The sequence below is a fragment of the Rhodopirellula sp. MGV genome (assembly GCF_002251265.1).
Taxonomy (GTDB): Bacteria; Planctomycetota; Planctomycetia; order Pirellulales; family Pirellulaceae; genus Stieleria; species Stieleria baltica_A.
Genome location: NZ_NPDI01000040.1, coordinates 1 through 57,671, shown reverse-complemented (window position 1 = coordinate 57,671; position 57,671 = coordinate 1). Strand labels below are relative to the sequence as shown.

38 protein-coding genes (1 of these 38 running past the window's edge) are annotated in these 57,671 nt (G+C 55.4%); 18 read left to right on the top strand and 20 right to left on the bottom strand.

Features of this window, described 5'->3' with window-relative positions; genetic code table 11:
- Positions 1-531, top strand: the 3' end of a protein-coding gene (locus tag CGZ80_RS14305) for a ThuA domain-containing protein (protein WP_094415640.1). The gene continues 552 nt to the left of window position 1, outside the view; the window shows 531 of its 1,083 coding nt (coding positions 553-1,083); its start codon lies beyond the left edge, outside the window; it ends in the stop codon at positions 529-531.
- 9 nt (positions 532-540) lie between these two features.
- Here CGZ80_RS14305 and CGZ80_RS29235 read toward each other — a convergent pair whose 3' ends face one another.
- Positions 541-804, bottom strand: a complete 264-nt coding sequence (locus tag CGZ80_RS29235) for a PF20097 family protein (RefSeq protein WP_409994549.1) — start codon at positions 802-804, stop codon at positions 541-543.
- A 33-nt stretch (positions 805-837) separates the two neighbouring features.
- Entirely contained in the window at positions 838-1,785 is a 948-nt protein-coding gene (locus CGZ80_RS14300) for an SGNH/GDSL hydrolase family protein (protein WP_094415533.1), read from the bottom strand.
- A 191-nt stretch (positions 1,786-1,976) separates the two neighbouring features.
- On the opposite strand from CGZ80_RS14300, the gene CGZ80_RS14295 reads away from it, so the two are divergent.
- Both CGZ80_RS14295 and arfB read left to right on the top strand, forming a co-directional pair.
- Positions 1,977-2,591 carry a hypothetical protein gene (locus CGZ80_RS14295; protein ID WP_143543925.1) on the top strand — a complete coding sequence of 205 codons (615 nt, stop codon included), beginning with the start codon at positions 1,977-1,979 and terminating at the stop codon, positions 2,589-2,591.
- A gap of 113 nt (positions 2,592-2,704) precedes the next feature.
- Positions 2,705-3,127 (top strand): alternative ribosome rescue aminoacyl-tRNA hydrolase ArfB, encoded by a 423-nt coding sequence (arfB, locus tag CGZ80_RS14290; protein WP_094415529.1) that lies wholly within the window; start codon positions 2,705-2,707, stop codon positions 3,125-3,127.
- Positions 3,128-3,218: 91 nt separating this feature from the next.
- On the opposite strand, the gene CGZ80_RS14285 is transcribed toward arfB, so the two are convergent.
- Both CGZ80_RS14285 and CGZ80_RS14280 read right to left on the bottom strand, forming a co-directional pair.
- The gene (locus CGZ80_RS14285; protein ID WP_094415527.1) at positions 3,219-4,625 is read right to left on the bottom strand and encodes a DUF1501 domain-containing protein; all 1,407 of its coding nucleotides are present in this window, start codon (positions 4,623-4,625) and stop codon (positions 3,219-3,221) included.
- Positions 4,626-4,641: 16 nt separating this feature from the next.
- Positions 4,642-7,560: a PSD1 and planctomycete cytochrome C domain-containing protein gene (locus CGZ80_RS14280; RefSeq protein WP_094415525.1), complete on the bottom strand. Its 2,919-nt coding sequence runs from the start codon at positions 7,558-7,560 to the stop codon at positions 4,642-4,644.
- A 268-nt stretch (positions 7,561-7,828) separates the two neighbouring features.
- Between CGZ80_RS14280 and CGZ80_RS14275 the strand changes: the two genes are divergently transcribed.
- Together CGZ80_RS14275 and CGZ80_RS14270 are read left to right on the top strand one after the other, a co-directional pair.
- The gene (locus tag CGZ80_RS14275; protein WP_094415638.1) at positions 7,829-8,452 is read left to right on the top strand and encodes a superoxide dismutase; all 624 of its coding nucleotides are present in this window, start codon (positions 7,829-7,831) and stop codon (positions 8,450-8,452) included.
- A 265-nt stretch (positions 8,453-8,717) separates the two neighbouring features.
- Positions 8,718-9,221 carry a hypothetical protein gene (locus tag CGZ80_RS14270; protein WP_094415523.1) on the top strand — a complete coding sequence of 168 codons (504 nt, stop codon included), beginning with the start codon at positions 8,718-8,720 and terminating at the stop codon, positions 9,219-9,221.
- 135 nt (positions 9,222-9,356) lie between these two features.
- Here the strand turns inward: CGZ80_RS14270 and CGZ80_RS14265 are convergent, their stop codons facing one another.
- From CGZ80_RS14265 to topA, 5 genes are all read right to left on the bottom strand, one after another.
- Positions 9,357-11,324: a DUF4340 domain-containing protein gene (locus CGZ80_RS14265; protein ID WP_094415636.1), complete on the bottom strand. Its 1,968-nt coding sequence runs from the start codon at positions 11,322-11,324 to the stop codon at positions 9,357-9,359.
- A gap of 159 nt (positions 11,325-11,483) precedes the next feature.
- Positions 11,484-14,399: a Gldg family protein gene (locus CGZ80_RS14260; protein ID WP_094415521.1), complete on the bottom strand. Its 2,916-nt coding sequence runs from the start codon at positions 14,397-14,399 to the stop codon at positions 11,484-11,486.
- A gap of 101 nt (positions 14,400-14,500) precedes the next feature.
- On the bottom strand, positions 14,501-15,265 hold the full coding sequence (locus CGZ80_RS14255; RefSeq protein WP_094415518.1) for an ABC transporter ATP-binding protein: 765 nt from the start codon (positions 15,263-15,265) through the stop codon (positions 14,501-14,503).
- A gap of 337 nt (positions 15,266-15,602) precedes the next feature.
- Positions 15,603-15,785, bottom strand: coding sequence for a DUF6800 family protein (locus CGZ80_RS14250; protein WP_094415516.1), 183 nt, complete (start codon positions 15,783-15,785; stop codon positions 15,603-15,605).
- Between the two features lie 96 nt (positions 15,786-15,881).
- Positions 15,882-18,641 (bottom strand): type I DNA topoisomerase, encoded by a 2,760-nt coding sequence (gene topA, locus CGZ80_RS14245; RefSeq protein WP_094415514.1) that lies wholly within the window; start codon positions 18,639-18,641, stop codon positions 15,882-15,884.
- Between the two features lie 383 nt (positions 18,642-19,024).
- Between topA and CGZ80_RS27620 the strand changes: the two genes are divergently transcribed.
- Positions 19,025-21,508, top strand: a complete 2,484-nt coding sequence (locus CGZ80_RS27620) for a hypothetical protein (RefSeq protein ID WP_143543924.1) — start codon at positions 19,025-19,027, stop codon at positions 21,506-21,508.
- Positions 21,509-21,700: 192 nt separating this feature from the next.
- On the opposite strand, the gene CGZ80_RS14235 is transcribed toward CGZ80_RS27620, so the two are convergent.
- The gene (locus CGZ80_RS14235) at positions 21,701-23,515 is read right to left on the bottom strand and encodes a phospho-sugar mutase (RefSeq protein ID WP_094415512.1); all 1,815 of its coding nucleotides are present in this window, start codon (positions 23,513-23,515) and stop codon (positions 21,701-21,703) included.
- Positions 23,516-23,720: 205 nt separating this feature from the next.
- Here CGZ80_RS14235 and glmM point away from each other — a divergent pair, with 205 nt between their 5' ends.
- A complete protein-coding gene (gene glmM, locus CGZ80_RS14230; RefSeq protein ID WP_094415510.1) occupies positions 23,721-25,073 on the top strand; it encodes a phosphoglucosamine mutase in 1,353 nt (450 codons plus the stop codon).
- A 109-nt stretch (positions 25,074-25,182) separates the two neighbouring features.
- Here the strand turns inward: glmM and CGZ80_RS14225 are convergent, their stop codons facing one another.
- The 5 genes from CGZ80_RS14225 to CGZ80_RS14205 all read right to left on the bottom strand — a co-directional run bounded on the left by CGZ80_RS14225 (position 25,183) and on the right by CGZ80_RS14205 (position 36,064).
- Positions 25,183-26,781, bottom strand: coding sequence for a TolC family protein (locus tag CGZ80_RS14225; RefSeq protein ID WP_233148425.1), 1,599 nt, complete (start codon positions 26,779-26,781; stop codon positions 25,183-25,185).
- 154 nt (positions 26,782-26,935) lie between these two features.
- The gene (locus tag CGZ80_RS14220; RefSeq protein WP_094415508.1) at positions 26,936-30,112 is read right to left on the bottom strand and encodes an efflux RND transporter permease subunit; all 3,177 of its coding nucleotides are present in this window, start codon (positions 30,110-30,112) and stop codon (positions 26,936-26,938) included.
- 13 nt (positions 30,113-30,125) lie between these two features.
- A complete protein-coding gene (locus tag CGZ80_RS14215) occupies positions 30,126-31,448 on the bottom strand; it encodes an efflux RND transporter periplasmic adaptor subunit (protein WP_094415506.1) in 1,323 nt (440 codons plus the stop codon).
- A 622-nt stretch (positions 31,449-32,070) separates the two neighbouring features.
- Positions 32,071-33,516: a sigma-54-dependent transcriptional regulator gene (locus CGZ80_RS14210; RefSeq protein ID WP_094415504.1), complete on the bottom strand. Its 1,446-nt coding sequence runs from the start codon at positions 33,514-33,516 to the stop codon at positions 32,071-32,073.
- Positions 33,517-33,523: 7 nt separating this feature from the next.
- Entirely contained in the window at positions 33,524-36,064 is a 2,541-nt protein-coding gene (locus CGZ80_RS14205; RefSeq protein ID WP_158222692.1) for a CHASE3 domain-containing protein, read from the bottom strand.
- Between the two features lie 21 nt (positions 36,065-36,085).
- On the opposite strand from CGZ80_RS14205, the gene CGZ80_RS27970 reads away from it, so the two are divergent.
- Together CGZ80_RS27970 and CGZ80_RS14195 are read left to right on the top strand one after the other, a co-directional pair.
- The gene (locus tag CGZ80_RS27970) at positions 36,086-36,247 is read left to right on the top strand and encodes a hypothetical protein (RefSeq protein ID WP_158222691.1); all 162 of its coding nucleotides are present in this window, start codon (positions 36,086-36,088) and stop codon (positions 36,245-36,247) included.
- Between the two features lie 579 nt (positions 36,248-36,826).
- On the top strand, positions 36,827-37,339 hold the full coding sequence (locus CGZ80_RS14195; RefSeq protein ID WP_094415498.1) for a HEAT repeat domain-containing protein: 513 nt from the start codon (positions 36,827-36,829) through the stop codon (positions 37,337-37,339).
- Between the two features lie 241 nt (positions 37,340-37,580).
- Here the strand turns inward: CGZ80_RS14195 and CGZ80_RS14190 are convergent, their stop codons facing one another.
- Entirely contained in the window at positions 37,581-38,657 is a 1,077-nt protein-coding gene (locus CGZ80_RS14190) for an anti-sigma factor family protein (RefSeq protein ID WP_094415496.1), read from the bottom strand.
- 215 nt (positions 38,658-38,872) lie between these two features.
- The gene (locus CGZ80_RS14185; RefSeq protein ID WP_094415494.1) at positions 38,873-39,547 is read right to left on the bottom strand and encodes an RNA polymerase sigma factor; all 675 of its coding nucleotides are present in this window, start codon (positions 39,545-39,547) and stop codon (positions 38,873-38,875) included.
- A gap of 363 nt (positions 39,548-39,910) precedes the next feature.
- On the opposite strand from CGZ80_RS14185, the gene CGZ80_RS14180 reads away from it, so the two are divergent.
- Together CGZ80_RS14180 and CGZ80_RS14175 are read left to right on the top strand one after the other, a co-directional pair.
- Positions 39,911-41,611 (top strand): permease, encoded by a 1,701-nt coding sequence (locus tag CGZ80_RS14180; RefSeq protein WP_315851419.1) that lies wholly within the window; start codon positions 39,911-39,913, stop codon positions 41,609-41,611.
- A complete protein-coding gene (locus CGZ80_RS14175; protein WP_233148424.1) occupies positions 41,604-41,957 on the top strand; it encodes a hypothetical protein in 354 nt (117 codons plus the stop codon). The genes CGZ80_RS14180 and CGZ80_RS14175 overlap by 8 nt, the downstream gene beginning before the upstream one ends.
- Before the next feature lie 146 nt (positions 41,958-42,103).
- Here the strand turns inward: CGZ80_RS14175 and CGZ80_RS14170 are convergent, their stop codons facing one another.
- Complete coding sequence (locus CGZ80_RS14170; protein WP_198953694.1) at positions 42,104-43,681, bottom strand: RNA polymerase sigma factor RpoD/SigA; 1,578 nt, start codon at positions 43,679-43,681, stop codon at positions 42,104-42,106.
- A 576-nt stretch (positions 43,682-44,257) separates the two neighbouring features.
- Between CGZ80_RS14170 and CGZ80_RS14165 the strand changes: the two genes are divergently transcribed.
- Positions 44,258-47,368: a hypothetical protein gene (locus CGZ80_RS14165; protein ID WP_094415490.1), complete on the top strand. Its 3,111-nt coding sequence runs from the start codon at positions 44,258-44,260 to the stop codon at positions 47,366-47,368.
- A gap of 176 nt (positions 47,369-47,544) precedes the next feature.
- Positions 47,545-49,299 carry an L-arabinonate dehydratase gene (gene araD / locus CGZ80_RS14160; protein WP_094415488.1) on the top strand — a complete coding sequence of 585 codons (1,755 nt, stop codon included), beginning with the start codon at positions 47,545-47,547 and terminating at the stop codon, positions 49,297-49,299.
- A gap of 10 nt (positions 49,300-49,309) precedes the next feature.
- Here araD and CGZ80_RS14155 read toward each other — a convergent pair whose 3' ends face one another.
- Positions 49,310-50,014 (bottom strand): hypothetical protein, encoded by a 705-nt coding sequence (locus CGZ80_RS14155; protein ID WP_143543923.1) that lies wholly within the window; start codon positions 50,012-50,014, stop codon positions 49,310-49,312.
- 273 nt (positions 50,015-50,287) lie between these two features.
- Between CGZ80_RS14155 and CGZ80_RS14150 the strand changes: the two genes are divergently transcribed.
- Positions 50,288-51,100: a phosphatase PAP2 family protein gene (locus CGZ80_RS14150; RefSeq protein WP_233148423.1), complete on the top strand. Its 813-nt coding sequence runs from the start codon at positions 50,288-50,290 to the stop codon at positions 51,098-51,100.
- 18 nt (positions 51,101-51,118) lie between these two features.
- On the opposite strand, the gene CGZ80_RS14145 is transcribed toward CGZ80_RS14150, so the two are convergent.
- Positions 51,119-52,366: a DUF4013 domain-containing protein gene (locus CGZ80_RS14145; RefSeq protein WP_094415629.1), complete on the bottom strand. Its 1,248-nt coding sequence runs from the start codon at positions 52,364-52,366 to the stop codon at positions 51,119-51,121.
- A gap of 499 nt (positions 52,367-52,865) precedes the next feature.
- On the opposite strand from CGZ80_RS14145, the gene CGZ80_RS14140 reads away from it, so the two are divergent.
- From CGZ80_RS14140 to CGZ80_RS14125, 4 genes are read left to right on the top strand one after another with little or no spacing between them, the layout of a single operon-like run.
- Positions 52,866-54,350: a trypsin-like peptidase domain-containing protein gene (locus CGZ80_RS14140; RefSeq protein ID WP_094415481.1), complete on the top strand. Its 1,485-nt coding sequence runs from the start codon at positions 52,866-52,868 to the stop codon at positions 54,348-54,350.
- A gap of 10 nt (positions 54,351-54,360) precedes the next feature.
- The gene (locus CGZ80_RS14135) at positions 54,361-54,609 is read left to right on the top strand and encodes a hypothetical protein (RefSeq protein ID WP_094415479.1); all 249 of its coding nucleotides are present in this window, start codon (positions 54,361-54,363) and stop codon (positions 54,607-54,609) included.
- A gap of 9 nt (positions 54,610-54,618) precedes the next feature.
- Entirely contained in the window at positions 54,619-56,406 is a 1,788-nt protein-coding gene (locus tag CGZ80_RS14130; RefSeq protein WP_094415477.1) for a leucine-rich repeat domain-containing protein, read from the top strand.
- Positions 56,407-56,424: 18 nt separating this feature from the next.
- On the top strand, positions 56,425-57,582 hold the full coding sequence (locus tag CGZ80_RS14125; RefSeq protein WP_094415475.1) for a DUF3524 domain-containing protein: 1,158 nt from the start codon (positions 56,425-56,427) through the stop codon (positions 57,580-57,582).
- Positions 57,583-57,671 lie beyond the last annotated feature (89 nt).

The window sequence follows — 57,671 nt, the reverse complement described above, 5'->3', positions numbered from 1 at the left end:
GAAGGTGCACGTAGCGTCGTTGCTGACGACCAAGCCGAACATCCGATTTTGCGTTCAGTAGACTCCATCTTTACGCCATCAGATGTCTACGGGGTTGTTCACTTGAGCGACGACGATCAAGTCTTGCTGCGTGCTGCCGTAACGAAGTCACTCGATCCTGAGTCGCCCAATATCGAAGGCAGCAAAAATTCGCCGATGCAGGCGTTTGCTTGGTTGCACCAGTACACATCTCCCGGTGGAGCGACCGGTCGGGCCTTTTGTACGACCGGTGGGGCAAGCGTCGACTTCGTTGATGAAGACTTGCGACGTTTGATCGTCAACGCGGTCTACTTTTTGACCGATCGAAAAATCCCGGCAAAGACGGATGTTTCCTTTGTCGATCCGTATTACCCAACGTTCTATGGATTCATCCGCGACCAAGATCACTGGAAGAACCTTGCGATTCAGCCAAGCGATTTCGAAACAGGCAAGGCACCCCATTTTCCTGATCCACAGGGCACTCCTGAATGGAATTTTCGCGAGCGTCCATAATCGCTGTTGTCATTTCAAAATCACCAATTCGCAGTGGTGACAACGGAACGCGGGAATGCGGTACGGGAAGCCGGATTTGCTACGTCCAAGTTTTCTGCCGCCCAATAAAAACTTCCGGAGCAGACCAGCCGACTTTGAACGCCAGCGAATTGTTGCTGTCGAGGTGATTGATCCTTCATCCATTTCGCCGTGACACCGTGGGCAGAACGCACCCGATGTCTCAGCGAGTTCAATTGGCGGTCTGTAGGGAGACGAATCCTGATCGTTTGGCAATGATGTTTACCTCGGACGGTTTGTTGAACGCGATTAAAGTGGGATTGGACGCAGGTCTGACTGGCTGACAATCGTGTTGAGGAACACCCGTCGGATCGCGTCATAGCCGCGATCGTTTGGGTCTTCGATATTGTCATAGAACCAATAGTGCGGATCATCTCGATCGTAATTCGCACGCCAAAATTGGCGACAATGTGATCCGTGACCGAGAAACGTATCGTAGAGCGGGACCACGAACACGTTTTCGAATTCATCCGCAACCGATCGAATCGTTCGGTTGTAACGGGCGTGAATTGTCAGTCCGTCGGGCCAATCAGGCAGAAAGATGCTCGGGGCATCGCCCACACCATCCGTTGGGTCGTAGATGTCGCCCAGATAGATTTCACAGCCCAGCGGAAACTTGCGCTGCAGTTCAATCAGCATGATCCGCAGACGCACTTCGAAGTTCGCGATCCATGGTTCGGCCTGTTCTAGTGTCGCGCCATACATTCCGCATTCGCGAGGGGCACTGCGGCCATAACTGTGGATCAGGTCGTTCCCGCCGGAAGTCATGAGCACGATGCCAAAAGCGTTGTCGTTGACCGGGATCGTGTCTCGAATGACTTCCAGGTGGGTCTCGGATTCTGATCCCGAGATCGCGTAGTTGTGATGAGTTAGGTTCGGCAACACTGATTTCAAACAGATGCCTTCCATCGCAACCTGCTCGTCAGAAGGGTTTTCTAGAACGCGATTGAAGTAAGAGTGGCTTTTGTTTTTTGCGCCCAGCCCGGCAGTCACGCTATCGCCTAATCCGATGACATGGATTGGTTGGTCGCTCCATGTCGATTGAAATGCCGCTCGGTCAACTTCGGGGCCAGCCGGGCCCTCTCCGATGGGTCTGGAGAATACAAATTCGATATATCCGAGTGCTCCGGCAATCGCGAATACCGCGATTCCGAGCAGGACAAAGATTCGTGTGCGACGTCGATTGGTTCGAGACATCAAAAAACTTGTTGGAGTCGTCGAGGTGATGGCGCTCAGGGTGTCGAAAGGACTGCGCTTTGAGTCCCTAGTTTATCCAATATCACGTGAAACACCCAGGAAACACGCTATTTTGTGATTTGGCACGTGGTCTGCAAATGTTGGCAGATAGCAAGAAAGCTACTCAACCGTTTCAGCACGAGGACTTACCAATGACCCGTTTCCTGCCTGCGATCGCCTTGTTGTTTGGATTCACTGCCCTGCCTCTTCCGGAAGCGGATGCGCAGTTTTACTTCGGCTCGCAGCGATTCGGTTCGCATGCGTCGCATCGTAATCGCCAACACGATTCGAATTTTCACCGAGTGGAAAGCCGTTTCGTTCATCGGCCGAATGTGGTGAAGCTGGACGAGTATGCTGACCGGTTGGCAAAAATCGCCGAACACTTACATGACGACGCACACGACCTCTCGCAGGACTATCACCACTCCGATTCGATCGAACGGTACGTCGACCAGTTGGAACAGTTGCAAAAGCACATGCATTCGATTTTACATCACGCGGCAGGTGACCATCATGTCGATTCGGGGATGTTACGCCACATCCAAACTGACGTGACCTCGGCGAAATCGTTGCTTGGACGACTCGATCGTGAACTGCGTCACCAAAGTCACGATGGGACGCGCCGACACGATTCGCAATTGATCCTGCACATGCGGCGGATCATTGTTCGCGAAGCATACCCGTTATTGGGATTGATGCAGAACGAACTGACGGGGGATCGATATGGATCGTCCACCGGACATCACCACCACCATCCGGGCTGGTGATTTCGTCTCGGGTTGATCGTCGACTATCATGAGCGAACACTAGGATTGGTGAACCATGGGCGCGAGCGTTGTGTCCTTTGTCGTCCGCCCGTTTCACGTTTGCTTCGATTGGTATGAACGATTTAGTCGTCAGCACGCATCTGACGTTGCCCGCTTCCGAATTCACGATTACGACCGCACGAAGTAGCGGTCCGGGAGGGCAGAACGTCAATAAGGTGAATTCGAAAGTGATTCTGCACTGGTCGTTCGAGCAATCCGAATTGATTGCCGACGATTGGAAAGATCGCTTTCGAAGAAGCTTTGGCAATCGAATCAACCGCGAAGGTCAGTTGGTTTTGCAAAGTGATCAACACCGAGATCAAACGCAAAATTTGGAAGAGGTCCGCACCCGATTGGTGAAGATGCTGACCGATACACGGCGTCCGCCTAAAAAACGCAAGGCGACACGGCCGACGCTAGGAAGCAAACGCCGTCGCAAGGAAGCCAAAATTCAAAAGAGTCAAAAGAAGCAAGGACGCAGCATGAAGTTCGACTGATGGAAGTTCGAAACAGTCTATTCACGATCGCCGGAAAGAGCCTGACGCATCGTAAGGAGCATGAGGTGCGGCAAAGACCAAGCGGCTACTTTCATGCGATGAGTTCTTCGATGACTTTGCCGCCGAACTGACTGAGCTGTTTGAAGCGACCGGCGTGGTAGAACGTCAGCTTGTTATCGTCCAGGCCCAGCAATCTTAAAAGCGTGACGTGCAAGTCTCGCACATGATGCACGTTCTCAACCGCTTCGGCGCCGGTTTCGTCGGTCGCGCCGATCGTGTGACCCGCTTTAACGCCTCCTCCGGCCATCCAGATTGACATCGCATTCGGATTGTGATCGCGTCCATAAGCTGTGCCACCGCGAACTCCATTGTCGGGTGATCGGCCGAATTCGCCACACCAGACAACGAGTGTTGACTCGAGCAGCCCGCGTGCTTTCAAGTCGCTGATCAGGGCTGCGATCGGTTGGTCGACCGCGCTGACCAAACTTCCGTGCGCTCGCTGGATGTAATCATGGCTGTCCCAACTGCCGTGATACAACTGCACAAAGCGAACGCCGTTTTCGATCAGCTTTCTAGCAAGCAGACATTTGCGTCCGAATTGATCGGTTGGCTTTTGATTGACACCGTAGAGCGACAACGTTTTTTGGTCTTCGTCGGCAATGTCGAGGACACTGGGGACTTGCATTTGCATGCGGAACGCAAGTTCGTAATTCGCCATGCGTGCAGACAAGTCGCCGTGTGTTGGGTGTTTTGCCGCATGCCGCTGATTCAATTCCGCGACCAGGTCAAGGTTTAATCGCTGGCGTGATCGACTGACACCTGCTGGCGGATTCAAATCCAAAATCGGCGATCCGGTCGGACGCAGGGCGGTACCTTGGAATTGTGCCGGCAAGTACCCGTTGCTCCAGTTGGCTGAACCGCCTTGCGGATAAGATACCGCTGGCAACACCACAAATCCGGGCAAGTCCTGGTTGACTGACCCGAGGCCGTACGTCACCCAAGCTCCCATCGCGGGGTCGCCACCGAATCGGTTCCCGCAGTTCATTTGATACATGGCGGTGGGATGATTCACACTGTCGACTTGGCAACCGCGATAAAAGCAAAGTTCATCGGCGACACTGGCAAGACGTTCCCAGTTTTCGGCCATGTCGGCGCCGCAGTCGCCTGCCTTGATAAAGCGGAACGGGCTTTGGACGAAGTACCGTTTCCCGCTTTCCATCGCGGACTTTTGTTTTCCACTACGGTTGAATTCTTTCAGGTGAAGCTGTTCGAGTTTTGGCTTCGGATCAAACGTGTCGATATGCGAAGGTCCGCCTTCCATCATCAAAAAGATGCAGCGTTTCGCACGCGCCGGGATCTGTTGCGGGCGAGGCTGTAGATCGTTCGGTGTTTCACTGGCGGCCAATTCGTCAGCCATCATTGCGGTGAACGCGACGCTGCCCAAACTGGCGCCGAGGCCATAGAGGACATCGCGTCTGGAGGATTGCAGATGATTCATGGTGAGTTGCCTACGGCTAGTAAACGTAGATGAATTCGTTTGAATTCAAGATCGCCAAGCAAAGGTCGGCAAATGCCCGTGTGTGTCGGTCGACTTGTGTCGGCTGCAGGTCGGCGACGAAGTCACGGTTGGCATGCAGTGTTTCGACAAAGCTGAATTGCTCACCAGTGTTTTCCTCCACGGCTTCACGCAAAATCTCCGTCGGTTGTTGTTTGAATGCAATCGCGTCTTCCGGGAGTAACTGTTCGACCGTCTGCCAATGCTCCAGCAGTAATCGCGTTTCGGTTTCGCTGGGCAAACGGCCGTAAGCGAGTTCAAAACAACGTGCAATTGCCTGTGCATCGTCTTGGGTTTCTTGGATGCACCGATTGGCAAATGCCAATGCACGGTGGTGGGAACGTTCGCTGTTGAAGAGTGCAAAGACTTGGGGAGTGACGTTGGACGCGTCGCGCTTTTCGCTCGAAAAGTCGGGGCCTGGCAAATTGAAAACTTCGTGCGCAGGATCAGCCAGTCCACGCAAGCGACAGGCATAGATTGAACGTCGGTGTCGGTCTTTGGGAAGCGGATTGGGCTGCCATGCGGCGGCAAAGGTACCCATGATTTGCCGTGGTTGTAGGGCGACTTCGAGATTGATTTCGGGGCGGCAGGGTACGCCGCCCATCGCCGGATTGAGCTCTCCGGTGATGGCCAGCATCGAATCACGAATTTCCTCCGCCGTTAATCGCCGCGGCAAGAATACGGCATAGCGGTCGCCCGCCGGATCAAGCTTTTCGAGCTGCTCGGGATCCGGGTGAATACTCGATCGTCGGTAAGCGTGACTGGTCATGATCAAGCGATGGATCGACTTGATGGACCAATCGTTTTCGACAAGTGTCGCGGCGATGTAGTCGAGTAATTTCGGATGGGTTGGCAATTTTCCGGTAGATCCAAAGTTATTTGGGTTGCCAGCGATGGGATTGCCAAAGTGCCACATCCAGATGCGATTAGCGATGGTTCGCGTTGTTAGCGGGTTGTTCTCGTCGGCAATCCATTGCGCGAACGCTAGTCGACGCCCACTGATCGAGTCGGGAATGGGAGCTTCTAGGGAACTGCCAAGGACGCTGAGTACACCAGGCTGAACCGTTTGTCCGGGCGAAAACGGATCACCACCGGTCAAGATCTGTCCCCGTTCCAGTTCACCGTTCGTTAGGTCGACGGGAATCCGAAACGGAGAACTGATTGATTTCACCGACGGTGTGTGTCCTCCATAAACAGACAATGCGAACGGTTTGAAGCTGTCGTCTTCAAAGGCGAGTGCTTGCAGCCCTTTGCGTGTGACGCGTTCAAGTCCGAATTGCTGTGGGGTGAAGCCGACCAATTTCGGTGGGTATTGATCCTCCGCCAAGCCTTTCTTGATCTGGTTGCGAGCCGCATTGAAGACTGACGTTTTACCTTGTTGTTGAAGCTGCTGAACGATCTGTTTCCAATGCGAATCGTCTAGGCCTTGCTCGCGATACCAAGCCAGCGCGTTGGCAAGCAACGCATCATCGAGCTCTTGGGAGAGGCGTTCGTATTCGGCGCGGCGGAGTTTCAGGTACGCTTGCTGATCAAAGCCATCGGTGTTTTCGCAATCCAACCGTTCGGCGCGTCGCTCGGCGAGTTGGGTGGTTTGAAAAACCGCCTGGATGCTGTAGTAGTCGCGCGTGGGAACGGGATCGAATTTGTGGTCATGACATTTGGCACATTGCAGCGAATGAGCGAGGAAGGTTTCACCGACGCTATTGGTGACATCATCGAGAAAGCGTTGCCTCGCGACCTTGGCGACTTCCATGCCGGTCAACTCCCAAGGACCCATGCGTAGATAGCCCAGTGCGATCAGCATTTCGGGATCATCGGGATCGAGTTCGTCACCGGCGATTTGTTCGACGATGAACTCGTTGTAGGGCTTGTCGTCGTTGAATGAGCGAATGACGTAATCGCGATAGCGCCAGGCACCGCCACGATGGAAATCGTTCGCAAGGCCGGAGGAGTCTGCATAACGCACGACGTCCAGCCAATGCTGAGCCATCCGTTCGCCATAGTGCTTTGATGCTAAAAGTTGTTCGACCAATTCGGCGATCACGACATCATCGTCGCGTTGGTCGGCAACAAAGGCTTCCGTTCGTTCGGGAGTCGGCGGCAGGCCCGTCAGATCAAAACTGGCTCGGCGAATAAACGTTCTGCGATCAGCCGGACCGGCGTGCTGAAGTCCTGGCGGCATCGCCTGTTGGATCAGCCAGTCGATCGGTTGAATGGCGTTCGGACCAATTACAGGTTTTTCGACCGGTTGGTATGCCCAAAGTAACTCGGGCTTGTAGCGACGATTGGTCCAGGCATCGTCTAGTCCGCCCGACGTTGCGATGGTAATGCCGTCTTCGGCGGACCAGCGTTCGGCATTGACGCGTTTGATTTCGTCGGCTCGTGATGTGGTGGGCCAGACGGCACCGGTTGCGATCCAGCGATGGACGTTGCTTAACTTGTCCGCGCTGACCGCTTCCGCTTCTTTGGGTGGCATCGCCGACCAGTCGTCGCTTGTGCGAGTCATCACCAGATACAGCGGACTTCGTTCGGGGTGACCGGGTACGATTGCTGTTTCACCGCTCTCGCCTCCGGCGAAAGCCGATTGTTTGATCCGGAGATCAAGTTCGCCTTCGATCGCATCCTGATCCGCACCGTGGCAGCCAAAGCATTTGGTCCGCAACAACGGTTCGATATGCCGCACGAAAATGGATTCTGATTCACCAATCGGTTGGATGTCGGCACTCGATGACGAAGAATCGTGCAAATCGCTCCGCTCGTCTGCGGTCACAACGGTGCCGGCGAGTAGGGCGACGACGGTGATGGCCAATTGCTGAACGCCACCGAATGCGAGCAGGACGCGGGGTGCGATAAAACTCGGAATCGAAAGCTGTTTCATTGGGAATCGCGGATACTTTGGAGAGACGAACCCGGATTTGGGAACAGATTGTGCACCTCGGAAAACTCGTTTGGTGCACTGCCATACTGGGCGTCGGATCATTGGCACTGATCGAATTCTACCACGTCTGGAGACTGGGTTCGAATCAGCCACCTTGCGCGGACTTGCCGCTGCCGCTATCGTTTCACGAAGCACGGTCCCCGATTCCGGTCGGGCCAAACAGAACAAATCAGCTAACTTCCCCGAATCAACATTGGAGAATGCTTCGATGGCTTACACATTGCCAGAATTGCCTTACGCCAAAGACGCCTTGGAACCACACATTGATGCGAAAACCATGGAAATCCACCATGGCAAGCACCACGCAGGCTACGTCGCCAAGTTGAACGGCGCCGTCGAAGGTACCGACCTGGGATCGAAATCGGTTGAAGATCTGATCTCGGACCTTTCGGCTGTTCCAGCTGATAAACAAGGCGCCGTCCGCAACAACGGTGGCGGTCATGCCAACCACTCGCTCTTTTGGAGCGTGATGGGACCTGGAAAAGGCGGCTCGCCATCGGGTGACTTGGCTGCGGCGATCGACAGTGCATTCGGCAGCTTTGACGCGATGAAAGAAGCGTTCGAAGCAGCCGCCGCGACTCGCTTTGGTAGCGGTTGGGCTTGGTTGTACGTCGAAGGCGGAAGCTTGAAAATCGGCAGCACTGCCAACCAAGATAGCCCTTTGATGGGTGCCGCTGTCGCTGGCATCAGCGGAACCCCTGTTCTCGGGTTGGATGTTTGGGAACACGCCTATTACCTGAACTATCAGAACCGTCGTCCTGATTACATTTCGGCGTTCTGGAACGTCGTCGATTGGGACGCCGTCGCAGCTCGATTCGCGGCTGCCAAGTAAATCCGACGCCTTCTTGCGTCGCACCGCAAAAGCCATGGGTTGCACCAGCGATGTGCAGTCCATGGCTTTTTTTGTTTTGACGGGTTTTGTTTTGGCGGGGCGAGTTGAGCAAGCAGCACGAGTCGGATAATCGGTCCCGTCGGAAAGGCAGTCAGCGGTCCTGGATCGGTTTTTCCGGGGTGAACGCTAACTGGGGTCTAGGGTTGGACATCAGGTACCACCCACACTTCAGCGCATGGCGCGATCCTAGTTCGAAGTAAAGAAGATGATTGAAAATACGTTGAAAGGTCATGCCATCTCTGGTGACATTCGGACCGCGTTGTTGACAGCTGATATCGATGGCAGTGGCGGTCAGCAACAGGCATCCGACCAAACGTTTACCATCAACGGTACCGAAGTCATCTACCTGCCGTATCGTCCCAACGCGATCAACTTTGTTATCCCGCAGGGTAAAGACGTTATCAGTTCGAACTTCACTGGCTGCTACATGGCTGCTTACAAGCAGAACGGTGCCCTGAAGATTGCTCACGTCGCCACCCCATCTTGCAACGCCGCTTGGGCGACCTTGAAAAATGAAGTCGAGGTCGTCGCCGAATTCAAGCCTAGCGACCACGTCCCCATGTCTGCCCTACAGGCGATCGCACAAGGCGGCACCGCACCGCAGATCATGGGCATTTACACCAACATGGGATATTGCATCGCGGCAGCCGCAACCCAGGCGAACGGCAACCTGATCGTGACTCATATGACGCTCGTGAAAGCGTCTTAGACCTTCCTTCCGATTCCGGGAACCTACCTGGGAATCGAGCTCGAATCAAAAAAGAAGAGCCCCCGGGTCATGCGATCCGAGGGCTCTTTTCGGTTTGCTGGCTCGCGATCGAGCCTCGTGTCATTGGTTGCCGATTTAGTTTCCGAAGCCGCTACCAAATCCCGGCAAGCCTTGGAGTCCCGGAGGAGCGGCGGGGTTGAAGGCTGGTGCGGCGGGAGTGTCTTCGCTTTCGAACAGTTCGTCGCGGCTGATGTGAAGCTTCGAATACGTTTCTTCGGGGATCACGTAATACCAGTCGGCAAAGCGTTCGTTGAGCGATTTGCTTAGCAGCTCTGCTTGTTGAAGTTGCTCTTTGCGATCTTCAATCTTTCGCTCGTTTTCCTTTGTGATCTTTTCTTGGATCGCGGCAAGTCGTTCCAGTTTTTCACCTTCGGTTTCGGCGACCGGCTGGGGTGTGGGCTCATCGGCCGGGGTGTCTTCGGTAACTGCATCGGAAGATTCGTCATCGGACGATTCCTCTTGGGCAGCTGGCTCTTGGCCTTCGCCGACGGTTGTCGCTTCGCCTTCGCCACTCGCTTCGACTTCACCGGTTTCGCCGGTTGGTTCCGTTTCCGATTCTGGGGCTTCCGCGGCTTCGCCGTCCGTCACTTCCTCAGCGGTTTCGGTTTCAGCGGCGTCGGCTTCCGAACTTGCTGTCTCTTGCATGTCGGCTTCTGAGGCATCTTCTGAAGAGTCTTCGGTTGTCGCCTCTTCCGTCATCTCGGGCGTTTCCGAGGTTTCAGGAGTGTTCTGATTCAGCTCCGGTGGGGCTGCCGCGGCTGCAGCTGCTGCTTCTTCGGCAGCGTCTAACGCATCGAGTTCTTCGATCGTTTGCGGGATCGATTTCAGGTCTGGCGGTGGGAATTTTGATTCGTCGACGATGGTGCTGACCATCAAGAATCGGTTCACGCCACCGGCGGTTTCGTCGGATTCTTCTTCGTCATCCTCTTCCGATTTTTCGGTGGTGCCGCTGATGTTGCCGAATCGCAAGATGTACTGAACACCGTCTTTGGTCGTCGCAGTCATCTCGCCGTTGGCGGAGAGAATTTCGATTTCTTGGTTTTCGCCCATCGGGACAGGAATGAAACCACGTGCGGCGAGTTGCCGAGCGGATTCTTGGTCTGATGAGAAGTCTTTGTCGGCTTTCAAGTTCGCGCTAACGCCTTCGGGCTTTCGTTTAACGTCGACGAATTTGAGATCGTCGAGTGCGTTTGCCAGATCGTTCAGCTTTTGGGAGTTCAGCGTTTGATCGGGATCGATTTCAACTTCGGTTGGCTCGGCACGAGGGTTGTCCTTGTCGTATTCCTTTAGTGAAACAAGGTTCCAGTTGGTGCCATCTTTTTCGAGATCGACTTTGTAGTTTCGCGACAGGGTAACACCCTGAATTCCCAGGGTCGCGCTGTAGTCTTTGATCTCGACATTTTCGACGTCGATGCTGCTCATTTGCAGCAAGTCTTCTTCGATCCAGTCTTCGAACTTGGTGGTCATCGGTTGGTCGTTCAAGCTAACGACATAGACTGGATCTTGACCGGGCTTACGAACGTAGAGCTGTCCCTCTTGGCCTTTGACGGGGTTGCCGATGATCAGTGACGCGAGTTCTTTTTGGGACTTGTCTTTGAACGAGACCAACCGCCCGACGCCTTCGTCACCAACGTCGAGTGTTTCGATTTTTGGCTCGACGACACCCATTCCCGAATGGTCTTCAGGGTTGTCGGTGGGAACGTCAAGAATCTTCAGTCCGACCAAAGCGTTCGCCGCGTCCTTCATCTGTTCGACTGCGTCGGCGGGATAGCCGCCCTTTGACGGGATCGTCCAGATACCCGATTCAGAGTCCTTGCGAACTTCAAAGTTCTTCAGTTCGCCCAGGGTCTCGTTGAAGGTAACGATTTTCAAGCTGGATGCGGCCAGCGCGTCCTTGAACTCGGGGAACAGCAATTGGCTAATCAAGTTGCCGTATCCGTCTTCGCTTTCATCGTCGTTTTGTGGCCAAACGATGACAGCGGCGATCAACGCGACCGCCAGGGCGATGCCCCAGAAGATCCCAGTTTTCTTGGTTTCGTTCACCGTCAATTCTCTTGATTGAAACGTTGTATTTCGAGGTTGTTCTTCGATCGATTGCTTGCCGAGCCGTGAAGGAGGACGCAAGCGAGTCGAGGTGTGTCAGCTTGTTTCTTCCGCGGCGGCAGGTGCAATGACTGCTGCCGGGATTTCATTTCCGATGGACTATTTCAGTCGAGCTTTGCTGATGTTTTCACGTTCGCGAAGACGACGTGAAGCGAACACGCAAACGCCCACGACCAGTGGCGGGATGCACGGAAGTGCGACGGCGTAAGCTTTGACTTGGTTCTGAATCGCGGTGACCTTTTGGTCGGATTCACGCTGGATGCGAGCAATGTTTTGCTCGGCCTGGCGTTCGGCCTTCGCACGTTTGACGTCCAAGGCACGTTGCAACTGGCTTTGGATGGTTTGAAACTCGATCGCTTTGGCATTCATCACCGACTGCGGGATATTGCCACTCTCGCTCTTCTTTTCCAACTCACGAAGTTCTTCCTGAAGATCTTTTAGCTCGCGGTCCATCGCCTCTTCGGCTTCACGGACGGCGGCTTTCGATTCGTCTTGGTACTCTTTGCGTTTCTTGCGAACCTCGCTGCTGGCGACTTCTTTTTCCGCATCGATCATCGTCAAGCTTGCGAAGTGCGGTTCGTGCTTTCGGACTTCAATGAAGTCGGTTTCGTTGGTCAACCAGTCAATGATGTTCAGCAGGAACGTGACGTTCTGGAATTGGAAACGCAGCTCGGTGGCGGTGTTTGGATCGGCCCGGATCTGCAAGAACACGTCCAACATCAAATCGGTGTCGGCAACGTAAGCTGCTTTGATGCCGGATGCTTTCGGCTTGGGGCTGTCTTCGGGCGCATCAGCGGGATCCGCGTCGGTTTCGGCCTTCGTGGGCTGATCGCTTTCGCCTTCGATTGTGATTGCCAGAACTTGGTTCGGATCGGCACCGTCAATGGCGTTGGCGAGTCCGTCCATTCCGGTCCGCATCAACTGGGTCAGCTTCGTGACGTTTAACGTTCCGCTGACAGCACCGGTGCTTAGCAGTGGAGTGTGTTTCAGCGTCGCATTTTCAATTGGCGCGACCGACCCGGCGTACAACGCCAAGACTTGACGCAATCCATCGGTGATTGGGCTCTCCGAGCTGAGTGCTTGTCCGGCATCGATCCCAGGGGCGCTTTCGTCGATGAAAGCCCAGAACGGGTCCACGTTCATTTCCAGGTTTGGATAGGGATTGTAGTCCTGCCAAACGATGTCGCAGTTGAAATAAGGCACGCCGGGTTGGCCTTTGCTTTGCAACTCGAGCACCTTCCACAGAGCACGGATATCGCCTTTGGGCTGTTGTCCGCCTCCGCCAAACATTCCGCCGCCGGATTGTTTGGGGTCACCCGTCGCCGTGATTTCTGGGCGTGCATATGGGAATGGGTCTTCGAAAATCGCGGTCGGTACTCCCGCTTGGACGGCTTCGATCAGGCGTTCAAATTGTGGAGGTGCGAGCGACGACGGTTGAACACACAAGATCGCGTCGAAGACTTCAGGATCGACCGGAGCATCGAGATTGATTTCTTCAACCTCGTATTGTTTGCTCAACTCGTCGATCAGCGGGTGCTTTTCGATCCGTCGCATCTGCATTCCCGCCATCGACACGCCGCCCATCAATTGGGCATCGGTGCGGACGACGCCAAGACGTTTGCGTTCGCCGCGTGCGACGGTGTTGATTGAGCGTACCAGTTCGTATTCAACGGGAATGCCGTATTCAAAAATCGGCACGACGACTTTTTCCAGGCCCGCTCGGAAAGCGGCACCCATAATCAATCGTTTCTGTTGGAACGAACCTTGTTCGCGAACCATTCGGGTCACCGGTTCGATACCGAAACGCTCCGACGCCAAGGCGGCATCTTCGCTGAAGAGGTCGATCCCGTCGTGCAAGTTGACTTCGATGGTACGGCCACTTGCGGCCGCTTCGCTGCGGAACTCTTTCAGCAAGTTGATCAGTTCGTACCGCGTCCGGGCGTACATCTCGGGGATGTCTTTGCTGATAAACGCATCGATTTTGATCGGGCGGTCTGTTTCCAGCGTGCTGATCAGTTTGCTGGTCGCGGGCGCCAAAGAGCTGACTCTGCCCTCGGTCATATCGAAACGTTTGGGATCACGATGCCGGAACAATGAAACGGCGCTCGTGGTGATCACGACCAATGCGATGATTCGCGCGAGATAGTGGTACGCCATCGTGTTGCCGTCCTTGCCGCCAGTCCAGTGACGGCGACCGATTAGCACCATACAGGCATAAAGCGCGACGACAGTGACCAGAATGAAGTAGCTGATCGATGAGGCACTGACAACACCACGGCCAAAGTCATCAAACGGCCTCGCGATCCCGCTCGCTTGAACCAACTCGGCGAGGTTAAAGCCGAAGATTTCTTTCTCGGGAACAACCGAATTGGCAAGCGACGCAAACGCGAGTGGCGCGTTAAACAAAGCACCCAGGATAAAGCCGACCGTCAAGTTCCCTGTCAGGAACGACGCGACCATGCCGATCGCGATCATCGTGATTCCGACGAACCAGTACCCGAGGTAAGTGCTGAAGATCAGTCCCGTGTCCAAGCTGCCTTCGGTCAAAATCGTCAGCGTGACGAAGGTGCTCAGTTGGCTAAATAGCAGCGACGCGGTGAAGATTGCCGCGGCGGCCATGTATTTACCGATGACGATGTCAAAGTCGTCGGCCGGCAGTGTCAGCAGCAACTCATCGGTGCCCGCACGTTTTTCTTCTGCCCAGATACTCATCGTGATCGCCGGGATGAAAACCAGCATGATCAACGGGTACCAGTAGTTCAGCTGATCGAGTGTGGCGAGGTTCTGATTAAAGAACTCGTAGGGCCAAAACGCGGCAACCGAGGTCAGGAACACGAAGATGCATAGAAACACGTATCCGGTCGGGTTGCTGAAATAGCCGACAAAGTTCCGCTTCATCACCGCAAACGCGGCCCGTTTGGTACCGGCCAGCAGCCCGAAGATGGCCAGCACGACGCACATAAAAATGGCGTCCATGATGACAAGGTTCAGCAACGCAAAAAGACTGTCGTTCATGTCGAATCGAGCAGAGAGATGTGGGGGAGTTCGTTGGATGTTGTTCAAAGCGACCGATCACGCGGGGCACGGTCAGCCTTTCGCACGATGTAAGACGTTGATCAGGTCGATTCGGCAGCCGCATGGTCGGGGCTGTGCGTGAGCCGATAGAACGCTTCGTCCAAATCGTTGTCGCCACGGACCCGCAAGCCTTCGACATCGCCGTTGTAGACCAGTCGACCTTCATTGATCATGACAACGCGGTTCGCCATCGCTTCGACTTCTTGAAGGATGTGCGTTGACAACAGAATCGTTTTGGTCTCGGCAAGCTTCCGCATCGTTTTCCGGACGCCGCGAATTTGGTTGGGGTCCAACCCGGCGGTCGGTTCGTCCAGAATCAGAACGTCAGGGTCGTGCAAGAGCGCTTGGCTCATCCCGACCCGTTGCTTGAAACCTTTCGACAGCTTGCTGATCGGCTTGTAAATCACCGACGACAGGTCGCAGATATCGACAACCGCGTCGATTCGATCGCGTTTGCGTGCGCCGGTCAGGCCGCGTGCTTCGGCGAAGAAATCAAGCATGCCCGAGGGCGTCATTTCCATGTACAGCGGGCCGCTTTCGGGCAGGTAACCGAGGTGCCGGCTGCCTTCGATTCGCTTGTGCATCATGTTGTGACCGGCGATTCTCGCTTCCCCTTCACTGGGGGCGATGTAGCCGGTCAACATTTTCATCGTCGTGCTTTTCCCAGCACCGTTGGGACCGAGAAACGCAACGAGTTCGCCCTGCATCACGGAAAACTTGACTTCGCGAGCGGCGGCAAACGGGCCGTAGAACTTGCTCAGTCCGTCGGCTTCGATCATGGGTCGCCGCTGATCGTTCTCTGACATGGTCGTTCTATGTTGTGGAATGAGACTCAGACGTTAGGCGACAGTTACGCCTGTTGCCTAGCGAAGGTTCAGCCAAACCAAACAGAATTTTTTGGCTGGGAAGGTTGGGTGCATGTGCCGCGCAGGGCACGTGGTGGGGAGCGGCCTGGTCGGGGACGAAATCGTCCGGCAATGCATCAAGCGGTGTATCAAGCAGTGCATAAAAAAATCCGGTCGGTCGGATCCACGGATCTAACCGACCGGATGCTCGATTGAACGCGGTCAAGCTTGCTTGACGCGACGATGGCGGCCCGATCGTGGGCCTGCGGTCTGATCAAGCGAGAAGCTGCAATCGGAACTAGGCGTTGAGGCCTTCGCGTTCGATGATGACGTCCGCACCGGGAGTCAGAGCGCGAAGCTTGCGTGCGACTTCGCCTTTTTCCATCGAGCCAGTTTTGGCGCGGGCCAACAATTTGGCAACTTTCTTACGGCGGGTTCGCAGGCGACGGATCTCACGGCGGCGTTCAATGCCACTTGGCATAGGATGGCTCCAAAAGCAGGGTTTTATTGATGTATTGATGTTCGGGCCGCGAAGTTTAGTCATTTTCGCGTCCCGACGGAACTCGGTATCTGACGATCAAGCCTTCTTCTTGGTGGCTTTTTTCTTCGTCGCTTTCTTTTTGGTGGTTTTCTTCTTTACGCCTTTTTTCTTCGATGCCTTTTTCTTGGCAGCTTTCTTTTTCGTGGCTTTCTTCTTGGTCGCCTTCTTCTTTTTCTTCTTCGATCCCCCTTTGGCGGCCCGCTCGGCTAGCAAATCGAGGGCGGATTCGAAGGTCAGGTCCTTCGGTTCGGTTCCCTTGGGAAGCGACGCGTTGGTGTCGCCGTCGGTCACATAGGGGCCATAGCGTCCGTCAAGGACCTTGACCTCGCCTTCGGTTACTGGCGACTTGTTTTCGAAGACCTTCAGCGGTTCTTTCGGTGCCGCACGTCCACGGCGTTTCGGTTCTCGGAGCAGCTTGATCGCTTCTTCGAGCGTGACTTCCAGCGGCGAGACACCGTCGGGCAGCGACCGTGTTTCCTTTTCGCATTTGACGTAGGGGCCATAGCGACCGTCGAAAGCTTCGATCGGTTGGTCGTTGTCCGGGAAGTTACCAAGGTTTCGAGGCAATTCCAGCAGCTTGCAGGCGGTTTCCAGGGTGATGTCTTCCGCCGTCATGCCCTTCAGCAGCGACTGGTTTTTCTTTTCCGGGTCGTCGGGTTCGCCCAGTTGGATGTAGGGGCCGAAGCGGCCGATTTTGACGTAGATCGGTTTGCCGGTTTCGGGGTGATTTCCCAGCGGCTCGTCTTCGATCTGACCGGCTTCGAGCAGTTCGAGTGCCTTGGCCAAGTCCAGCTCGTCCGGTGGCATGCCGTCAGGAATCGGGGCCTTGCGTTCGCCCTGCTCCAGGAACGGACCGTACTTGCCGACGCGGACGAAGACTTCTTCGCGGAACTCGCCTTCGGTAGGAACTCCAACCAGAAAACGAGCCGTTTTACGCGGATCGATCTCTTCGAGTTTTTTCTCCAGACGCGGTTTCAACGCGACGTTGTGGTCGACCATGTTGGGATCGTCCAGGGTCGCCACGTCTTCGGCGTCACCGAAGTAAAACCGGCGGAGGTACTCTTCCGAGCCGCCTTCGTTGCGGCTGATCGAGTCCAGGAAGTCTTCCATGTCAGCGGTGAATTGGTAATCCACCAGAGTCCCGAAGTGTTCTTCCATCAGCCGGGTGACGCTGAACGCACGCCAGCTGGGGACAAGGGCATTGCCTTTTTTGTAGATGTAGTTCCGGCGTTCGTCGGTGATGGTGCCGATGATCGACGCAAACGTACTGGGGCGGCCGATGCCTTTTTCTTCGAGCGTTCGTGTCAGCGATGCTTCGGTGAAACGCGCCGGGGGCTGCGTCGTGTGACTCTTCGGATCCATCGTTTTGGGATCCAGCGAATCGTTTTCTTGAACGTTTGGTAGCAATCGTTCTTTGTCGGCCAGTTCGGCTTCTGGGTTGTCGCTGCCTTCGACGTAGGCTCGCAAGAAACCTTCGAACAGGATGCTTGTTCCGGTTGCGGTAAATGCCGCTTCACCGCCTTCGACGACGACGCTGATGCGTTGCTTCTTGGCGTCGGCCATTTGGCACGCGACAGTCCGTTTCCAAATCAGGTCGTAAAGGCGGAATTGGTCGTTATCGAGATTGCTGCGGACCGATTCGGGCAGACGGAACGAAGTACCTGCGGGGCGAATCGCTTCGTGAGCTTCCTGGGCGTTTTTGACTTTGCCTTTGTAGACGCGGACGTCTGGGTGCAAGTAATTCTCACCGTATTCGCTGCGGACCAACGATCGAGCGGCGGAGATCGCTTCCTTGCTCAAAATCGTACTGTCGGTACGCATGTAGGTGATGTAACCGTTTTCGTACAGCTTTTGGGCCGCCGTCATGGTGCGTTTGGCACCGAAGCCCAGCTTGCGGTTGGCTTCCTGTTGCAGCGTACTGGTGGTAAAGGGAGCTCGCGGCCGCTCGGAAAACGGTTTGACTTCGACCTTGGTAACCGAGAACGCGGTCGAACGCAGTTTTTCGGCCAGCTCGTTGGTCTGTTGCTCGCTGAGCAGCAGCAGGTCGTCGCGAGTTGGTTTGCCGGTCGCGCTGTCGAAGTCTTTTCCGCTGGGGACGCGTTGATTTTGGTACCGCGTCAGGGTCGCCGGCATCGATTCGCCGGATTCCGTTTTGAAAACAGCGTCGATATCCCAGTAGGTCGCGCGGACGAAGGCGATTCGTTCGCGTTCGCGTTCGACGATCAAGCGGACAGCGACGCTTTGCACACGGCCCGCGGAGGTACCGCTTCCGACCTTGCGCCACAGCAACTGCGACATGTCGTAGCCGTACAGGCGGTCGATGATTCGCCGTGTTTCTTGGGCGCGGACCAAGCCCGCATCGATCTGGCGGGTGTGCTCGAGAGCGTCGCTGATCGCTTCTTTGGTGATTTCATGGAACACCAAACGGTGGACCGGGACCTTGGGTTTGAGCAGCTCGTGCAGGTGCCAGCTGATCGCTTCCCCTTCGCGGTCTTCGTCGGTCGCGAGATAGAGGTTTTCGGCGTCTTTCAGAGCCGCACGAAGTTTGGTGACCTGTTTTTTCTTGTCCGTCGGGACGATGTAGAGCGGTTCGAAGCCCTCGTCGACGTTGACACCCAAGTACGCCCAAGGTTTTTCCTTGAACTTCTCGGGGACATCTTTCTTTCCTTCGGGCAGATCGCGAACGTGTCCAATACTGGCTTCCACCTGGTAACTACTGCCCAGGAATTTAGAAATCGTTCGTGCCTTGGCTGGTGATTCGACGATCACCAGGCTCTTGCCGCTGCTCTTGGCCATTAAAAAGATGCTCTTCTCAGGTACGGTAGAACGGAACCGGTCGGTTTAGTGGTAGCGAGAGAAACGCGACTTCGTCAATCCACTGTATCCGAATAAGATTCGCTAGACTGCCAAAATTCGGCGAGAGTGATTTCCGTAAACACACGCGATTTTTCGGTTCGTCGGCAATTATGGCCCACGACTTGGAAAAAGTTTGGAAAGTCGGCAAGTATCACAAACTGTCTACGACTGGTGAAGCTGAATCGACTACTAAAGCGGTGGATCTATGCCGATAAGGGCGAGTTTGGCCCAATTCCCGCTTGACCCTTGAAAACAGGCGGCGATACGCTTTCCGCTTCAATCTGACTGGTCCGATTCCACTTCACTGCAAAAAAGTTCGCGCTATGAATCCCCTGGAGCTGTTTCGACGCAATCAAAAGGTCATGATGACCGGCTTGATCCTGCTGGCGATGTTTGCCTTCGTCGTGCTACCGGCGGTTTCCCAGTACATGCGCAGCTCCGGCCCCGGAATGACCGATCCGGTCCTCGCTGAATTCGATGGCGTATCCCTGACCGCCAGTCGAGTGGGATTGTTCACTCGGAATCACTACGCCACGGTCCAGTACCTGCGCAAGCTGGCGCAACTGACCGTTGCCCGCGGCGGGACACCTACTCTGTTCACCGTTGATCCGCAGAGCCAGCAGGTCCAGGCGGTTGGCATCCAGCAGACGCCCAGCGAAGAGCTGTCCATCCGCACGCTGCAGTTTTCTAGCTTGGCCCAGCAAAAAGGCTTGGAGCTGGACGATACATCAATTCGCAGTTGGCTGGATCGCTTCACCAGCGGTTTGGTCACCGAACGCGAACGCTATGCCCTGCTTCGTCAAGAAACAAACAACCAGATGGGTGAGTACCAGTTGCTGGATATGCTGCGTAAACAGCTGCTGGCACAGCTTTATTTCCAGGCCGCTGACGCATCGGTCAGCATGGGTGGGATGCCAGTGGCATCGCCGCTGGAGCATTGGAACAATTTCCTGAAGCTGAATCAGCAAGCTTCCGTGGCAGCTTACGGCGTGTTGGTCAATGACTTTATCTCCAAGACCGACGAAAACCCGTCCGAGTCGACCATCGTTGCCCTCTACGAAGCTGGCAAAGAGCGTTACCCCAGCGACCAATCCCCCGAACCCGGTTTCCGACGCCGCGATTCGGCGAGTTTCGAGTACCTGCTCGCCGACTTGCAGGCATTCCGTGATGCCGAAGCCGCAAAGCTGAGTGACGAAGAAATTCGTGCCGAATACGAAAAACGCAAAGAAGGCGGCGCGTTCGTGCTGCCTCCCGATGTGATCGTTGAGCCCACCGTTGAAATGCCCGCCACGGAAGAAACTCCATCTGCCGAAGAAGCTGCGAGCGAAGAAGCGATGACCGAAGGTGAGGCAGAGCCAGCGGCTACTGAACCCGCTGCGACCGAGCCAGCGGAAGCCGCTGAAGAAGAAATGCCAGCCGAAGAGACCCCGGCTGAAGAAGCCCCCACCGCGGCCGAAACCTTTGCCGCTGGCGTTGATGGTCGTATGGAGCAAGTCGAGTCGTTCACCAAAGAAATCGAAGAAGCCTCGAAGCTGGACGATCAGCCAGCAGCGACCGAGGCCGAAGAGCCAGCTGCGGAAACCGAAGAAGCTGCGGCCGAAGCAGCTGCGACCGAAGACCAGTCAGCGAACACCGTTGAACGTGCAGTTCAATTGGTCGCGTTGCAAGAACCCGCGTCCGACGAAACAGCCGCCGAAGCGGACGCTCCTGTTGCAGACGAGGCACCTGCAGACGAAGCACCCGCAGACGAAGCACCCGCAGACGAAGCACCCGCAGACGAAGCACCGGCAGACGAAGCACCGGCAGACGAAGCACCGGCAGACGAAGCACCGGCAGCTGAGGAAGCGGCAGCTGACGAAACACGCTACCAACCGTTCGAAGACGTGCGTGATCAGATTGTCGAATCGATGGTCGAGGCACCTGCTCGTGAAGCTCGCGACGCCGCATTGGCGAAAGCTCGCGCGGTGATGAAGCAGTACTTCAGTGCACGTGCATTGGCCGAAGGCGACGCCGAACCGCCGGTTCGTCCAAACTTGGAAGCTTTGGCAAAAGAGTTGGGCTTGAAGCATCGCCAAATCGGTCCTCACACGATCGTTTCATTGCAAAATGAGCCAATCGGCGAGTCGGTTGACGAGTCCACCGCCCTGACCCGCCAAGCGATTCCATTCGGATTGCTGATGTTCGGTTACGGCGAACAAATCATTAAGCAGCCTTTGTTCCGTCCTGTTGATACCGTCGACTTGGGCGCCGAACTGCACTACCTGACGTGGAAAACCGAGGAAGCCGAAGCTTACATCCCAGAATTGGATGAAATCCGAAAAGAAGTCATTCAAGCCATCCGGGTTCAAGAAGCTCGCAAGCTTGCCCAGCAAGAAGCAGAGGCGATTGCCAAGCAAGTGAACGAAGGCAAGAAACTGGCTGACTTGGTCCCCGAAGACCGCCAAGACAACTTCTACGCAGAAGTTGGTCCGTTCAGCTGGTACAACATGGTCGGGTTCCGTCAGTACACGATCGGCAATGTGCCACAGCTCGATTCGGTTGGTCCCGAGTTCATGGAAGCTGCCTTCAATACCGAAGACGGCAAAGCGGCGGTTGCAAAGAATGTTCCCGAGCGAGTGTTCTATGTCGTTCGACGCGAGCGACTGCAACCGACGAGTAGCGAGTTGCACACGATGTTCCAGCAGCCAGGACAGCGGATCATGGCAACCTTGATGCCAAGCGTCGAGGCAACGGACATCCAAGAAGGCTTCTATGACAAGGTTGATGAAGAGTCTTCGTTCAGCCGCTTTCGTCCGGAAGCACTCTAGTGAAGTGATCTTTATCAAGTCGGGGCACCGGTCGGAATTCGGTGCCTGACGACTAGACAAATAAAAAAGCGGAGGACAATTTTGCCCTCCGCTTTTTCGTTGGTTTAAAGAGTCTGCCTGCATCGCGACCTTCATTAACGCGGCGAAAGCGATTGAATCGGATTCGCCGCGTCTTTCGCGGTCAGAGCTTGCTTAGCTGTTGGCTTTGGCAAACGCACGCATGTCGGCTTCGAGTGACTTGAGGCGTTCGCCGAGTTTGGCTTCCGCTTCGACCAAGTCTTGCGATTCATCTTTAGGAAGCTTGGTGAAGACATACAGCTTGATCTTCGGTTCGGTTCCGCTGGGACGAGCCGCGACGTAATTGCCGTCTTGGTCGAGATCCATGATGATCAAGTTGCCGACAGGGTCGCCGAGAGGCTCGGACTTGCCGGTCGCGGTATCGGTTTTCGTGCTGTTAAGGTAATCGCGGATTTGGCTGACGCGGAGTCCGGCCAGCGATTCCGGCGGGCTGTCCCGGAACGCTTGCATCAGGCGTTGCATTGCGGCCATTCCCTCGCTGCCTTCCATCACAAGGTTGATCAGGTATTCCTTGTGGTAGCCGTGTTCGCGGTAAAGTGATGCGAGGTATTCGTGCATCGAAATGCCACGTCGTTTCAGATCGGCAGCAAGTTCGCTGAGCAGCATGCAGGCGACCGCACCGTCTTTGTCGCGGCAATATTGCCCCACCAAGTAGCCGTGTGATTCCTCGGTCCCGAAGACGAACTTGTCGGGCCCATGGGCGTCCATCGCGGCCGCAATATGCTTGAATCCGACCAGCAAATCGCCAACCGTTTTCACGCCGTAAGACGTCGCGATGCTGCGAATCAGTTCGGTCGTGACAAGGGTTTTGACAATGTAGTGATCTTCGGAGAGCGTTTCGGCATGTTTGCGTTTGTCGAGGATGAAGTTGGCCAGCAACGCACCGATTTGGTTCCCGTTGAATGTCGCCCATTCGCCGCTGGTGTCCGTCGTGAGCGGTGCGGCAACGCCAAGGCGGTCGCAGTCAGGGTCAGTTGCCAGGATCACGTCAAAGCCGTTGGCTGCCGCGTATTCGATCGGTTTTTCAAAAACGGCCGTGTTTTCTGGATTGGAGACATGCCCGGGAACGTTTGGGAAGTCACCGCTTTTTTCTTCGTGTGGGCCATAGACTTCGACACTTCCGAATCCGTCAGCTTTTAGCAACGGGATCACCGCTTCGGCGCCGACGCCGTGCAGTGGGGTGTACAGGATGTTGACGTCGCGTGATCCGGCGAACGCTTGGGCTTTGGTGACTTTCAGGAATTCGGCGTCGATTTCGGCAGTGACGATTTCGACACGTCCGTCACGCAGCGCGTCTTCGAATGGGACCTGATTGATTTCCTGGCAGTTCATCACACGATCGATGATCGCTTTGTCGTGCGGAGGCAGGACTTGTGCGCCGCTTGACCAATAAACCTTGACCGCGTTGTCGCTCGGCGGGTTGTGGCTGGCGGTGACCATGATGCCGCAATCGCAGCTTTTGTGGCGAACGGCGAAGGACAGTTGCGGCGTAGCGCGGTAGTCATCCAAGAAGTAAACTTTGAAACCCGCAGCGGCCATGATTCCCGCACACAGTTCCGCGAAGTGACGGGATTTGTGCCGTGTGTCGTAAGCGATCACGCAGGACAGGCTTTTTTGGCCGTTGTGGTACTCGGTGACATAGTCTGCCAGTCCTTGGGCGCTTTCGCCGATCGTACGGTCGTTGATCGCGTTGGATCCGATGGGGTTCATCCGACCGCGTCGACCGCCGGTTCCGAAAGGAATTATGGTCCAGAAGGCATCGTCGAGTGCCTTCCAGTTCCCCGCTTCGATTTCGGCGGCCACTTGGTCACGGTAATCCGCATAGCGGTCTTCGGTTAACCAGCAGCGAATATTTTCGACGGCGGTGGCGGTGATCTTTCCGTCTTCAGCGGCTTTGGTTACCGCAGCAAGTGACTCGGTAGCGTTCATAAACGATTGTGTTCGCAGGAGAAAGTAATGGTCTGGTTGCCAGGAACATCGGTACGCGATTCTATTGTGTGTCACGCGGATTTTGCAACGAGGGCAGCCAAACCGGCTAACTGTTCCAGCTCTTGCCGTCGACGCAGTTTCCGCCGGAATCCCTGCACCGCGCACGCCCCTTTTCCCCGCATCGGATGGATCGCCAGAGTCACCTATGAGCAAGTTAATCATCAGTGTCAGTGGACTTCGCGGAATCATCGGCGAAACCTTGACGCCGGTCGTCGCCGCACGATTTGTTGCCGCATTTGCCGCCCAACTGCCCGCCGGCAAAATCATCGTCGGCCGTGACGGACGCAGTAGCGGGCCGATGCTACGCGACACGATCGTCGCGGCCCTACGCGCCTGTGGGCGGGATGTGATCGATGCCGATGTGGCGGCGACTCCCACAATCGGTGTGTTGGTGAAAACGAGCGGTGCCGCAGGTGCGGTGCAGATTTCTGCGAGCCACAATCCGCCGCCATATAACGGGATCAAGTTGTTCGGTGGCGACGGTCGTGTCCTCGATGCTGTCACGGGGGCGAAGATTTGTGACGCTTACCATGAAGATGTTGCCGCGTGGTGTGATTTCGACAAGATCGGTTCGGCGGCGGTTCACGATGATCCGCACGCCGCTCACCTCGAGGCGGTATTGGCAACAGTTGACGTCGATGCGATTCGGGCGGCTAAGCATAAGGTGCTGCTCGACAGCAATCACGGAGCCGGTTCCTTACTCGGCCGGCGATTGTTGGCGTCGCTGGGGTGTGAAGTGGTAACATTCGGAGAAACGCCGGACGGCCAGTTTGAGCATGTGCCCGAACCGACAGAAGAAAACTTGGCGGGGATTTCCGATCTCGTCCGTCAATCAGGGTGCGCTGTCGGATTCTGCCAGGACCCTGATGCGGACCGTCTCGCCTTGATCGATGCGGACGGAAAGTACGTCGGCGAAGAATACACACTCGCGCTCTGCGTTCGCCGTGCGATGTCGTGTGAAGCAACTCGTGGTCCGATCGTCATCAACGGTGCAACGAGTTCGATGAGTGAGCGAATTGCGGCGGAAGCCGGTGCGGCATCCTTCCGTTCGGCCGTCGGCGAAGCCAACGTCGCGGACATGATGATCGCGAACAAGGCGACCTATGGTGGCGAAGGGAATGGCGGCCCGATCGACCCGCGCGTCGGCTATGTGCGAGACAGCTTTGTCGGGATGGCACAGATCTTGGATTTGATGACATCGACTAAGAAAACCTTGGCGGAACTGGCAGACGAGATTCCTAAGTTCGCGATCGTCAAAGACAAGGCGTCCGTCTCGGCCGACGGTCTACCTGAATTGTTTGGCAAGTTGAAACAACAGTATCCCGAAGCGAGTTGTGACGATGGCGATGGTTTGCGACTCGCTTGGCCTGACCGTTGGCTGTTGGTGCGGGGCAGCAATACCGAGCCGATCGTGCGTTTGATCGCAGAAGCGGAAACCGCAACGCTGGCACAAGAGTTGTGTGATTCGGCGCGGGCCTTGTTGGACGCGGACGCATAAGGCAGCGGACAGCAAACGAAAAAAGACGAGGCCTCTGCCGAGCGAACAGCGTCCGCACGGCAGGAGCCTCGTCCTGATGAAAAGTCGGTTGGTTCTAAGTGCCGCAGCCTTAGAACTGGCCCCCACCCAATGCTTGGTAGGCATTGACGACGGCGGCAAGTTGTTGCTGCTTGGTCTCGATCAAGACCAGGCGGGCTTCCATCAAGTCACGCTGTGCGAAGAGGACTTCCATGTATTCCGCGCGGGCGTTTTGGAAGAGCTTCGTGGCGTTGTCGACGGAAGATTCGAGAGACGCGAGCTGTTGCTTTTTGATCTCGATACTCTTGCCGTAGTTGTCGACCTTGGCCATCCAGTTGATCACTTCGGTGAAAGCGTTCAAGACGGTCCGTTGGTAGTCGTACACTTTCTGCAACTGGGTCGCGTTTGCAGAGAGGTAGTCCGCCCGGATCGCTTTCTTGTTGATCAACGGTGCCACCAAGTCGCCCGCCACGTTGTAAATCAACGATTCAGGGCTGTTGAAAATGTACTTGGTGTTGAAGGCCTGATAGCCGACGCCGGCGTTGAGTGCCAAGGTGGGATAAAAGCGAGCACGTGCTGACTTGACGTCCAATCCGGCTGCGGCAAGTTCGCGTTCCGCTTGACGGATGTCAGCGCGGTTGCGAAGCAGTTGGGACGGGATGCCAAGGCTCAGGCTGTGCATGCTCAAGTTGATGTAGTCATCGGCTTGGCGTGCGATCGGTTGTGGATAACGACCGAGCAAGAAGTTGACGCGGTTCTCGACTTCGATGATGTCCTGCTGGATGATCAGCTTTTCGCTTTGGTTCTTGCTGATGTCCGCCTGGAAACGTTGGACAGCCAGCTCGGTACCGCGACCGGCTTCTTTCTTAGCGAGCGCGAACTCTTTGCTCTGCTGTTGAATCTCGATCGTCTTGTCGATCGTTTGCAAGCGGTTGTCGAGAGCCAGCAGCTCGTAGTAGTTTTCGGCAACTTCCGCGACCAAGCGGGTCATGACAAAGGTTCGCCCTTCGCGAGTCGCGAGGTAGCGATAAGCGGCCGCGTTTTTCGCATTGCGCAGTCGTTTCCAAATGTCGATTTCCCATGTGACGTTTGCACCGAGCAAGAAATCGGGCAGCGGCTCGGGAAAGCCTCGTCCAGGAGCAGCGGTCAGCTGATCCTCGACGGCACCTTCGCGAGTAAAGCGGCTCGATTTTTCCAGACCAGCACCAAGGCCGGCGGTGACAAAGGGAAGGTATTCACCCTGGCGAGCTTGGACTTCCAAGCAAGCTTTACGGATTTCTTGAGCCAGGATTTTCAGTTCCTGGTTCCCCGTAAAGGCTTCGTTGATCAGGCTAGTCAGGTTTGGATCGTCAAAGAATTCCCACCACGAAATACGCGCCGAGTTCTCCCAGTTGATCACTTCGTCATCGAAATCGGTGACGCCGTCATCTTCAAACTCCAACAATTCCTCGTAAGGATTTGTTGCGGTAACGTTACCGGCGCTATCGCCGACGGCCACGTCGCCATTGCTGGGCAAGTCACTGGGGCTCGTTTCCGAATTCACTTGTGCGGGCTGCAAAGTGGTCGGCGAGTCATCGCTGAGTTCTTGCGTATCGGCAGCTTCGATAAAGCTGGCGAATGTGGTCGCGTCGCTTTCCTCGTCCGAGGCGGAAACCTGTTGAAGGGTCTCCGCACTCGGCGCGGGGTTCATGCTCGGCGAATTGGTAACGGCATTGAAGGATTCTGGTAGGACTGGTCCTGGTTGAGGACAGCAGACCTGCGGGATCCCACAAGCCGGAAGCACCAGCATAAAGCCGGTGGCTATCGCGGCCGCGCAGGCTCGTTGCTTAGAGCAGGCGCGGTCTTTATGCGTGTCCTTCTCTTTCGAAGAGCTCGCTGAGCGGTTCATCATGTTCATCCCTGATTAGTTGACGCCCGTCGGCCATCCTGCCGAACAGGTAGTAAAGTCCTGGTATCACCAGCACCCCAATTAAAGTACCGACCAGCATCCCACCGACCGCGGTGGTACCAATGGTACGGTTACCGATTGCTCCGGGACCGGTTGCCCGGACCAACGGAATCAGACCGACAATAAAGGCAAATGATGTCATTAGAATCGGTCGGAAACGCAACTTGCCACCCTCTAGACCGGCGTCCTTCAGGGACAACCCTTCTTGCCGCCGCTGGACGGCGAACTCGATGATCAAGATCGCGTTCTTACCCAAGAGGCCAACCAGCATGACGAGTCCGATTTGAGCGTAAACGTCATTGGAGAGCCCCATCGCGTTGAGGAAGGCAAAAGATCCGAACAATCCGATGGGCAGTGAAATGATCACTGCCAGCGGAAGCAGAAAGCTTTCGTACTGTCCGACCAACACGAGGTAAACGAACATGACCACAATCAAGAAGATGTAAGTCGCGGTGTTTCCTTTTTGTGCCTCGTCGTAGGAGAGACCTTGCCAACCGATATCAAAACCACGAGGCAGCGTCTCCGCGGCGACCTGTTGGATCGCTTCGATGGCTTGACCGGTGCTGAAACCAGCAGCCGGCGCGCCTTGGATGGCTGCGGTCGGATAAAGGTTGTATCGAGTGATCTCGTTCATGCCCTGTCGCTTGACCAGCTTCATGAAGGCCGAGTATGGGACCATCTCACCGGACTCGTTTTTCACGAACATGTTATCGAGGTCAGTCGGATACCGCCGAAATTCTGGAGCGGATTGGACGTATACCTTGTAAAACTGTCCGAATCGAACGAAGCCCTGTTCCCAGGTACTACCCACAACGATGGATAAATTATTCATCGCATCTCCAATCGACACCCCTTTCTGCATCGCAACATCGTTGTCGATGATAATTTCGTACTGAGGGTAATTGTTGTTGAAGAATGTGAATAACCCCTTCAGTTCCTTACGCTCCGACAGAGCGGACATGAACTTGGTGGTAACTTCGTCAAGCCTTTCGTAATCGCCAGAGTTTGTCTTATCCAACAAGTTCAGCGAGAAACCACCCGCGGCACCGAAGCCCGGAACCGCTGGCGGTTCATAGAATTCGAGCTTCACGTTGGCGATCTCTTGCCCTCGTTCTTCGAGCAACTCGATGATCTCTTTGGACGTCCGCTTGCGGTCAGCCCAGGGTTTCAAGTTGATGATACAAGTACCAGCATTCGAACCCCGACCTTCGGTCAATACTTCGTAACCGGCCAGCGAAGACACTGACGTTACTTCGTCGAGTTCCTCGCAGATCGCTTGCAACTCGTGTGACTTCGCGTTGGTGTATTCCAGTGTCGATCCTGGTGGCGTCTGGATAATCCCGTAAATAATCCCTTGGTCTTCCAGTGGAATGAAGCCTGAGGGCAGGACTTTGTTGACGACCAAAATTCCAAAGCTGAACACCCCGATCACGACAAGCGACAACAGACGCTGCGTGACCAAGCCGCTCAGTACCCAACCGTAACCACCAGTCAGCTTGACGATCCCGCGGTCAACGATACGCAAGAAGATCGCCAGCGGACTCATGCTGGGTTTCTTGTTCGGATCGTGTGGCTTCAGCAGCATCGCACACAGAACGGGAGTTAGAGTCAACGCGACCACGCCGGAGAGCACGATCGACATCGCCATCGTTAAACCGAATTGGCGATAGAACACGCCGACCGGTCCGGGGATAAAGGTCACGGGGATAAACACCGCGGTCATCACCATCGTGATCGCGATAATAGCGCCGCTGATCTCGTGCATGACCTCTTTGGTCGCCGCGTACGGCGAGAGGTGTTTGCCGTGCATCTTTTCGTGGACCGCTTCGACGACGACAATCGCGTCGTCGACCACGACCCCGATCGCGAGTACCAACGCGAACAGCGTGATCAGGTTGATCGACATGCCGAAAATCAGCATGAAGAAGAACGTCCCGATCAATGACACCGGCACCGCGAGCGTTGGGATCAACGTCGAACGGAAGTCACCGAGGAACAGGTAAACCACAAGTGCGACAAGCACGAACGCTTCGAACAGCGTGTGCAATACCTTTTCGATTGACGCATCCAGGAAGTTCGAAACGTCATAGCTGATTTCGAAGTCCATCCCCGGTGGGAATGACGCTTCTTTAATCTCCTCGAGTTTTTCCTTCACGTTCTCGATCACGACCGCCGCATTCGAACCCGGCGTTTGCTTCAAGACAATCGCCGCCGAAGGGTCGCCATCGATGTCGGAATACAAGTCATAGAACGACGACCCAAGCGATACTTTGGCGACGTCTTTGATCCGCAGAATCTCGCCCTCCGAGTTCGCTTTCAGAATGATGTTTTCATACTGCTCGGGCTTGTTGTATCGCCCGACCCATGTCAACACGTACTCAATGGTTTGCGAGGTTCGTCCGGTCGCCTGTCCGAGACGTCCGGGCGATCCGATCATGCTCTGTTCGGCGAGAGCTTCCATCACGTCTTCGGCGGACATGTTGTACGCTCGCAAGCGTTCCATGTTCATCTCGACGCGCATCGCGTACGCCCGGTTGCCTAGAATGTTGGCACGGCCGACCCCCTGGATCCGCTTGATCTCTGGCAGGATGTTGACGTTGGCGTAGTTGTACAAGAAGTTCTGGTCAACGTTCTTGTCCTTACTGAAGACGTTCACATACATCAACATGCTGGACATGTTCTGCATGACGATAATACCTTCGCGTTCCACGATGGGCGGAAGGTTGTTCTTCACCGCTTGGACACGGTTGTTGACGTTCAGAACGGCGACGTTGGGGTCAGTTCCGGGTTCGAAAATGACCTGAATCGTCGCTTCGCCCGCACTCGTCGCCGCGGACGTCATATATCTCATGTTTGGAACGCCGTTGATCGACTGTTCCAAAATCACCATCACCGATTCGACGAGTACTTTTGCACTCGCACCCGGAAACGAAATCGAAACGACAACGCTAGGTGGGGCGACGGTGGGAAACTGTGAAATCGGCAGCGTGTTGATCGCGAGGCCGCCCATAAACACGATGAGCAGCGAGATCACAATCGCCAACGCTGGGCGATGTAGAAACTTAGCAAACATCTAAAAACGCTCCCTACTCAGCCTTGTATTTAAGGTTGCTTAGGACGTCTTCGGGGCTTCGGAATTCGAACTCCACCTCTTCGCCATCATGAACCTGTTGGACGCCTTCGAGAATGATTTTGTCGTTCTCGCCGATGCCACCCTTGATCAAGAAGATGTCTTCCTTCTCATTCAGGATTTCGATTTCACGTTGGTGAACAATTCCGAAGTGACCAGGCTTTTTCTCGTGTGAAGCGACATGCTCGGCCCCGTGTGCTTTTCCAGCAGGTTCGGTTCCGTGGTGCTCTTCGTGTGCCTCGCCGTGTGCTTCCTCATGGGCAACAGCATGTTCAGTCGCATGCGTTTCTGCTTCGTGTGATTCGCCATGACCTTCGGCGGCGTGTTCGCCTTCGCCATGTTCGGCGTGCAGCGACTTGCCATCGGAGTCTTCGACGACATAAACGTACTTCTTCGCCAAGATCTCGTAGGTCGCACGTTGTGGGATCACCACGGCGTTCTTCTCGACCCGGCTGATCAAGATCGTTCCGGTTTGGCCGTGACGAAGCAGTCCGTTGGGGTTGGGGAAGTCAGCACGGAAGGCAATGTTTCCGGTTTCGTTATTGAAGTCAGCTTCGATTGCCCCGATCGATCCGGGGTAAGGGAACTTTTGTCCGTTCGCCAAAACCAACTCGACTTGCAATTCTTCTTGGTGTTGGCGGAGCTCTTCCATGTACTCCAGGTAGCGAGCTTCAGGAACGTTGAAGTACACCCACATCAGGCTGTTGTCAGACAAGGTCGTCAGGATCGCGCCTTCTTCAACCAAGCTGCCCTGTTGTTCGTGCAAGCGGTCAACGATTCCGTCGAAGGGTGCCTTCACATCGGTGAAGTTCAGCTCCGCACGGGCCAACGCGACTTTCGCTTGTGCCTTGGCAAGTTTCGCTTTGGCAAGTGCGACTTCCTGTTTCGAAACCACGTTTTGGTTGAACAGGTTTTCGGTGTTCTTCAGCTCGATCTCGGCGAGCTGTGCTTCGGCGACTTCGGAGTCTAGCCGAGCTTCGTACAATGTCGGGACGATGTCGAAAAGGTTGTCGCCTTTCTTGACCGACTGGCCTTCGCGAATTGTGATCTGCTCGAGATAACCGCCTTCAAGTGCTCGGACTTCGATGTGCCGGCAGGAGTGAATCTGGCAGACGTACTGCTGAGTGTTGACCACGTCTTTTACTTCGGGACGTGTGACAACAATCTTGTGCGTGTGTTCGTGCTGTCCCTCGGCGTGCTGCGCTTCCAGGCGTGTGCATGCGGGCAGGCAGAAGGCCGAGCTGATCAGCAATAGGATCGGAATGGGTGAAGCTTTCATCGTGTCGCTGCTTGCGGGATGGATCCAGAGTGGGAGTATGTATTCGTTTAGGTTGTGATTCGGTGGGATGATCGGAGAGTTTTTTGAAGACCGTTCAGGGCCGAGCACCTTCCCTTGGGATCCGCTGACGTTGCTGTCCTTGCACGTCGCTTAAGCTCGGCTTTGCACTCCGAAGAATCTCAGTGTTGAGGTCACAACGCAAATGTTGCGCCAAATACATTCGTACAGGCGAATTTCTGGGCCAGTCACCACGTGGATCTGGGCATGCGCCACGCGAGTCGGCCTCTACGGTCCCGTAAGCTTCCCTTTGCGGCATGCATCGAGTTGTCGGCACCATTAAATCGCAAGATCGGCAAAAACGCCGTGTTTTTCGCATTCCTCCAGAGTGAGTACCAAATTCGATTAAGTTCTACTCGGGGCGATTAACTTCTAGTCGGCCGTGCATCGATTGGCCGGGTGGCATCTGCAAAACATTGCATTTGATTCTGCAAGAACTGCAGAAGAAGCGGCGCGTTTAGGGGGAAGTGACACACCAGCAGGGCGGTCGCAGCAACGGCCGGTGTTTTAGCGCTTGAGCGGTAGCGATTGAATGCACGAGCCGCTTGGAAAAGACGGCGGAGGACTACTTTGATTGGATCGATGTTTGCCGCTCGACTGACATCTGCAGTGACTCGAGCCGCGACCGCAATGTCGTTCGCGTAATCCCTAAACGCTTTGCCGCTTGGGTCAGATTGCCGTCAAAGTATTCCAACGCTTCGGCGAAGATCTGTCGCTCCACCATGCTGACGAGTTCACGGTGAATGTCATTGCCGCCGGCCTTTAAACGGGCGCGTGTGAGCGCCGCAAAGTCGATGGCGTTTTCATTCGTTGCGGTCGAGGGCGTGGTCGGCAAGCCATGCGCTTTGCGCATCGATTCAGGAAGAAACGCGGGGACGATGACTGGCGCGGTCGCCTGCAACAGCGCGTGTTTAATCGCGCTTTGCAGTTCACGCACGTTGCCGGGCCAAGCATAGGTCATCATCAGGTCAACCGCTTCGGATGCGAATCCACCGAACTCTTTGCCAAGTGTTTTCGAAAAACGGCTGCCGAAGTAGTTGGCGAGTTCCAAGATGTCTTCGCCGCGGTCACGCAAAGGTGGCAGCCGGATGGTGTAGATGTTCAAGCGATAGAAAAGGTCGCTACGAAACCGCTTCTCTTCCATCGCGAGTTCGAGGTCAACGTTGGTTGCCGCGATCAACCGAGCGTTCGTATGAATCGTTTCGCTTCCGCCAACCCGTTCAAACGATTGGTCTTGAAGGACACGCAGGATCTTCGTTTGCATCAGCGGTGTCATGTCGCCGATTTCATCAAGGAACAGCGTGCCGTTGTTGCACAATTCGAACTTGCCAACACGTTTTCGGTCGGCGCCGGTGAACGCTCCCTTTTCATGACCGAACAATTCGCTTTCTAACAACTGTTCGGGGATCGCGGCACAGTTGATCGGCAGAAAACGTTCGTTCGATCGAGAGCTGTATTGGTAGATCGCCCGGGCAATCACTTCCTTTCCGGTTCCGCTTTCGCCAAGGATCAAAACGGTGACGTCTTGTGCGGTCACACGACCGATCGAGCGATAGACTTCTTGCATCTGTGGGCAAGAGCCGATCAGCAAGTCCGAGTCATCGTTGGCGACCGAGTGATCGATGTTGTCTGGGACCACCGCGGGGACACGAGCCATGCGACTGGTCTCGGTGGCATTCTCGATCAAAGGGATCAGTGTGTCTGGATCGAGAGGCTTGAGGACGTATTCGAACGCACCGCGTTGCATTGCTTCGATGGCGGTCCCGGCGGTTCCTTGACCGGTCATCAGGATGATGGGCACCTTGGGCTCGATCCGATGAATCTTTTCAAAAATTTCCATCCCGGTGATGTCCGGCATTCTGATATCGCACAGGACGACATCTGGTGTTTGTTCGACAAACGCGTCGATACCGGATTGGGCGTTGTCGGCGGTCACGACATCGTCGTCGGGGAACGTCATGCTGATCGCTTCGAGGATCAGCGGTTCATCGTCAATGACTAGCAGTCGCATGATTGGCCTATGATTTCTTTTGTTTGTGCAGGACTCGGTGAATTGTTTGTAGCAGGTTTTCGTCGCTGTAGGGCTTTGACAAAAACGCGTCGAAGTCGCTGAGGTGAACTCCGTCATTGCCTGGTCGCCGCAAACCGCTGCTGGCGACAATCAGGACCTCGGGCTGTAGCTGTCGCAGTTCGTTTTTGGTGGCGTTGCCATCCATTCCCGGCATCATCATGTCGACGATCACGAGGTCAAACGGTTCGGGCTGTTCTTTAAAGACCTCGATTGCCTTGCGACCGCCGGGCGCGGTCCAGACTTGATAACCGTTTGCACGAAGTGTTTCCGCGGCGGTTTCCAAGATCAAAGCCTCGTCATCAACGATCAACACTGCTTCGCCAGAGCCACCGGGAGTTTTCGGGGCACGAGTTACTCCGGTAGGTCCGGCATCGGACTCGACACACGGGAGGTAAATGGAGAACGTCGTTCCCACACCTGGATCACTTTGGACATAGATGTCACCGCCGTGCGACCGCACGATTCCGAGCGATGTGGAAAGGCCAAGCCCTGTGCCCTTACCCTGCTCTTTTGTCGTAAAAAACGGGTCGAAAATGTGATCGATGTGTTGTTTTTCGATGCCCGATCCGGTGTCGCTCACTTTGATCAGAACGTAGTGGCCTTCGCCCAAATCGTTGATCTTTTTGGCCCGCGCGCTGTCGACGAAATCGTTTTCGGCGGTGATTTCGATCTGCCCTCCGTCGGGCATCGAATCACGTGCGTTGATCACCAAGTTCATGATGATTTGCGAAAGCTCCGTCGCGTTCCCATTGACCGATAGCAACGCGTCATCGGTCGTTACGTTAAGTTCGATGGACTTCGGAAGCGTGTGTTGCAGAATCCCGTGCGCCTCTTCCAGTACATCGGCGATATTGATTTTGGCTCGCGGGCCGTCTTCGCCACCGGCAAACGCGAGCAGCTTTTTGATCATCTGGCCTCCGCGTTCGGCGCTCGTCAAAATCGTTTTGGCAAGACGTTGATGATCGCTGCCTTCACGCATTAACAGTTTCGCACCCATCAAGATCGGAGTCAGTAGATTGTTCAGATCATGGGCGATGCCACCGGCAAGTGTGCCGATGCTGATCAGGCGTTGAGAACGTCGTGACCGAGACTCCTCGCGTTTGCGTTCGGTCACATCAAAGTTTAAGCAAAGTTGCGCATACGGAATCCCTTGTTCGTTACGGATCAAGGTTCGGCGGTGTGCGATTGCGATCAAGCCGCCGTCTTCTCCTTGATGGTTGATCTCCGTTTGATAGACACCGGTGTCAGAAAGCGTTTCCTGCCCACGGCTCCAAAAGTCAGAGATCTCCTTGAAGAGCAAGTCGACCACATTGCGGTGCATTGCCTCTTCGGCCGAGTAGCCAAAGAGTTGTTCGGAACCACGGTTCCAAAACAGGATTCGCCCTTCCATGTCACAGACCAGAATCGCATCACGCACCTGATCCAATATGGCAGCCTGTTCGCGAATCTTGGCTTCGTTGGCTTTCGATTCGCTCAAGTCTCGAACCATCCAGGTGACAAACTCGTCGCCGGCAATCGTCTTGGTCATCGTGCCTTTGTAAGGGAACTCTAAACCGTCTGATCTCAAACCGATTGCTTCGGCAATCACAGCCATCGATTCGCCAGAGGCGAGGAACTGCTGGATCCTTGCTTCACCATCGGCACGTCTTGCCGAAGGAAAGAGCGCGAGCACATTCATGCCGAGGATCTTCTCCGGCGCGACACGGTAGATCGCCGCCGCAGTTGGGTTCATCAAGCGGATCTTTAAGTCGTGCCCGAAGGTGATGATGCCATCATGCGATGAGTTGATGATCGAGACCAACTCGGCTTGTTTGGCAAGCATCTTCGACTCGGCATCGTCACGGCGTTTTCGGTCCAAATGTGCGATCGCGCCGGCACCTACCAAGAGGCTGAGCGCTAAGAAATTTCCTGCAACAATCAAAAACTCGGACGCGACCGCGCGTTCTTCGGAGAGCGCTTCTTGTTGAGTCAGTTGACGGTTTTGTTCGGCGAGAATTTCGTCAACGATATGACGTATCTCGTCCAGCTTTTCTTTTCCACGTCCCGAAGACAAAAGTTCGAGGACATCATCGGGGATTCGTGGCCCGGGCGACGAGCGTCGTCGCTCGATCGTTTCGGCGAGGTAGGTTTTTCGGTCTTCGTTTAACCGTTCAACGCGGTCAAGGTGATCCGACTGAATCTTGTTTTGGTGGATCAGCTTCCGCAGTTCTTCGAAGTTCGTGTCGACTTTGCTGAGGCCTTTGAAATACGATTCAAGGTACGCGTCGTTGTCGGTGATCAGGAAACCGCGCTGTCCCGTTTCCATGTCTTTCATCGACGAGAGCAACTCACGCGTCATTTCACGGATGTTGTGCGACCTTGCGATTTCGCGTTCGCCTTCTCTGACAGCGATGGTGTTATGGAATGTAACGACACCGAAAATCGCAATGGCGACGAAAGCCATCGCAATCGCCGCCGGCAACCAATAGCTGTTGTTGTCGTCCTTCATCAGCATTCGCCTTTTCTGCTGATGGAAGTGTTGCTGCAAATCAAAGCAGTCTGCCAAGCGGCATCATGGCCATGGCAGCGATTGCGTGTGTTCATCAAGTCATCGAGTGGGGTGGGCGTCGGTGGGATGGTTGGTCAAAGCATCTCGGCGTGTTTGGCCGTCCGAAGACAACCCGGATACTAAAAGATGACACACAACGTTCGCCTGGTCGGAGTTCGGATCGACGGTGTCCCGAATCAGTTCGAGCAATCTCCGTCTTCCGCTGTGTAGAATCTGTACAAGCGAATCTCATACCAATTGGATTTTTGCCTATCGCAACCGGTTGGAAGGCATGGGGGCATCCCGCCAAGTGCGGGGTGAGACGCGATGGAGTTAGTTTAAGGCAGTTTGGGAAGGATGCGGGGAGTTGAATCCTGTGTGCCGGTTCGCGTTGAACTGAACGAAGTTACCGTGTTGACGCAAGTAATTTGTTCGTAACGAGCAATCCTTGTTCGCGCCCGATCGCTTGAACCAACTACTCCATTCCACCTGGAAGCGTGGACGGTCAAACGACTTTTCAATATTTCTGCCAGTGGTCAGCAAGAATAAAAAAGTATCGAAAAGACGGAGCAAAGCATTGTTGAAGCTGGCCTGAGCGTTGGCCGCAGGGGGCTCGTGGGCCGGTTTTCTTCTGATCGATCAGACGCATCGGTACGGCACTTGCCAAGTGAATTCGTCAGCCAAAACGATTCACCTTCAACAACAAAATAAAGGATTGGTCCCATGAATCATTCCAACACCTCTCTGCTATTGAAACAGTTGGAGTCCCAGGATGGCGTCCAACGGACGAGGGCTCGTGAGAAACTAGTCGCGATCTCCGGGCCAGACATCACTCGAGCTCTGATCGGCAAATTGATCAGCCCCAGGGCGCAAGTGCGTTGGGAAGCGGCTAAGTGCTTGTTATCAATCTCCGATCCTATCGCGGCGATTCCTTTGGTGCATGCGATGGACGACGAAGATGAAAACATCCGCTGGATCGCATCCGAAGGTGTCGCCCAACTTGGCGAATCAGGTCTGATGGCGTTGCTTAGCGGTTTGACCCGTCAGGCTCCTTCGTCGGTCTTCTGTCGAGCTGCTCACCACGCCTTGCGTGACCTCGAGAAAAGCGGCGTGCATCGCGAAGTTGTTCGCCACGTCATCCAAGCGATCGAAGGATTCGAACCGACGCTGTCGACACCAATCGCTGCGTACAAGGCCCTACGGTCACTGCAAACAGCTCAAGCACAACCTGCTTGATCACAACCCTCGGGGTGCAGGAACGCCATAATTGGTTTGCGATCGGATTTCCGGGCAATGGTGCCGACGCGAACCGTCTGGGTGTGAGAACTTGTGGTAAGGCATCCGCTTTGCCTCGCATCGTTTCAAAGTCAGTTGCCCCAAGCGATGCGTCTTAAGGATGGATTCTAGGATCAAGTTCAAGCAGGCGTTCCTGCACCCGTCGCCCCAACCCGTTCGAATCACGCATCGCCGAGATGCTTTAGCGTTGAACGGACATTTTGAAAGGTGGAATGAAGCTGGGGGCCAAACTTGCGTCGTCAATGTTCACCCCAGCTTCGGCCGCCCCGGCGTGATTTAAGAATGGATTGTCACGCATCGAGTCGATCGCTTCTAAGCAGACAAAGCGAACGGCACCGTTTTCGTAAAGCACGTTGATCCCGTTGCCACCGTGTGAGTACCCGGTGCTGGTGATGCCGAATTCGTCCTGCTGGGCGATCGGAGCATCGGCCATAATTGCGAATGTGGCGCGGCCTTCATAACGCGGCGACGAATAGCCTCGGTCGCCGATCACGCCAAGCGAATAGGCATAGTGTCCGCCAGCATATTGTTGGGTCCACTGAAGCTGGTTGACCGAGAGCTCATGCAGTTCCGTCGCGGTCGGCAAGCGATAGGAATCAGGTGCCAAGTCCGCTGGCGAATTCTTTCCCGCAGTCGTTTGATTTCCGCGTGCAAACGACGGTGTGTCCATTGAAGGGCACCACTGGGTGTTGCCTTCGGGGAGCAACCCGGCGTCGTTGAGGCGAATCGCATACACCCCCGCGAAAGCTTCGGGACCACTCGCGTTGACTTGTGGCAACCGTCGTTGGTGATCGCGAGTGACATACTGCATCAGCGCGGTACCAAGCAAACGAAGGTTATCTTGGCAGGCGGTTTTACGTGATTCGAAGCGGCCAGCAGCAATCGTCGGCAGGAGTAGCGCGAGCAGCGTTGCAACGGAAAGCAAGCCGCCGATCGAATCCATCACGCTCCAGCGATTTCCTGTCCGCATGGATTCACGTGACAGTTCGACGTCGCTGAGTGTCACCTTGTGCTGATGGTGCAGTGAATCGTCGCTTACCGGCGGGATTCCGTCGGGGATCGCAGCCATTGTGCGAGCGAGCAGATCATCACTGGGGGCTTCGATTGCTTCAAAGCCATCTTCGAGTGGTTTTAAGGCTCGTTCAAGTCTTGCGAGTTCCGCTTGTCCCTCTGGATTGTCCTTCAGCCAATCCGAGACACGTTGCATCTCGTCTGGTTCAAGCGCACCGAGAAGGTAACCGAGCAGGTCTTCGTGCATAGATTGAACGGTGGGAAACGAAGGGTGGGAGTGAACTTGGCAACTGGGATGTCATTTTCGACATCGGCAGGTGCGCCATGATCACTTTCACAAAGCGGAAAATGACGGATTGATTGGTGTTACGTGAACATCAAGAGGTTGGTTCGCGGCTTGGGCGAAAACCGTCAACCTGTCGTCCGTCACAGCCGACCGCCTAGGGCAGCCAACACTTTATTCTACGCGTCCGCGGCGGCTTCGTGTGAATCTTCCCACATCACACCGAGTCGTTGGACGGCGGCGTGTAAGCGACTTTTGACGGTTCCCACTGGGATTCCCAAGACATCTGCCGCCTCGCGGTACTTCAAGCCTTGGTAGTAGACCAGCTGGATGACTTGCTGCATCGGTTCGCCGAGTGTCTGGATGGAATCTTTCATCCAGTTGCCGTTTTCTTGGGTCGCGGCGGCGGCAAGTGGGTCTGGCGTTGCACCGACGAGCTTTTCGGCCCAACTGGCGTTCCGCTGTTCGTTGTCGTTCGGCGTCCGGTCGAGGCTGACCATGCGATGCCGTTTATTGCGGCGTTGCACGTCGATCGCCTGATTCGTCGCGATTGCGTACAGCCAGGGGCGAAACCGCCGCGAGCTATCAAACTGGTGTGATTTCAGGTGGACCTGCAGAAACGTGCCTTGGAAGGCATCTTCGGCCATTTCCACGCTACCGATGTAGCGGCGCAAATAGCTGTAGATTTCGCGCTGGTATCGCTGCATCAACTGGTTAAAAAAGCCGCGATTACCTGTCTCACGGTAGGCCGCCAACAACGCTTCGTCGGTCAGTTCGTTTTGATCCGCTGCCGCAGACGCAGCTTGATCGGCGTTCGAAACGGAATAATGAGGCAAAGCGGAGGGAGCGGACATTGAATTTGCCTAGTTGCGAATAGCCGTGAAATCGCCGTGGTTCGAAATCGCTGCGTTTCGATAAGAAGCCTTCGTTAAGGGAGCCGGGGGTTCCGTAATGTTCGGATAGTGGTTTTGATGACTTCCGTTGAGGACGGGGAGCCCGGTTGCCCATTGCTACGCATTATCTCGTCGATTGGCTCGAACGTCAAAACGCTTTTTCCAGATTTAGTCAGACTCTTTGGTGGGCAAGGCTGGCTGAATGGCGCAATCGTAGATACAACGCGATAGCAAAACGAATTTTGCCTTCGCGCGACCCGATTGATTCAGCGTGCAGGCCCTGACAAAAGAGGAATAGCCTTGGATTTGTCGAGCGAATCGAACGTGAAGCCGAATTCTTATTCGGCATCAAAGTCACCCGAGGGTCCCGATTGGACCGGTTATCAATGGCTCACACCGGGGGACGTGAATGCGTTCTTCGGCTTAATGCTCGACAATTTAACCGGGCTGTTTTTAGTCGTCATTCTTTTGGCCGGTTTCGGTTTCCCGACAGACTTTGCGATCTCTGCCCTCGTGCCAGGAACCGCCCTGGGCGTCTTGATCGGTGACTTGGCGTTTGTGTACTTCGCGTTTCGGCTCGCGAAAAAGAAGCGGTCCAGTGATGTGACTGCGATGCCGTTGGGGTTGGATACGCCCAGCGTGTTCGGTGTTTCGCTACTGATTTTAGGCCCCTCGTTTTTGCAGGGCGTCGAGACACTTGGGTTGGCACCCGAAGTTGCCGCCCGCCGAACCTGGCATATCGGAATCTGGTGCATCGTGATGAGCGGGGTATTGAAATTAGCGATGGCCCCGGCCACCAACTGGGTTCGACGTGTCGTCCCGCGAGCTGGCTTGTTGGGCTCGTTGGCGGCGATCGCGTTGGCCTTGATCAGCTTTTTCCCGCTGACCGAGATCTTCGCTCAGCCGCTGCCAGGGATGATCGCGCTTTCGATTGTTTTGACGACGTTGATCGCCGGCATCCCGCTTCCGAAAAACATTCCGGGAACCTTGGGGGCGTTGATTGCAGCGGGAATCGTTTTTTACTTGATGTGTGGCCTGGGGATTGAAGGCTATCACTTTCCGGCGATCAGCCAAATCGAATGGTTTCCAACTCGTTGGATGGATGCCACCACGGGCAGTTGGTTTTCGTCCTTTCCTGATGCGTTGCCGTATCTTCCGATCGCATTGCCGTTTGCGATAGCGACTGTTGTGGGCGGAATCGATTGCACCGAAAGCGCGGCGGCCGCGGGCGACGATTATCACACGCCCACCGTGGTCGGTGTTGAAGCGGTCGCAACGCTAATCGCTGGTTTGTGCGGCGGAGTGATTCAAACAACTCCGTACATTGGCCATCCGGCGTACAAAGCAATGGGAGGCCGTGCCGGATACACATTGGGCACAGCACTGGTGATTGGCAGCGCCGGGTTGCTCGGCTATTTCACGTTTCTTAACGATGTGATTCCCAAACCTGCGGTCTTGCCGATTTTGGTTTTCATCGGGCTTGAGATCACAGCACAAAGTTTTGCCGCGACGCCGAAGAAACACTACGCGGCGGTAGCGATCGCATGCTTGCCCGCACTTGCCGCCCTGGTTTTCAATTTCTGTGATCGGATCCTGACGGACTCGTCGCTCGCCAAGGCTGGGCTATCGGCGGCTGATCTGAGTCCACCGTTTCAGGAGGCCTATGGTGTGGTGATGATGCTGGCCAGCGGCTTTATCTTGACCAGCTTGCTTTGGGCCTGGGGGCTGGCGGCGGTGATCGACAGGAAACTGAAAATCGCGGGTGTCGTCTTTTTTGTCTGTACCGCGTTCACCTTGGTTGGCTTGATGCATTCGCCATTGCAAGGCAACCGATTGTTTGTTCCCATTGGCCCGGAAAGTTGGGGTGACCTCGTCTTGGGATCAGAGTTTCGAGGGCGAGTGTTTGAATTCGCAGCCGGTTATGCTGTGGTGGGATTGCTGTTTCTATTGTGGGACCAGCTGATCGACACGCGTGAGGCTTCCCACCAGCACGAATCGCTGACAGAAACACAGGGACATGGGTAAGCGGCAAGAACCGGTTGATGTACGACGAATGATGACGCTGATCGCTGCGGTCATCATGTTGACCGTCGCGCTTTTGTCGTACCTGTTTTACGACACCAGTTCGGGGACGTTTTTTAGTGCAGCGTTCGGAAGAGTCGGCTTGGTGCTGGCCGCATTATGGCTGGCGTGGCCGTCGCTGAAGAAACCGGCCAAGTGGTTGCCGGCGAGTGTGCCTGTAATCGGCGTCTGTGCAATAATCGTGATTGCCGCACAACCGAGATTGTTGATCCCGGCAATTCCGATGGTGGGTGCACTGATCACACTTTCGACCGTGATCAGTGCGTTCAGGAAGCAACCCAGAAGTTAAGGATTGCCAAATCGAGTGTTCAACTCCTGAGCAACTTCCTGTGCACCACCGCAGTGTCTTTTCACGGTTCTAAGCCGCTTCTTTACACTTGGAATTTATTCTTTCGCGGTGCTAACGATGAAAAAAGTTAGCAACGTGAAATTGGATTAGACGGGTTCACCGCCTTCCATCAGTGCCAGGTCAGCACCGTCCAGGAAGCTTGCCAGAGATTTCGAACGATACGGTTGTTGCAGTTTGCGAACCGCTTTGCTTTCGATCTGACGAACACGTTCACGAGTGACTTGGAAGATACGCCCGACTTCTTCGAGGGTGTAGGTGTATCCGTCAGCCAGGCCGTAACGCAGACGCAAGATTTCACGCTCGCGATAGTTCAGCGTTTCCATCGCTTGATTGATCTGAGCTTTCAACGCTTGACGGTTGGTTTCGAGCAACGGATCGTCATCACGGTGATCTTGCAGAAACTCGCCAAAGACGCTGTCTTCGTGATCGCCGACAGGTTGATCCAGCGACAACGGTTGGCGGCTCATTTTCAGGATCACACGGGTATCATCCAAGCTCAAACCGCTGCGAGCACAAACTTCTTCGGCGGTCGGTTCGCGGCCGTTCTCTTGCACCAAGTCACGGGTGATTTGGCGGATCTTGTTCATCGTGTCGATCATGTGAACCGGCACGCGAATGGTGCGGCTTTGGTCAGCAATTGCACGGGTGATCGCTTGACGAATCCACCAGGTCGCATAGGTACTGAACTTATATCCGCGAGCGTGTTCGAATTTGTCGACCGCACGCATCAGGCCGGTGTTGCCCTCTTGGATCAAGTCCAGGAATGACAGGCCACGATTGCGATATTTCTTGGCGATCGAGACGACCAAACGCAGGTTGCCAGCCGACAGGACTCGTTTCGCGGCTTCGTAGTCATCGCGGAGGGCGATGCAGCGATTGACGCGACGGTTCAGCGTTTGTGGCGACTCGTAGGTCATTCGCATCAGGTAATGCAGTTCGCTTTTCAGCTCGGTTTGACTCGGCATACCGGGCATGTCCGAAGCTTGACCGCTGACAAGTTGCTTGTGGATTTCGACCATGCGGCGCGACGTCTTGGTCAGCTTGTCGAACATCGGCTGAAGTTTTCCGGTTCGCAGGTTCATTTCTTCGACCAAGCGGACCGCTTTATTGCGGCGGACGACGAGGTTCTTCCATGCGGCACGTCGTTGACGCAGTGGCAAACGCTTGTTGATCGCGGTGAAGTAGTCGGCTTTGTTTTGTTTCAGCAGGAATTCAAGGGTGCGTACGTTTGGAACGATCCGTTGCATGATCGCTTTCTTTTCAGACGCGTTGGTGACGCTGACTTCGATGGTGCGGTCCAAGCGAAGTTGTTTGTCGCGAACTTGTTGCAGCAACTTCAGTGCACCTTGCAACATGAAGTCAGTCGCCAGCATGCAGTGGCGGTACTTTTCGCGAGTGTGTTCGATTTGTTTTGCGGCTGAAACTTCTTGGTCGCGGGTCAGCAACGGAATTTGGCCCATCTGCATGAGGTACATGCGAACCGGGTCTTCGGTGGGGTCGGCGTCCATGTCCAGCTCGTCGCCCATGCCGCGGGTGTCGACCGGGGTATCTTCCATGTGCTGATCCGCGAATTCTTCTCCCATGACGCGAGATCGGCGATCGACCGATTCTTCTGCTGCGAAGGCGTCATCTTGCAAGCTGCGGCCGCTGATCCTGTTACCCATGAACGTTTCCTCTGATGCCGGACGTGAACACTCGATTTGGTCCGGGAGGGTTTCAGCATCTGTGATGCCGAGACGACCGCGTGGGCTGGCAATAATCATTGCAACCTGTTGTGGGGAAAGAGTTTAGGCGAGCGAATTGCCACGGGCCGGTCGCGGGGATGTTTCGAAAAGCCCACGTTCCGGTGTTGCATATTCTCAACCAGGGAGGCGACAAGTCGTCGTTGTGGGGAACAGGCGACGGTCGATCGAATTGGCGAGAACCCCGGGGGCCTCTCCTGCCCCGGTCAAGTTGGTGGCAGTCAAACGTAGGTCATCGGACACGGACTTAACGGAAAACCCTCTACGATTTAGACTAGAAGTCCGGATTTGAGTTCCCCTCTTCTCGACCCAGTTCCCGAATGGATCTCGAGAAGAATGCTCAGCGGGTTGGGCGGTAGGTTTTGGCCCGTCATCGGAACAGTTGTGCCACCTTGAAGTACGAGCGATCGTATTCGGTCATCTATTGGTGTTGACCGAGGTAGCTAAACTGAAAAATTGTCCTTTACCGTCCACTTCACTCGTAACGCAGAGGCGTCCGTGCAGTCGCCCCCCCGTTCAACCGCCGACTCACTTGACCACTCTTCGGAAGACGAATTTGGCTGGATCAATCCGGCGCGTTTTTCGAATTGGTCCACCGCCCGACACCACCTGGAATCGATTTGGCGATGTGGCGCGCCAGGTGATCTGTTGGCAATGCTGCGCGAACGTTTGTTGCAGCAGCTGCCTGACCTCGTCGATTTCGATGCGACGGTTTCGAATCTCGACCGGTTTATTGCGGCCAGTCGGTCACCTACATCGTTGCTGTCGCTTTTTGAGCGTGACGAAAAAGCACTTTCGACGTTGCTGCAGGTTTTCTCGACGAGCCAAACGCTTGCGAATCGGTTGATCGCGGACCCTGAAAGCTTTGATTTGCTGCGTGCCAGCGATGGACAACCCGCCGAACGCGAGTACTTGGTGGACGAATTGGTGGCCGAGCTGGCCACGATCGACAGCCGGAGTCGAGCCGCCCTGGCGATTCGGAAGTTCTCCAGCCGCGAGACCGCTCGCATCGCATACGGCGAATTTGTCAGCGATATGAGCCCGGAACATGTCGGACGACAACTTGCCTTTGTCGCCGACGCGATCTTAGAAGCCGCCTTGGCATTCACCCTTCGACGGTTCGAATCCCAGGGCCGCACCCCGATCCGCAGTGACGGAAGCCCGATCAAAATCTCAATCGTCGGACTTGGGCAACTCGGTGGTGCCGAGATGGGCTACGGCAGTCCGCTCGAGATCATGTTTCTCTACGACGCGATCGAAGAGAAAAGCGATTCGCATCGCGAGTTTGTCAATCAAGTCGTTTCCGACATCGTATCGCTGACGGATTCCGAAGATTCTGCGGCGCTGAGTATCAACGTCGATACATCATTCCGGCCGCTCGGCGAAGACACCGTGATCGGTAGCGGTGATTTGATCGCCAAGCGATTGGAATCTGACGGGCGGACTTGGCAACGCATCGAGATGATCAAATCGCGAGTGGTCGCTGGCGACATCGATGTGGGCAATGAACTGATCCAGCGACTTCAACCGTGGATCTATCGTCGGTTTATGAGTCGCCGCGATTTCGCCGATATTCGATCGCTGCGCCGCAAATTGCAACGTCGGTTCGAATCGGAAAGCAGTGAAGGCGAAGACGTCTATTTGGCGCCAGGCGGACGCCGCGATGTCGAGTTGATGATGCGGTTTTTGCAACTGCTGCATGGCGGCGAAATCCAAACGGTCCGCGCCGGTAACACTTATGAAGCGATCGCCAATCTGGAACGCGACGGCTGTTTGACGCACCAAGAGTCAAGCTTGCTTTCGCGAGGCTATGCGCGGTTGTGCCGATTGCAGCACCTGCTGTCTGTGATGAGCGGAAGACACACCAGTTGTTTGCCGCATGACGAATCAATGCGGCGACGTCTGGCATGGCACCTCGGGGTGCGTGCGGAAGACGGGACTGTCGGTGACCTTTCGCGTTTTCAGTCGCAGCTTCAAGAAACATTCGAGCTCAATCGCAAAGTCCTGAACCACTTGATGGTCGACGCACCCAAGGGGGACGACGTCGATGACCTGAAGGACTTCGCGGCCGAAACGGAGTTGGTGCTGGACCCTTCACCCGATGAAGAACTGGTCCGACAAACATTGATCCGCCATTCGTTGACTGACATCGAACGTGCGATGGTTAACATTCGTGCGTTGTCGACCGAGTCGGTGCGATTTTTGTCCCGGCGGCGGTGCCACCACTTCTTTGCGTCTCTGGCACCGAAGTTACTCTCCGAAATCGCCAAGACGCCGGATCCCGATCGGACGCTGCAGACCCTTGCCGAAGTCGCCGATTCATTGGGCGGCAAGTCGAGCTTGTGGGAATTGCTCAACACCAACCGGGCAACCTTGGAATTGATGGTGCGGCTCTGCGCGGCGACGCCATACTTGAGCGATTTGCTGGTCGAAATGCCGGGCATGTTGGACGAACTGATCGACTCACTACTGATGAATCGATTGCCGTCAGCCGAACGATTGGATACCAAGTCAATTGATCTCTGCCGTCGTGCGATCGACATCGATGTGGTGCTTCACGGATTCAAAAGCAGCGCGCATCTGATGATCGGTGTCCACGACATCCTTGGCAAAGAATCATTGGAGTCGCTACACGGTGCGCTGAGTGATACCGCCGAAGCCTGTTTGCGGCGAGCGATCGAACACGAACAAGAGCAGTTGGCCGCACGTTTTGGTGACCCAGTCGATGCCGAGGGAGAACCGGCGGATCTGATTGCGGTCGCGATCGGGAAATTCGGCGGGCGTGAACCGAACTATCGCAGCGACCTGGACATCGTGTTTCTTTACACCGATGAAGGCGAAACGCGGCGTCGTGTCGGTGGGCCGCGAAAAACGGTCAGCAACGCGCAGTTCTTCAACATGTTGACCAAGGCGGTGATTCGTCGGGTCAATGATCCCAGTGACTTTGGCCAACTGTACGAGCTTGATCGACGATTGCGTCCCGCCGGTGAAGAAGGCGTGTTGGCGGTAACGTTGGAACAATTCGCAACAAGGTTTCGCCGGGGGATTGCACCGCTTTGGCAACAGATCGCGCTTAGCAAAGCTCGCGCAATCTCGGGCGGTCGTCGTCAACGTGCAATGGCGAACGAACTGTTGATGTCGATTTTGGAATCCGTGACTTGGCGTCCATCAATGCTTTCGGAGCTGAAGGAGCTGCGAATGCGAATGCAGGAGACCGCCAGCGACGAGAACACCAAAAGCGGTGTTGGCGGGACCATCGACATCGAATTCATCACTCAGATGTTGACGTTGGCAAACATCCGCGAACACGGTCGTGACTTGATCGGTATCGGCATTCTTGATTCGCTGCAGAAACTGGCTGGCGCAGGACTGTTGTCGGGTGAGGACTGCGAGGTCCTTTCGAAAAATTATCGAACGCTGCGTGGCATCGAGGCAAACCTGTGCTTGATGAAGAATGAAGCGCGACACGAATTGCCCGAGGCAGAGTCGCGTCTGCGAGATCTCGCTTACCTGATGCATCAACACGACCCGCGCGAGATTCAAATGACGTTGTCCGAGGCGAAATCGTCGACACGAGAGATCTTCGATCGACTCTTTGCTTTGGCGTAATACAACGCGTCGACGTGATCGGATTTGAATTTGATTTTAAGTCCGCAGAAAAAGTGCCATGATCGCGACGAGTGTTTGACCATGACGACATCGTTCACGACATACCACGCCCGATCGGGAAAGGCTAAACTACGGGGCGACACCGCCCCGCCGATTCCCCTTCCCCAGATCGTGTCATGAATCTCGAGTTCGTCTCACACCTTTCAAAACAAGAACGCGACCCCAGCAAATTGCGTTCACACCGTTGGTTTGGTCCCGATGACATGCGTTCGTTCGGTCATCGTTCTCGGCTGAAAGGGATGGGCTTTGACGATGTTGATTTTCAAAATCGTCCTGTTGTCGCGATTCTGAACACGTGGAGTGAGCTAAACACTTGCCACTCACACTTTCGAAATCGCGCGGATGAAGTTCGACGTGGGATCTTGCAAGCAGGAGGTTTCCCCGTCGAAGTTCCGGTAATGTCGCTTGGCGAGATGTTGATGAAGCCAACGACAATGCTGTATCGCAACTTGCTGGCGATGGAGGTTGAAGAAGTCTTGCGCTGCCATCCAATCGACGCAGCAGTGCTGATGGGCGGTTGCGACAAAACGGTTCCCGCGATGTTGATGGGAGCGATCAGCGCAGACATCCCATCGATCTTTTTTCCGGCGGGGCCGATGCTGAAAGCACGCTGGAAAGACGTCACACTTGGCAGTGGCAGTGATGCTTGGAAGTACTGGGATGAACGACTGGCAGGAAACCTTTGCGACAAAGATTGGAAAGGCATCGAAAATTGCATCGGACGTTCGGCCGGAACGTGCATGACGATGGGAACGGCCAGCACGATGGCCTGTGTGACCGAGGCGATGGGCATGTCTTTGCCTGGTGCGGCATGTATCCCATCGGTTGTTGCTGACCACAGTCGGTTGGCGACTCAAACCGGACGCCACGCTGTCGAAATGGCTTGGGCAAATTGGAAGCCCTCGGACGTTTTGACTGCCGAATCGATCGACAACGGCGTGATGACCTCGCTGGCAATCGGTGGCAGCACCAACGCGATTGTCCATCTGATCGCCATCGCCGGACGTTTAGATCAGACACTAACGCTGGAACGGTTTGATGAACTTTCGCAAGCGACACCCGTGCTTGCCGATATTCGTCCCGGCGGAAAGTATTTGATGGAGGACTTCTTTGATGCCGGTGGATTGCCAGCACTGCTCGAACGCATGCGAGATCTTTTGAACGTCGATTGCAAAACGGTTCTCGGTGGCACCTTGGGCGAACAGATCTCTGGCTGCGAAGTGATCGGTGACGAAGTCATTCGCACGCGGGAGAAACCGGTCGCGGCCGCTGGTGGGACCTGCGTGTTGCGCGGCAACCTCGCCCCGTCTGGCTGCGTGATCAAATCATTGGCTGCCGATCCGAATCTGCTTTCCCACCGAGGACCGGCAGTCGTCTTTGAAAACTATCCGGACATGAAAGCTCGCATACACGATCCCGAGCTTGATGTGAGCGCCGACAGTGTCATCATCTTGCGGAGTGCGGGCCCCTTGGGAGCTCCGGGATTTCCGGAATGGGGCATGTTGCCGATTCCCAAGAAGCTGTTACAAGAAGGCATCCGTGATATGGTGCGAATCAGCGATGCGCGGATGAGCGGCACCAGCTATGGGACTTGCGTTCTGCACATCGCGCCAGAAAGCGCTGCCGGCGGGCCGCTTGCTTGGGTGCAAACGGGCGACGTGGTCGAGATCGACGTACCCAATCGCAAAATCCACTGGCATATCGAAGACGAAGAACTCGCCCGACGTGCCGCGGCAACCCCATTGCCCAATGTGGTGCCGGAACGCGGCTATGGGCAACTTTACGCAAAGCATGTCACCCAAGCAGACTTGGGCTGTGACTTTGATTTTCTTGCCGGTCGCTCACCCGGACAGGAGCCCGGGATTCACTGACCGTCATCAACTAGCGGTTGTATTCGTTCAGAAAACCGCGATTGGATGCCGACCGAGGACTAAAAATCTTTCGCTCTCGGTGCGGATGGTAGGCTTGGTCAGGGGTGATGTCATCGTGAATGACCGGTGGCAACAAGGTTTCGCCAGACTCGATGATCGTTCCGTCCATCACTGGACCGTAGCTGCTTGATGCACCGCAGCTGCACCCGCCTTCACAACCACAGGCTGGTTCACAACTGCACGGCCCTTCGCAGCCACACGCCGGTTCGAATCCACACGCGGGCTCAAATCCGCAGCCCGGTTCGACGAACGAGTCGCAGTCGCATGCACCTTCGCATCCGCACGCTGGCTCGGCGATGCATTCGTCGCACCCCGAATCACAACCGGTGCAACGCGGTGCAAATCCGCGGTTGGTTGTTCCGCCGGGACCGGGGTTACATCCGCAGTAGTAACCCCACAGGCTGCGCACGCCGGAGAAGCTCGCACGGCACTTGCCACACGATTGTCCGTTAAAGTTGCCGCAAGAATCGCACGGATCTTTGCAATCGGGCGGGTGATTGACCCAAGGATCAACATACAGTTCGCCGCAACCGGTGCACGAGTCACAGGTGCTGCCGCAGCCTTGCATTTTGCAGTGCATGCCCATCGGACCTACACATCCACTAAGTCCGAATGCCATGCATCCGATCATCAACAGTCCAAGTGCGCGTGACATATCGTTCGCTTCCGTGAAACTCGTCGTGCCCCCCAACAAACAGGGGCGATCCATTGTGATGTCAGAAACCTCACCGGAAGCAGTCATCGTCAACCTAATCGTCAAAGTTGACTAATTCTGGGCAAACGGACTTGGGAAGGTTTTCTCAAGTGAACTGCGCTTTCGCCGGGGCTGTCCGATTCGATACGCTTCCGCACTGGTGGAATGAGATGATCGCCTTCGAGCGACTGGCCTGCTATTCGATGCATGGATGCAATGAGAGCAACGATTCCGATGAACCAACCTTACGAGGATGGCGCCGCAGACGCTGAAAAGACCTGCGACGCCACAATGGCGGCTTACCATTCGGCCTGCAAACCTTCATTACTCAATTACCGATTCCGATTGTCGACTTTGTTCGGGATGGGAATCATGTTGTTGCTGTGCGTCCCGATCGTCACGCTGATTGACGTTCCAGTGGCGCGGTGGTTTGCCGGTGACCCTCTGCCACGCGAGGTTTACAACGCGGTCGAATTGATGCGTGTGTTCTCACACGGTAGCGGCGTCTTTTTGGTTCTCTTTGGGATCTTCCTGATGGCGCCTCATTGTCGCTGGCAATTGCCGCGGCTCGTGACCTTGGCGGTTGGGGCGGGAGCCTTTGCCACCGTCGGCAGAATTTTTGTCCTGCGGCCGCGGCCGACCGGCTTAAACCTGGACGTCGCTTCGATCGATTCGGCTTGGCTCTGGGCTTTCGATTGGACTCTGTCTCAGGTCGCCACGTTTGACGCAAGCACGCGAGCCTTTCCCAGCGGAAATATGGCAACCGCGACAGCGCTGACCATCGGTTTGTGGATGGTGTTGCCAAGCGGCAGATTGTTGTTCGGGCTGATCTGTCTGGGCACCGTGGTACAGCGTCTTGCGTGCAGTGCGCACTTCCCCAGCGACATTTTTGGCGGTGCCGCATTCGGTGTGTTCTGGGCGTTTATTTGTTATCACCCCAAACTGCTGGGCAATCTTTTTGACAAGATGCAGCCCGAATCCGAGCCACGGCGTCGATCGCTGACTGTTATCCGTTCCGAAGACGAACGCCCCAATATCGCGGCCTAAGACGTTAGCGGACGACGATCAGACCCCGTTGATAAACGGGATTGGGACCAAGATCGCATGTTGCTGCACCCAGGTTTGCAGCCCGTCCCAACTGGTGTATTGGCTAAGCGTGACGAATGCCAAGTAGATCCCGACCACCAGCGGCATCATCAGTCGTACCAGCCATCGCGACAGGAAATTCGTCCAGGTGTCAGGCTTGATTGCGCCGTCGTCATACTGTCCCGCGATACGTTTCGCACGACGTAGGGCTAACCCTGCAGAAAGTCGTGCGGGCAGAATAAACGCGACGAACACCAGCGTCGGCAACCAAGCGACTTCGCGTGGCAAGGCTTCGATTTTCAAGAGGTACAGTGGAATCGGAAACAGTACGAGGCTGAGCACCATCGCGCCAAACCAAGCCCAAGGCGCGTAGCAAAACAGCCGCCGAATTCTTTTCACTTGGAAAAGGGCTCGAATTCGATTTTCGCTCGCGAAATGCGCTTGCAGCATCGGCAGATACATCAGCACGACGCCCAGTGCAAACGCCGCGACGAAACCGACGAGACCAGCCAAGCCAGTTTTTCCGTTACGGTTGGCGGCAATGATGATCATCGCCGGAATCAACCAAAGTAGCGTGCCGATTGCCCCACGCAGTCCCAGGTAAAAATACTTTGGCAACTGCAACGAACGCGTGAAACTCCACAATCGATCCGGCAGTTTGCTGTAGGTGCTCGGCCGCCACGCGCGACGCAGCATGCCAAGCGGTTGGGGCCAAACAAAGTCGATCAGACGCCCACCACGTGCCAACGCCCAGAGTAAATAGAACATCGCGAGGCCGGCCGCGATAAACGCGAACACACGCATGCGTCCCGCCTGATTCGAACCAGGATCAATCAACGCGGCCACGCTTTCGAGGTGCACCAGCACTTGTACGGGAATCGCACCGATCACGACCGCTCCCACAATCAGCCCAATTTTTCGAAAGGCTTCCAGATGTGGCAGACTGTCGCGCAGTTTGTTTCCACGGGCTAGACCGCCTGCGACCTCAAGCAAATAACCGAACGTGATCAACTGCACGATTGGGATCGCAGCGACGAATGCCAAGCAGACGATCATCGAGAGGATCGCAAACGTGCCGGATATCCCCCAGGAAATCCATCCGGCGAATCGGCGGATCACTCCGGGCGGCGGCTTGGCACTGAAATCGACCGCTTCTATCGCAGGGGGCGACGTAGTGGCTGGCAAGCAGGTGCTTGGCAAGTCAGTTTCACGCGTTTGACAGTCCATTGTCGCTGTCATTCCGATGGAGGATTCGTTCACGACCATCACTCACGAGCAAAAGAAGCGTTCAGAGGACCGGATTCAGCTGCGGACTGGGTTCTGCTGCGACCGCCTTGTTGGCACTGATGAAGTTTTCAGTTTCCCGGGGCGAAGTTGCTAGCTTCTTACAGTTTCGCGGAGTGGGCGCTCAACTTGGCAGCGGCTGGGTGATTTTAGGAAAATTTTTGCGTGGGCAGGCATTCAGCGTCGTCGGAACGCTCATTTGGCGAGTCGACGTTGTTGCTGATCCCCCGAGAATTCACGGAAGAATGGCTTCTTGGGTAGGGCCGATTGTTAAGACTGGTAAACCTTGCGGCATTGATCTACAGCCGTCAAGGGATCGTAGCGGTTGTTCCGATTCACACTCTCGTGCCGGGCACTCCGGCTTTGCCGTCATCGCGAACATCCCGCAGTGTTCGACCGGTGACGGATGCATCCAGTTTTGCTCCACCGGGTACGGGGACCAATGCGACCGATCCAAATCACCCCGGCCATCGGCCGTCGTCGACGGAAGACCCAGCGATGGTTCGAGCGACTCACCAAGTACGGATTGACGTTTTCGATCGCCTCAGCCTTTTTTGTCGCCGATGCTTCGGCACAACAATCAGCGCTGACTTCGTTCGAGTCCTCAGCCGCCGTGGGACGAGTCACCGATTCCAAGCGAGAGAATCCGATCGTCTTGGCGATACGCCGTGCTAGCCCGTCCGTCGTCAACCTTCATGGTCAAAAGACCGTCCGCTCGACTGCTGCCGGAATGGCGGGAGCGACCGGCGATGGCGGATTCAAGCACGTCAACGGAATGGGAACCGGTGTCATCATCGACCCAGCAGGCTACGTGATTACGAATTATCACGTCGTCGAGGACGTCGATAACATCCGCGTGACGCTGCAAGACGGCTCGGTAACATCGGCACAATTGATTGCCGCTCGGCCACGAAACGATCTCGCGCTCGTCAAAATCGATAGCGACTATCAACTGCCCACGGTCCCGCGTGGCACGAGTAGCGATCTGATGGTGGGCGAAACCGTGATCGCCATCGGCAACGCCTATGGTTACGTTCACACTTGCACGGCAGGCATCATCAGTGCTCTGCACCGTGACGTTCCAGTCAACGACACGCAAGATTACCAAGACCTGATCCAGATCAGTGCGGGAATCAATCCGGGCAACTCCGGTGGCCCGTTGCTGAACATCGACGGCGATATTATCGGCGTTAATGTCGCGGTTCGTGTCGGTGCACAACAAATTGCCTTTGCAATCCCCATCGATCAAGTTGTAGAAATCGTTACAGCGATGATCGATGAGCACAATGCGAATCGACTCGATACCGGATTGAGCACCCAGGGTGGCCCTCGCGATGGCGATGGAGTGACCATTACCCATGTCTCCGCTAGCAGTTCTGCCGCACGGGACGGATTGAAGCCGGGTGACCGCGTGGTCCGCGTTGGGGCTCGACCGGTCGATGACCATCTCGACTATTCACTTGCGATGCTGCACGCTCGCCCCGGGCAAGATCTGTCCATCGAGGTCGAACGCGACGGCAGTCCACTCCAGTTGGCACTCGCAACCAACTCGGCTTCGCAATCATCCCGAGGAACCAGCGATACCGCTTGGTCTGTTATCGGAATCCAAGCGAAACCGATCAGCCAATCGGCGATGACTCGGCTGAATGCTCGGATGCAGACTCCCTACCGAGGCGGTCTGATGATCACCGCAGTTCGCAACGGATCCGAAGCCGAAGAACAAGGCATCCATGTCGGCGACGTTCTGCTGGGGATCCACAACTGGCAAACGGCAAGCATGGCTGACTTGGCCGGTATCCTGGATCACCCGGATATCAAGAAAGGGCCACGCGCGAAGTTCTATATCATTCGCCGCGAACAAGCGTTGTACAAAACCTTGTACGGTCATTTCCAACTCGCCGCTCGAGATCAAAACCAGATCCACTAGCGGTCATCCAATGGACGTGAGCCAATACAACGCCCACATCCAATCGCACCCGTCGGGGCTTTCCGGTGCGGTAACCATCGTGTTGCCACAATCGCCACGCCTCGACATCCCCCCGATTCGTTCGAGTACTCGTCCCGGAGCAAGCTCCATTGGTCCCGCAACACCGATGGAGTTTGCTGACCCAGCCGGGACGAGTGCTCGAAACGATTCCGGACGCATTTGGGCGAACCAGTTTTGTGTCGTTCGAAGCGTCAGCTAGACTGGTTTGATGACCAACGCATTCTTCAAATCTTCGTGTGCTCTGCGAGTTCTCGCTCCAGCGTTTCTGGCTGTTTTCTGTGGCAGCGGATTAATCAACGCTGACTTCGGCGCTGACGTCGTGTCAGCTGGGGATCGAATGGTCGTCCCTGCGATCACAATCGGCGAGACCTCGACTTCGCCATCCACAGATGTGACGCCGCTTTCCAACGACCCTTGCTCGCGCGTTTGCGTCGGTGACGCGGCGAAAGGAATCGCGGAGTGGGACGTTCCCGGTTGGGCGAACTACTTGAAACTTTGGTCGGCCCTGGCAAGCGACCCCGGCAACAAAGCGATTCGGCAGTGCTTCGGTTTGCCACTCGGAGGCGACGGTCAATCGTTGGCCGCCATCCGTGCCGCACGCGGACGCAGCGCACCTGATTGGATCGGTTGGAAACCTGGCAGCTACGCGCAAGTTGATACACCACACTTCCAGATTTTTTCGCGTGCCGATCGCGAGCAAACCACTGACGTCGCCGAAGACCTCGAACGCTGCTATTGGGTTTGGACGCAAGCGTTCTTTCCGCTTTGGGAAGGACGTTTGCAAGTCGCACGGTACTTGGGGCAGACAGACGCGGTTTCGACCGATGAGTTGCTCGACGGTTTGCGACTTCGGCTTTCGTCTCGCAAAAAGATGCGGGTCGTGTTGTTCCGCGACAGAGAAGATTATGGTCGCACACTTGCCCGCTTGACTGGCGGATCACTTCAAGCACTCTCGCAATCGACGGGCTTCTACAGTGCCGAACGCCGCACTTCGTTTTTTTATCCGACCGAATCCAGCGACGGGACCGCATCGCGACGCCACGAGTTGGTGCATCAATTGTTTCGTGAAGCGACTCGCAACGGATTGAGCGGTGACGTCGCGGGTGAGCAATCTGATTTTTGGATGGTCGAAGGCATCGCGGGGTATTTTGAATCGTTGACCTACGGTGATCGTGTTGCAACCGTTGGCGGATGGGATAGTCCCCGGTTGCAGTTCATCCGCCATCGTGTGTTCGCACGCCAAGAAGTCGTGCCACTGGCTGCGCTGCGTCCCGACGGACGCGATGCCGCACAACAGCGTGGTGACTTGGCCCAGTTCTATGCCTTTGCGATCGGATACACGCATTGGTTGATGGATAGCGATGACGTGATGGCGCGGCGTTGGCTGTATGCAAATCTTGCGGCCCTGTACCGCATCCCACTCGAATTGCCTGATGGGCTTGTTGCGACCGATGAACCGAACGAACCGGAACGCGGAATGGTCGCACTGCTGCGGATCGACAATGAAGTGATCCGATCAAATCCGAACGACCGGTCGATCGAGGAACTGTGTCTGCGCGGTTGTTTGGTGGATAAGACGGGTTTGGCGACGATTGAGAAGACTGATCAGCTGCGCTGGCTTGATTTGACCGGTTTGCCGATCGATACGACGACGATTCTTCAGGTTGTTCCGAAGGCAGATCAATTGCGGCAACTATCGCTTGAAGCCTGTCCGGTTGATGATTCGATTGCAGCTTGGATCGCTGTGAAGTCTGAACTCGAGGAATTGGATCTATCAAGTACCGTTTGTGGTGACGAAACCGTTTCGGCGATCGGTGAATTGCAAAAGTTGAAAACGCTGTGGTTGACGAATACCAAAATCACCGATGCTGCCGTCGATGCGTTTTCCGGTTTGCCTAATCTGAGATTGCTGGACCTTCGTGGTACCGCGGTCACGGCGCAGCAGATCGCACGCTTGCGTCGCGCGCACCCTGAATGGACAGTCAATCCGAACTGAGCGTTCTTGGGCGGTGTGATGAATATCTTGGCGATCGAACCGTACTTTGGTGGCAGCCACCGTGCCTTTCTGGAAAGCGTTGTTCGCCATTCGAAACACCATTGGCATTTGGCGATACTGCCCGCTAGACATTGGAAATGGCGGATGCGTTCGGCACCGGTGGCTCTTTGTGATGTGATTGCCGCAACGCTTTCTCTTGAAGGTCAGCGGGAGGATGGGCGGCAAGAAACCGTCTCGCCTGATGTGGTGTTTTGCAGTGACATGCTGGACCTACCGACTTGGCTTGGCTTTGCCAGTCGCGATAGCAGACTGAAATCGTGGATCGGTCAGGTCCCAATCATTACTTACTTTCACGAAAACCAATGGGCCTATCCGGTCGCCGCAAAATCGCAGGCCGATTATCACTACGCATTCACGAACCTGTTGACTGCGTCATTAAGTGACGAATGTTGGTTCAATTCAAATCACAATCGTGAAACTTTCTTGTCACATGCGCGAGACTTCTTGAAGCGGATGCCAGATAGTCGCGCCGCTTTCGATTTGGATGCGATCGACAAGCGTAGCTGCGTCGTCGTGCCTGGTTTTGAAGCCTTTGAGGTTGACCGCCAAGAAAGCTTGCCTGGCGATCCTTTACGAATCGGATGGGTTGGGAGATTCGAATCTGACAAGCGGCCTGATCGATTCGTCGAACTGTTGCAACAATTGGAATCCGATGGAGTGGACTTTCAATTGGTGTTGCTTGGTGAACGTGGGCGTCGGGACCAAGAACACGCTCGGTTGATCGAAGTATTCAGTCACCGGGTGTTTGTCGACGAATACGCTGGCAGTGTCGCGGAGTATCACAACCGCTTGTCAATGATTGACGTCGTGGTCTCGACGGCTGACCACGAATTCTTTGGAATCGCGATGTGTGAAGCGATCTGGGCGGGAGCGGTTCCCGTCGTGCCTGACGGCTTGAGTTATCCCGAATATGTACCCGACCAGCTTCGCTACGAGACTTTAAGCGAAGCCGCCCAGCTGATCCAATCACTTCAAGACCCGGCAGTTCGCAACACCCAATCCGCCACCTGCCGAACCCGCATCGAAAACTGGACCGCCACCAAACTCACCCCCCACCTCGACAAAAAGGTGTCAGGTACAATACTGTTCGGCACGGAAGTTGTGGTTCGCGATTGATCGGCCCGAGCTGCTCTGGTCGCCTCGCAATTCGAACACTCTGTTTTCAATTGTTCGCGGAGACCGTTGCCATTAGCGCAGCGTGAATG

What these genes read in the sequence shown, in the direction of transcription:
- CGZ80_RS14300 (WP_094415533.1), bottom strand. Translation starts at nt 1,785, where the DNA reads ATGTCTCGAACCAATCGACGTCGCACACGAATCTTTGTCCTGCTCGGA.
- arfB (WP_094415529.1), top strand. Translation starts at nt 2,705, where the DNA reads ATGAACGATTTAGTCGTCAGCACGCATCTGACGTTGCCCGCTTCCGAA.
- CGZ80_RS14125 (WP_094415475.1), top strand. Translation starts at nt 56,425, where the DNA reads ATGAATATCTTGGCGATCGAACCGTACTTTGGTGGCAGCCACCGTGCC.
- CGZ80_RS14235 (WP_094415512.1), bottom strand. Translation starts at nt 23,515, where the DNA reads ATGAACGCTACCGAGTCACTTGCTGCGGTAACCAAAGCCGCTGAAGAC.
- CGZ80_RS14195 (WP_094415498.1), top strand. Translation starts at nt 36,827, where the DNA reads ATGAATCATTCCAACACCTCTCTGCTATTGAAACAGTTGGAGTCCCAG.
- CGZ80_RS14150 (WP_233148423.1), top strand. Translation starts at nt 50,288, where the DNA reads ATGAACCAACCTTACGAGGATGGCGCCGCAGACGCTGAAAAGACCTGC.
- CGZ80_RS14130 (WP_094415477.1), top strand. Translation starts at nt 54,619, where the DNA reads ATGACCAACGCATTCTTCAAATCTTCGTGTGCTCTGCGAGTTCTCGCT.
- CGZ80_RS14205 (WP_158222692.1), bottom strand. Translation starts at nt 36,064, where the DNA reads ATGAAGGACGACAACAACAGCTATTGGTTGCCGGCGGCGATTGCGATG.
- CGZ80_RS14175 (WP_233148424.1), top strand. Translation starts at nt 41,604, where the DNA reads ATGGGTAAGCGGCAAGAACCGGTTGATGTACGACGAATGATGACGCTG.
- CGZ80_RS14140 (WP_094415481.1), top strand. Translation starts at nt 52,866, where the DNA reads ATGCGACCGATCCAAATCACCCCGGCCATCGGCCGTCGTCGACGGAAG.
- CGZ80_RS14170 (WP_198953694.1), bottom strand. Translation starts at nt 43,681, where the DNA reads ATGGGTAACAGGATCAGCGGCCGCAGCTTGCAAGATGACGCCTTCGCA.
- CGZ80_RS14190 (WP_094415496.1), bottom strand. Translation starts at nt 38,657, where the DNA reads ATGCACGAAGACCTGCTCGGTTACCTTCTCGGTGCGCTTGAACCAGAC.
- araD (WP_094415488.1), top strand. Translation starts at nt 47,545, where the DNA reads ATGAATCTCGAGTTCGTCTCACACCTTTCAAAACAAGAACGCGACCCC.
- topA (WP_094415514.1), bottom strand. Translation starts at nt 18,641, where the DNA reads ATGGCCAAGAGCAGCGGCAAGAGCCTGGTGATCGTCGAATCACCAGCC.
- CGZ80_RS14185 (WP_094415494.1), bottom strand. Translation starts at nt 39,547, where the DNA reads ATGTCCGCTCCCTCCGCTTTGCCTCATTATTCCGTTTCGAACGCCGAT.
- CGZ80_RS14155 (WP_143543923.1), bottom strand. Translation starts at nt 50,014, where the DNA reads ATGTCACGCGCACTTGGACTGTTGATGATCGGATGCATGGCATTCGGA.
- CGZ80_RS14210 (WP_094415504.1), bottom strand. Translation starts at nt 33,516, where the DNA reads ATGCGACTGCTAGTCATTGACGATGAACCGCTGATCCTCGAAGCGATC.
- CGZ80_RS14270 (WP_094415523.1), top strand. Translation starts at nt 8,718, where the DNA reads ATGATTGAAAATACGTTGAAAGGTCATGCCATCTCTGGTGACATTCGG.
- CGZ80_RS14260 (WP_094415521.1), bottom strand. Translation starts at nt 14,399, where the DNA reads ATGAACGACAGTCTTTTTGCGTTGCTGAACCTTGTCATCATGGACGCC.
- CGZ80_RS14135 (WP_094415479.1), top strand. Translation starts at nt 54,361, where the DNA reads ATGGACGTGAGCCAATACAACGCCCACATCCAATCGCACCCGTCGGGG.
- CGZ80_RS14215 (WP_094415506.1), bottom strand. Translation starts at nt 31,448, where the DNA reads ATGAAAGCTTCACCCATTCCGATCCTATTGCTGATCAGCTCGGCCTTC.
- CGZ80_RS14145 (WP_094415629.1), bottom strand. Translation starts at nt 52,366, where the DNA reads ATGGACTGTCAAACGCGTGAAACTGACTTGCCAAGCACCTGCTTGCCA.
- CGZ80_RS14280 (WP_094415525.1), bottom strand. Translation starts at nt 7,560, where the DNA reads ATGAAACAGCTTTCGATTCCGAGTTTTATCGCACCCCGCGTCCTGCTC.
- CGZ80_RS14275 (WP_094415638.1), top strand. Translation starts at nt 7,829, where the DNA reads ATGGCTTACACATTGCCAGAATTGCCTTACGCCAAAGACGCCTTGGAA.
- CGZ80_RS14295 (WP_143543925.1), top strand. Translation starts at nt 1,977, where the DNA reads ATGACCCGTTTCCTGCCTGCGATCGCCTTGTTGTTTGGATTCACTGCC.
- CGZ80_RS14250 (WP_094415516.1), bottom strand. Translation starts at nt 15,785, where the DNA reads ATGCCAAGTGGCATTGAACGCCGCCGTGAGATCCGTCGCCTGCGAACC.
- glmM (WP_094415510.1), top strand. Translation starts at nt 23,721, where the DNA reads ATGAGCAAGTTAATCATCAGTGTCAGTGGACTTCGCGGAATCATCGGC.
- CGZ80_RS14285 (WP_094415527.1), bottom strand. Translation starts at nt 4,625, where the DNA reads ATGAATCATCTGCAATCCTCCAGACGCGATGTCCTCTATGGCCTCGGC.
- CGZ80_RS27620 (WP_143543924.1), top strand. Translation starts at nt 19,025, where the DNA reads ATGAATCCCCTGGAGCTGTTTCGACGCAATCAAAAGGTCATGATGACC.
- CGZ80_RS14225 (WP_233148425.1), bottom strand. Translation starts at nt 26,781, where the DNA reads ATGAACCCCGCGCCGAGTGCGGAGACCCTTCAACAGGTTTCCGCCTCG.
- CGZ80_RS27970 (WP_158222691.1), top strand. Translation starts at nt 36,086, where the DNA reads ATGGAAGTGTTGCTGCAAATCAAAGCAGTCTGCCAAGCGGCATCATGG.
- CGZ80_RS14220 (WP_094415508.1), bottom strand. Translation starts at nt 30,112, where the DNA reads ATGTTTGCTAAGTTTCTACATCGCCCAGCGTTGGCGATTGTGATCTCG.
- CGZ80_RS14255 (WP_094415518.1), bottom strand. Translation starts at nt 15,265, where the DNA reads ATGTCAGAGAACGATCAGCGGCGACCCATGATCGAAGCCGACGGACTG.